Origin of the sequence: Burkholderia sp. BCC1996 (assembly GCF_905339955.1) — a bacterium.
Classification (GTDB): Bacteria; Pseudomonadota; Gammaproteobacteria; order Burkholderiales; family Burkholderiaceae; genus Burkholderia.
Genome location: NZ_CAJPHM010000003.1, coordinates 226,424 through 282,223 on the forward strand (window position 1 = coordinate 226,424; position 55,800 = coordinate 282,223).

The following is a 55,800-nucleotide window of genomic DNA, read 5'->3' on the forward strand; positions in this document are numbered from 1 at the left end:
GCCGACATCGGTGCGCGCGTGAACATCGGCGCCGGCACGATCACCTGCAACTACGACGGCGCGAACAAGTTCCGCACCGTGATCGAGGACGACGTGTTCGTCGGCTCGGACACGCAGCTCGTCGCGCCGGTGCGCGTCGGCCGCGGCGTGACGATCGCGGCCGGCACGACGATCTGGAAGGACGTCGCCGAGGGCGTCCTCGCATTGAACGAGAAGACGCAGACCGCGAAAAGCGGCTACGTCCGACCGGTCAAGAAGAAAAATTAACATCATGCGGGCGCCGCGCGGCGTCCGTATCCACATTGAGAGGGTAGATTTTCATGTGCGGCATAGTCGGCGCAGTTGCGCAGCGTAATATCGTTCCGGTGCTGATCGAAGGATTGCGGCGCCTCGAATACCGTGGCTACGACTCGTGCGGCGTCGCCGTGCTCGAGCCGGATGCGCCGAAGCGCGCGCGCAGCGTCGCACGCGTCGCCGATCTCGACGCGCAGGTGCAGGAATCGCACCTCGCCGGCACGACCGGCGTCGCGCACACGCGCTGGGCGACGCACGGCGCGCCCGTCACGCACAACGCACACCCGATCTTCTCGTCGAACGCGCTCGCGCTGGTGCACAACGGCATCATCGAGAACTTCGAGACGCTGCGCGACGCGCTGCGCGCGAAGGGCTACGAATTCGTGTCGCAGACCGACACCGAAGTGATCGCGCACCTCGTGCACAGCCTGTATCGCGGCAATCTGTTCGAGGCCGTGCGCGAAGCCGTGCAGCAGCTGCACGGCGCGTATGCGATCGCGGTGACCCACAAGGACCAGCCGCACATCGTCGTCGGCGCGCGCCAGGGTTCGCCGCTCGTCGTCGGCCACGGCGACGGCGAGAACTTCCTCGCCTCCGACGCACTGGCGCTGGCCGGCAGTACCGACCATTTCACGTTCCTCGAGGAAGGCGACGTGTGCGAGCTGTCGCTCGACGGCGTGAAGATCGTCGACCGCCACGGCGCGCTCGCGCAGCGCGAGATCCGCTTGGTCAGCGCGTACGGCGGCGCGGTCGAGCTGGGCCCGTATCGCCACTTCATGCAGAAGGAAATCTTCGAGCAGCCGCGCGCGATCAGCGACACGGTGCCGCAAACCGAAGCGTTCGACGCGACGCTGTTCGGCGACGCGGCGCCCGCCGCGTTCGCGGACATCGACAGCCTGCTGATCCTCGCGTGCGGCACGAGCTATTACTCGGGCCTCACCGCGAAGTACTGGCTCGAATCGATCGCGAAGATTCCGACCCAGGTCGAGATCGCGAGCGAATACCGCTACCGCGAGTCGGTGCCGAACCCGCGCCAGCTCGTGCTGGTGATCTCGCAGTCGGGCGAGACGGCCGACACGCTCGCCGCGCTCAAGCACGCGCAGTCGCTCGGCCACACGCACACGCTCGCGGTGTGCAACGTCGCGACGAGCGCGATGGTGCGCCTCACCGAGATGCAGTTCCTCACGCACGCGGGCACCGAGATCGGCGTCGCGTCGACCAAGGCGTTCACGACCCAGCTCGTCGCGCTGTTCGTGCTGGCCGCGACGCTCGGCAAGCTGCGCGGGCACGTCGACGCCGCGCAGGAAGCGCAATTCCTGAAGGAGCTGCGCCACCTGCCGGCCGCGCTGAACAGCGTGCTCGCGCTCGAGCCGCAGATCATCGCGTGGTCGGAGGAATTCGCGCGCAAGGAAAACGCGCTGTTCCTCGGCCGCGGGCTGCACTACCCGATCGCGCTCGAAGGCGCGCTGAAGCTGAAGGAAATCTCGTACATCCACGCGGAGGCCTATCCGGCCGGCGAACTGAAGCACGGCCCGCTCGCGCTCGTCACGGAAGCGATGCCGGTCGTCACGGTCGCGCCGAACGACACGCTGCTCGAGAAGCTGAAGTCGAACATGCAGGAAGTGCGCGCGCGCGGCGGCGAGCTGTACGTGTTCGCGGATGCCGACACGCAGATCGTCAACGACGACGGCCTGCACGTGATCCGGATGCCGGAACACTACGGCCAGCTGTCGCCGATCCTGCACGTCGTGCCGCTGCAGCTCCTCGCGTATCACACCGCGTGCGCGCGCGGCACCGACGTCGACAAGCCGCGCAACCTCGCGAAGTCGGTGACGGTGGAGTAACGCCGGCCCGTCCGGGCTGCGTAGCGGCGGGAAGCAGGCCATTCGGCCAGGTCGAAATATGTACCACGTAGTGGTATATAATCCTGTGCTAACTCGACTGGCTCGACATGTCTGCTTCCGTACGACGCGTATTCAAGACGAAGTGGTTTCACAAGGCAGCAGGAAAAGCGGGAATCGCCGATGGCGAACTGTGCCGCGCGGTGCGCGAGCTGGCGCGGGGCCAGGGCGTCGATCTCGGCGGCAACGTCTGGAAAAAGCGCCTGGACGGAAATCGGCAGCGCGGCATCGTGCTGGGCAAGCTCGGGCATACGTGGGTGTTCGTGTTCCTGTTCGCGAAGCGCGACCGTGACGACATCGATGCTCGCGAACTGCGCGCCTTCAAAAAGCTCGCTGCGGACGTCGGTCGGCGCACCGACGTCGACATCGCGACACTGGTCGCACTGAACGAGTGGGTGGAGATTTGCAATGGCTAAGAGCCGATTCAAGAGCGACGCGACGGAGGCGGTCCACAGCGCCGCGTCGGGCCTCTATCGCGCACGGCTGATCGACAAGAAGACGATGCGCGAATACGACGCACTATGCATCGAAGCGGCGCCGAAGTTCGATCCGGAAGAAATTGCCCGCATCCGCAAGTCGGTCAACGTCAGCCAGAGCGTGTTCGCGCTCTACCTGAACACGACGACGTCGACGATCCGCCAATGGGAACAGGGCGACAAGCGGCCGAGCGGCATCGCCGCGCGCATGCTGCAGATCGTCGAGAAGCACGGGCTCGAGGTATTTTCCTGAACCGCGTTCCCCGAACGCCGATGAGCGGCCGCCGCCGGCACCGCAACACGACGCAAGCCGCAAGCAAGATGACGGAGAGACCATGGTAAGACTGTTTGGATGCGGATTGCTGGCGCTGAGCTTCGCGTCGACGGGCTGGGCGACCGAGCATTACGTCGAAGTCTGGAACCCGCCCGAGGCGCGCGTGCCGGCGGCACGTACGCCGACCCCGCGCGCGGCCGCCGACGCGCATGCCGGCAACAAGACCGCGGAAAAGCACGCGAGCGTGCAGCCGAAGGTCGCCGTCAAGCCGCACAAGCGCCGCGTCGCACAAGCCATGAAAGCCGCGCCGCATCGACCGACCGCCGCGACGGTCGATGCGCCCGCCGCGCCGCGCCCGGTCGCGCAGCCCGCACCGGGCCGGCTCACCGTGATGCAGCCGACCGTGCCCGACACGCCGCACGCACTCGGCTACTCCGATATCCCGCGGCAATACACGCCGGACGGCAACGTGCTGCGCGTCGGCGCGAGCCGCCGTTCCGCGGAGGTGACGCGATAATGGAAGCGCAGACCTATCACGGCTACCAGATCTGGGGCCATTCGATCCTGCAGCAGGACGAAATCCTGCAGCCCGAGCGCTTCGCGGCGAGCGGCACGATCACACAGAACAACCGGCTCGTCGAAGCGTCGGGCGTGCTCGGCGTGTTCGATACCGAGGACGAAGCACGCGAAGCGGGGCTCGAATGGGCCCGCGCGTGGATCGACAGCCATCGCTGAACGGAGCGCGAACCGTCAACGCAAGTAACAAGGGGCGTCCACGACGCCCCTTTTTGCATTCGGCCCAGCCCGCTCAGGCGACGGGCCGCGGCGGCGGCACGACCGTCCGGGGCCGGCCGACGAGCCGCGCGAGCACGACGATCGCAACCAGCGTGACCACGTACGCGGCGATCTGGATCCCCGCCGGACGCGCGGTATAGCCGATCAACGTATGCAGCGCCTTGCCGACGATGCTCGTTTCCTTGAGCAGCCACGAGGTATCCCAGACCGCGTCGCCCCACGACGGCACGAGGCCCGCGGCAAGCAGGAAGCCGACGCACTGGCTCGCCATCCCTGCCGCGAGCAGCACGATCAGCGCATTGGTGACGGAAAACAGGCGCTTGAGCGGAATCTGCAGCAGGCCCGCATACATCGCATAACCGAGCCCGGCGCCGCCCAGCACGCCGAGCAGCCCGCCGACGATCATCTGCGGCGTCTGTCCCGGATCGCCCGCCGCGATGCCGTACAGGAACAGCACGGCCTCGGAGCCTTCGCGCAATACCGCGACGCCGACCACGATCCCGAGCCCCGTGAGCGGCCGGCTGCCGGCCGCGACGGCCCGCCCGACCTCGCCCATGTGCAGCGCCATCTCGCGGCCGTGGCGGCTCATCCAGATGCAATGCCACGCGAGCATCAGCGTCGCGACGAACATCACGCCCGCGTTGAAGACTTCCTGCCCCATGCCGGATGCCCACTGCGAGATCACGTCGGCGAACGCGGCGATCAGGCCGGCGCCGATCACGCCGCCGACGAGCCCGCCGCCGACCCACCAGCCGCGCCGCGGCACGCCATTCGTGGCGGCCATCACGATCGAGACCACCAGCGCGGCCTCGAGCACTTCACGAAAGACGATCAGGGCAGTAGACAGCATGGCGATATCCGCTTACTTGACGGTCAGGTGCGTCTTCGACTGCGCTTCGTGATACTCGTCGTGGAACTCGTAGGTGCCGGCCTTCAGCGGCCCGACGAGGATCTCGACCGACTTGCCGGCCGGCACGACCTTCTCTGCCTTGAAATCGTCGCTTTCGAATTCCGCGGGCGTCGCGTCGAGATTCTTCACGACGAACTTCACCTTCTTGCCGGCCGGAATCGTCACGCCGTCGGGCGAGAACTTGTGGTCCTTCAGGGCCAGGTTGACGACGTCGTCGGCAGCGAAGGCGGACGTTGCCGATGCGCCCAGCAGGGCCAGTGCGAAACCGAAAGCGAAGCGATTCATATGGGTAACGAAATGAAATATCGAGGGGGAACCGATAGTAAGATCGATTCGCATTTCCCTCTCGAAGTACCCTTACTGACGGCATGGGCATCGGGCGTCGTCGACGCGACACGCACCTTGTCGCGCAAGGCTCCGCCAGATTTCGCCGACAATGCGCGACCGTCAATCGGGAAAAATTCCGACTGACGTACATCGGCGCATTACGATTCGTCTGACTTCATATTTACAAACAGCTTCCACGATGCCGAACGCGACGAATCGCTTGACCTTCCCACCATGGCAAGCTTCATGCTGGCGACGTTTGTGAATCGCCACCCAACCCAGGAGAACACGATGGAATTCGAAGTCCAGGACATGACCTGCGGCGGCTGCGCCAACGCCATCACGCGTGCCGTGACGGCAGTCGACCCCGCTGCGAAGCTCGACATCGACGTGGCCGCGAAGACGGTCAAGGTCGAATCGGCGCAAGGCGCCGAACGCGTGCAGTCGATCATCGAAGCCGCGGGCTTTCACCCGGCGCTGCGCACGGCTTGACGCGCGCATGCGCAGCACGGGCGCGGCGCCCGTCGGCACCGCGCCCGCACACCGGCCGCGTCAGCGCAGCCGGATCAGCGTCGACTTCAGTTCGGTGTACTTCTCGAGCGCATGCAGCGACTTGTCGCGGCCGTTGCCCGACTGCTTGTAGCCGCCGAACGGGAAGTTCATGTCGCCGCCTTCGTCGTAGCAGTTCACCCACACCGTGCCCGCCCGCAGCCGGCGCGACACGTCGTGCGCGGTCGTCAGGTCCGACGTCCACACCGCCGCCGCCAGCCCGTACTCGGTATCGTTCGCGATCCGCACCGCCTCGTCGACATCGTCGAACACGATCACCGACAGCACGGGACCGAAGATCTCCTCGCGCGCGATCTTCGCATCGGGCTTCACCTCGAACACCGTCGGCTCGACGTAGAAGCCGCCCGTCTCCGCCTTCACGCGCGCACCGCCCGTGACGAGCGTGCCTTCCTTGCGCCCGGCGTCGATGTAGCCGAGCACGCGCTCGAGCTGGATGCCGTCGACGATCGCGCCCATCGATACCGACGGATCGAGCGGGTTGCCCGGCACGTACGCACGCGCGGCGGCGACCAGCTTCTCGATGAACGCGTCCTTGATGTCGCGATGCACGAGCAGGCGCGAGCCGGCCGTGCACATCTCGCCCATGTTGTAGAAGATCGCGCCGGCCGCGGCCTGCGCGGCGCGGTCGAGATCCGGGCAATCGGGCAGCACGATGTTCGGCGACTTGCCGCCGAGTTCGAGCCATGCGCGCTTCAGGTTCGACTGCGCGGCGTACTGCATGATCAGCTTGCCGACTGCCGTGGAGCCGGTGAACGCGATGCAGTCGACGTCGCGATGCAGCGCGAGCAGCTTGCCCGGTTCGCCCGCGCCCGGCACGACGTTGAACACGCCGGCCGGGATGCCGGCCTCGTACGCGAGCTGCGCGACGCGGATCGCGGTCAGCGGCGATTTCTCCGACGGTTTCAGCACGACGCTGTTGCCGGCCGCGAGCGCCGGGCCGAACTTCCATGCGGCCATCAGGATCGGGAAGTTCCACGGCACGACGGCCGCGACCACGCCGACCGGCTCGCGCGTGACGAGACCGACGAGATGATGGTCGGCCGGCGCGACTTCGCCGCCGACCTTGTCGATCGCCTCGGCGAACCACTCGACGCAATACGCGGCGCCCGGCACGTCGACCGTCGTCGTGTCGCCGATCGGCTTGCCGGCGTCGAGCGTCTCGAGCAGCGAAAGCTCGTCGAGATGCTCGCGCATCAGTGCGGCCCAGCGCAGCAGCACGGCCTTGCGCGCGCGCGGGTTCAGTCCGGCCCACACGCCGGCGTCGAACGCGCGGCGGGCGGCCGCGACGGCGGCGTTCACGTCGGCCTCGCCGCAATCGGCCACCTTCGCGAGCACGCGGCCGTCGATCGGGCTCACGCAGTCGAACGTCTTGCCGCCGTGCGCGTCGCGCGACGCGCCATCGATGAATGCGCGTCCCTCGATCTCGAGCGACGCCGCCTTGTCCTGCCAGTCAGCCAAAGTCAACTTGTTCATTCAGGATGCCTCAACGGTTGTGGCATTCGCGCTGCGGCACGCCGTGCAACGGCAACGCTGCCGGCGGTGGCGAATGCGGTGATGCGCGGTCAGAAGGTGGCCGGCGAATTGGCCGACACGACCTCGCAGAGTTGTTCCGCGCTGGGATTGCGAAAACGGTGCGGCAAACGGCTTTCGAAGTAGTAGCCGTCTCCGGGGTCGAGCAGCCAGGTCGCGCCGTCGACGGTGAGCTCGAGCCGGCCCGACACGACCACGCCACCCTCGTGCCCCGCGTGCACGAGCATCTCGGGCCCCGTATCGGCGAGCGGCTGGTAGACCTCGCGCATGATGCACATGTTGCGGTCCTTCACGCCCGCGCCGACGAGGTGAAACGCGAGCGCGTCGTTGCCGAGGTTCGGCATCTCGTCACGTCGCGACACGACCGAGCGCGATTCGACCAGCTCGAACGTGAAGAACTCCGCGAGACTCATCGGGATGCATTCGAGCAGTTTCTTCAGCGAGCCGACCGACGGGCTCACGCGCCCCTGTTCGATCAGCGAGATCGTGCCGTTGGTCACGCCGGCCCGCTTCGCGAGTTCGCGCTGCGACAGGCCATGCTTGTTGCGCACGAAACGCAGGCGCTCGGCGACTTCGGTGGACATCGATTCGGTTTCGGACACGATAGAAGTGCGGTGAAAAAGTGAAACGACGCGTTGGACAGCATTGAGCAGCCGTTGAATATTCTAATCACTTTATGCCGCACATCAGCGGGGAAAACCCTGAAAGGCGTTCGAAATAATGAACACCTCGCGCGTCATTCCATTTACGAATATTTTGTTCGCAGTGCCTCGGGAAAGCCCTGACACGAGACCGTCAAAAAACATTTGACGCCGTTTTTGGCTCGTATATGCTGGCTCTCAGGTCAGCGTCATTGGCCATTCATCGGCACCGAAAAACGTTATTGCAACGTAAAAATTGATGCCCATCAATGTAAATGACGCAGGCCGGGCACCTTGATTATTTTAAACGCCTCGCGCGCCGAAACGATCAGGTGTTCAATACTTTCAACAAACCAGTCGAGTGTAATCGTGAGAGTCCGTGGCCCTCTGGTGAGGTGGGATCGAGGCGATGTGCGAAGTTTGCGCAGCGCTGCTCCCGCTTCCGATGGCAGTTGCGGCTGGCATAGTCCTCGCCTGCTGCATCTGTCGATCTACACCATCCTGTCCCGTCGTTCCGTTCGCCGTCACAACGCCGTTTCCGCACGCGCGTTCGTGGCCGTCGATACCGACGAAGTCGCGTCGCTGCTGCCATAGCGCCTCTCCTCCTTTTCTCGTCGTTCGTTTCAACTGCCTGTTCGTCAGCCGCGTCGTCTGCGCGGTGACGGAACGCGTTCGCGCATCCATTGCCGCGTCGCACGGCACAACGAAACGAACGATGGCCTGACCGTCGCGCGCAGCGCGGATCGCCATGCGAACCCGTTGCGCCCATTCACCAGCGGCCTTGCGCGTTTCGCCAGGCTGCGGGGTCGTGTCGCGCCTGCATTTTGCGGTTTTCCCGCGTCGTGCACGCCTCGGCCCTACGGACAACTGATTGACGTCATGGAAAGGAAACCCCTCGTCGGCATCACCGCCGACTTCACGCAGATCGGCGCACATGCGTCGCACACGGTCGGCGACAAGTACGTCGCGGCGATCGTCGACGGCGCACACGCGCTCGCGATGGTGCTGCCCGCGCTCGGCGATCGCCAGTCGGTCGACGACGTGCTCTCGACGGTCGACGGCCTGTTGTTTACCGGCAGCTATTCGAACGTCGAGCCGCACCTGTATGGCGGCGAGCCGAGCGCGCCCGGCACGAAGCACGATCCCGCACGCGACGCGACGACGCTGCCGCTGCTGCGCGCGGCGATCGTCGCGGGCGTGCCCGTGCTGGCCGTGTGCCGCGGCTTCCAGGAGCTGAACGTCGTTTGCGGCGGCACGCTGCATCAGCGCGTGCACGACGTGCCGGGCCTCGCCGATCACCGCGAGGACGACGACGCGCCGATGGACACGCAATACGGCCCCGCGCACGCCGTGCGCCTGACGCCCGGCGGCGTGCTGCACACGCTCGCCGGCGGCCGCGACGACGTGCACGTGAACTCGCTGCACAAGCAGGGCATCGCGCAGCTCGGTTCCGGCCTCGCCGTCGAAGCCGTCGCGCCGGACGGCCTGATCGAGGCCGTCAGCGTCGTCGATGCCCCGGCCTTCGCCCTCGCCGTGCAGTGGCACCCGGAATGGCGGCATGCGCATGACCCGCTGTCGAGCGCGATCTTCCGCGCCTTCGGCGACGCATGCCGCGCGCGCCGCGACGCCCGCACACGTGCCACGGCCGCCGCCGCGCTCGCCTGAGCGCGCCGACCCACATAACGAGAACAGACATGCAAGACATCGAAGACTTTCTGAAGCAGCACCGGATCACCGAGATCGAAGCGATCATTCCCGACATGGCCGGCATCGCGCGCGGCAAGATCACGCCGCGCAACAAGTTCACGTCCGGCGAATCGATGCGGCTGCCGCAGGCCGTGATGGTGCAGACCGTCACCGGCGACTATCCGGAAGACGGCTCGCTGACCGGCGTGACCGATCCCGACATGGTGTGCGTGCCCGACACGTCGACCATTCGCCTGATCCCGTGGGCCGTCGATCCGACCGCGCAGGTGATCCACGACTGCGTGCATTTCGACGGCTCGCCGGTCGAGATCTCGCCGCGCTACGTGCTGCGCCGCGTGCTCGACCTCTACAAGGCGAAGGGCTGGAAGCCGGTCGTCGCGCCGGAGCTCGAGTTCTACCTGGTCGACATGAACAAGGACCCGGACCTGCCGCTGCGTCCGCCGGTCGGCCGCACGGGCCGCCCCGAGACGGGACGCCAGTCGTATTCGATCGAGGCGGTCAACGAGTTCGACCCGCTGTTCGAGGACATCTACGAGTACTGCGAAGCGCAGAACCTCGACATCGACACGCTGATCCACGAGGTCGGCGCCGCGCAGATGGAGATCAACTTCATGCACGGCGACGCGCTGTCGCTGGCCGACCAGGTGTTCCTGTTCAAGCGCACGGTGCGCGAGGCCGCGTTGCGCCACAACATGTACTCGACCTTCATGGCCAAGCCGATGGAAAACGAGCCGGGCTCGGCGATGCACGTGCACCAGAGCATCGTCGACGAGGAAACGGGCCGCAACCTGTTCACGTCGCCGGAAACGGGCGGCGCGACCTCGCTGTTCTACAACTACCTCGCGGGGCTGCAGAAGTACACGCCCGCCCTGATGCCGATCTTCGCGCCGTACATCAACTCGTATCGCCGGCTGTCGCGCTTCATGGCCGCGCCGATCAACGTGCAGTGGGGCTACGACAACCGCACGGTCGGCTTCCGCATCCCGCACTCGGGCCCGGCCGCGCGCCGCATCGAGAACCGGATTCCGGGCGTCGACTGCAACCCGTACCTCGCGCTCGCGGCGACGCTCGCGGCCGGCTATCTCGGCATGACGCAGCGTCTCGAGCCGACCGAACCGCTCGTCAGCGACGGCTACGAGCTGCCGTACCAGCTGCCGCGCAACCTCGAGGAAGGGCTCACGCTGATGGCCGCGTGCGAGCCGCTCGGCGAGATTCTCGGCCACAAGTTCCTGAAGGCGTATTTCGCGCTGAAGGAAACGGAATACGAAGCGTTCTTCCGCGTGATCAGTTCGTGGGAACGCCGCCATCTGCTGCTGCACGTGTGAGCGTGCGCACGACCGAATACGGAATCACGGAGGAAACATGACGTACCGCAACGAATCTGCCTGGATCCAGCCCGCCGCGCCGGCCACCGCACCGCGCACGACGCAGGCACGCTCGACCGCCGAATACCGCGCGCTCGACGCCGCGCACCACATCCATCCCTTCTCGGACATGGGTGCGCTCAATCGCGCGGGCAGCCGCGTGATCGTGAAGGCCGACGGCGTCTATCTGTGGGACTCGGACGGCAACAAGGTCATCGACGGGATGGCCGGCCTCTGGTGCGTGAACGTCGGCTACGGCCGCAAGGAACTCGCCGATGCCGCATATCGCCAGCTCCAGGAACTGCCGTTCTACAACACGTTCTTCAAGACCACGCACCCGCCGGTAATCGAACTGTCGGCGATGCTCGCCGAAGTGACGCCCGCGGGTTTCAACCACTTCTTCTATTGCAACAGCGGCTCGGAAGGCAACGATACCGTGCTGCGTCTCGTGCACCAGTACTGGCGCGTGCAGGGCAAGCCGCAGAAGAAATACGTGATCTCGCGCAAGAACGGCTATCACGGCTCGACGATCGCGGGCGGCACGCTCGGCGGGATGGGTTACATGCACGAGCAGATGCCGTCGAAGGTCGAGAACATCGTGCACATCGACCAGCCGTATTTCTTCGGCGAAGCCCAAGCCGGCGAGACGCCCGAAGCGTTCGGCCTCGCACGCGCGCAGCAGCTCGAGGCGAAGATCCTAGAGCTCGGCGCGGAGAACGTCGCGGCGTTCATCGGCGAGCCGTTCCAGGGCGCGGGCGGCGTGATCTTCCCGCCGTCGACGTACTGGCCGGAAATCCAGCGGATCTGCCGCAAGTACGACATCCTGCTCGTCGCCGACGAAGTGATCGGCGGCTTCGGCCGCACCGGCGAATGGTTCGCGCACCAGCACTTCGGCTTCGAGCCGGACCTGATCACGATGGCCAAGGGCCTCACCTCGGGTTACGTGCCGATGGGCGCGGTGGGCATCCACGAACGCGTCGCGCGCCCGATCATCGACAACGGCGAATTCAATCACGGCCTCACGTACTCGGGGCACCCGGTCGCGGCGGCGGTGGCGGTCGCGAACCTCAAGCTGCTGCGCGACGAAGGGATCGTCGAGCGCGTGAAGCACGACACGGGCCCGTACTTCCAGGCGCTGATGCGCGAAACCTTCGCGCGTCACCCGATCGTCGGCGAAGTGCACGGCCACGGGATGGTCGCGAGCCTGCAGCTCGCCGAGTCGCCGGCCGAACGCCGCCGCTTCGCGAACGGCGGCGAGGTCGGCACGATCTGCCGCGACTTCTGCTTCAACGGCAACCTGATCATGCGCGCGACCGGCGACCGGATGCTGCTGTCGCCGCCGCTCGTGATTTCGCGTCAGGAAATCGATGAACTCGTATCGAAGGCGAAGAAGGCCGTCGATGCGACCGCCCAGCAACTGGGCCTTTCGTAACGACTTTGCCTACAGGCGTGCGGCGGGTGCCGCGCGCCGCCATAACCCAGGGGAATTCCACCATGCGTGCCTGCTTTCTTCGCCAAGCCTGTTCCATCGCGGCCCTTGCCGCGGTGGCCGCGTTCACGTCGGTCGCCAGTCCGTCGGCGCATGCCGACGAGCTGAACGTCTACAACTGGTCCGACTACATCGCACCCGACACGATCCCGAACTTCCAGAAGCAGACGGGCATCCACGTCAAGTACGACAACTACGACAGCGACGACACGCTGCAGGCGAAGCTGCTGGCGGGCAGCTCGGGCTACGACATCGTCGTGCCGACCTCGAACTACATGGCCAAGCAGATCCAGGCCGGCGTGTACCAGAAGCTCGACAAGTCGAAGATCCCGAACCTCGCGAACCTCGACCCGCTGCTGATGAAGATGATCTCGGACGCCGATCCGGGCAACCAGTACGGCGTTCCCTGGGCCTACGGCACCGACGGCATCGGCTACAACGCGCAGGCGGTGAAGAAGGCGCTCGGCGACAAGGCGCCCGTCGACAGCTGGGCGCTGGTGTTCGACCCGGCCAACATGGAAAAGCTGAAGAGCTGCGGCGTGTCGTTCCTCGACCAGGCCGTCGACGTGTTCGCGGCCACGCTGCAGTACATGGGCAAGGATCCGAACAGCAAGAACCCCGGCGACTACCAGGCTGCGTTCGAAGTCCTGAAGAAAGTCCGCCCGTACATCACCCAGTTCAACTCGTCCGGCTACATCAACGACCTCGCGAACAACGACGTGTGCGTCGTGCTCGGCTGGTCGGGCGACGTCGGCATCGCGCACCGCCGCTCGTCGGAGGCGAAGCGCCCGTACGACATCAAGTTCTCGAACCCGAAGGAAGGCGGCCTGCTGTGGTTCGACGTGATGGTGATCCCGAAGGATGCACCGCACCCCGAGGCCGCGCTGAAGTGGATCAACTACGTGTCCGACCCGAAGGTCAACGCGGCGATCACCAACACGGTGTTCTACCCGACCGCGAACAAGGCCGCGCACCCGTTCGTCACGCCGGCCGTCGCGCAGGATCCGACCGTCTATCCGCCCGAGGACGTGCTGAAGAAGATGGTGCTGATGAAGCCGATGCCGGCCGACATCCTGCGCCTCGAGAACCGTCTGTGGGCGCAGCTGAAGACGGGCCACTGATCACGAACCATCACGGCGGCGCAGGCATCGGCTGAACGCCTGCCCGCCAGAGATCCGCGGACGCTTCGTCCGCCCGCGCGCACCGCGCGCTGTTCCATCCGGCACGAGCCGTTGTCCGCGAGTCGCGTTGTACGCCTCGCGCGGGGACGCTCACGCCTGCAATCCGTGAAGAACGAATGGTGACTCCCATGCAATCGATACCCTCTTCCGCTGCCGCACGCCACACCCAACCGGCCGCCGCGGCCCGCACGAAGAACGACGCGTTCGTGCGCATCGAAAACGTCGTGAAGAAGTTCGGCGACAGCACGGCCGTCGACAACGTGAACCTGACGATCGCGAAGAACGAGCTGTTCGCGCTGCTCGGCAGCTCCGGCTGCGGCAAGTCGACGCTGTTGCGCATGCTCGCCGGGCTCGAGACGGCGACCTCCGGCAAGATCTTCGTCGACGGCGAGGACCTCGCGTCGCTGCCGCCGTACCGCCGCCCGGTCAACATGATGTTCCAGTCGTATGCGCTGTTCCCGCACATGTCGGTCGAATCGAACGTCGCGTTCGGGCTGAAGCAGGAAGGCACGCCGAAAAACGAGATCAAGGAACGCGTGGCCGACGCGCTCGCGCTGGTGCAGATGAGCAAGTACGCGAAGCGCAAGCCGCACCAGCTGTCCGGCGGCCAGCAGCAGCGCGTCGCGCTCGCGCGCTCGCTGGTGAAGCGCCCGAAGCTGCTGCTGCTCGACGAGCCGATGTCCGCGCTCGACAAGAAGATCCGCCAGAAGACCCAGCTCGAACTGGTGAACATCATCGAGAAGGTCGACGTGACCTGCGTGATGGTCACGCACGACCAGGAAGAGGCGATGACGATGGCGAGCCGCCTCGCGGTGATGAGCGAAGGCAAGATCGTGCAGATCGGCACGCCGGGCGAAGTGTACGAATACCCGAACAGCCGTTTCTCGGCCGAGTTCATCGGCTCGACGAACCTGTTCGAAGGCCGCGTGGTCGAGGACGAACCCGATCACATCTTCGTCGAAAGCGACGACCTCGAGGCACGCATGTACGTGAGCCACGGCGTGACCGGCCCGCTCGGGATGCCGGTCGGCATCTCGGTGCGGCCGGAGCGCGTGCACGTATCGCGCGAGAAGCCGGGCTCGCATCACAACTGGGCGCGCGGCGTGGTGACCGACATCGCTTACATGGGCGCCTACTCGCTGTATCACGTGCGTTTGCCGAGCGGCAAGACGGTCGTGTCGAACCTGTCGAGTTCGCACCTGATGCACGACAGCGCGCCGGCGTGGAACGACGACGTGTTCGTGTCGTGGTCGCCGGCCAGCGGCGTCGTGCTGACGCAGTGAGGACGACATGATGAGAACTTCCGCCTCCACTCCGTCCGCGCCGGTTTCGACCGGTGCCACCGCAACGACACAGGCTTCGAAGCGCCGCAGCCGCTTCGCCGCGCTGTCGCGCTTCCTGCCGTCGGGCCGCGGCGTCGCGATCGGCGTGCCGTTCCTGTGGCTCGTGATCTTCTTCGCGCTGCCGTTCGTGCTGGTGTTCAAGATCAGCTTCGCCGACCAGGTGATGGGGATCCCGCCGTACACGTCGCTCGTCGAGATCAAGGACGGCGTCGTGCACTTCGCGCTGCAGCTGTCGCACTACGCGTTCCTGCTGCAGGACGACCTGTACATCGCGACCTATCTCAGCTCGCTGAAGATGGCCGCCGTGTCGACGCTGCTGTGCCTGCTGATCGGATTCCCGATGGCGTACTACATCGCACGCTCGGAGCCGGGCCGGCGCAACGTGCTGATGATGGCCGTGATGCTGCCGTTCTGGACCTCGTTCCTGATCCGCGTGTACGCATGGATCGGAATCCTGAAGGATGACGGCCTCCTGAACCACACGCTGATCGCGCTCGGCATCATCCACACGCCGCTGCGCCTCTATCACAGCGACGCGGGCGTCTACATCGGGATGGTCTATTCGTACCTGCCGTTCATGGTGATGCCGCTCTACGCGCACCTCGTGAAGATGGACCTCACGCTGCTCGAGGCCGCCTACGACCTCGGCGCGAAGCCGTGGGTCGCGTTCACGCGCATCACGCTGCCGCTGTCGAAGAACGGGATCATCGCCGGCAGCCTGCTGGTGTTCATCCCGGCAGTCGGCGAGTACGTGATTCCGGAACTGCTCGGCGGCGCCGACACGCTGATGATCGGCCGCGTGATGTGGGATGAATTCTTCAACAACATGGACTGGCCGATGGCGTCCGCGGTGACGGTCGCGATGGTGCTGCTGTTGCTGGTGCCGATGGCGCTGTTCCAGTACTACCAGGTCAAGGAACTGGAGGAAGCGAAATGATCAAGCCGAGCAAACCGCTGTCGACGGGCGTCCTCGCCTTCGGCTTCCTGTTCCTGTACATCCCGATCATCAGCCTGGTCGTGTACTCGTTCAACGAGTCGAAGCTGGTGACGGTGTGGTCGGGCTTCTCGCTGAAGTGGTACGCGGCGCTGTGGCAGGACGACGAGCTGCTCACCGCCGCGTGGCTGTCGCTGAAGATCGGCCTGCTGACGGCCACCGCGTCGGTCGTGATCGGCACGTGGGCGGGTTTCGTGCTCGCGCGCTTCGGCCGCTTCAAGGGCTTCACGCTGTACACGGGGATGATCAACGCGCCGCTGGTGATTCCGGAGGTGATCCAGGGGATCTCGCTGCTGCTGCTGTTCGTGGCGCTGGAGCAGATGTTCGGCTGGCCGAAGGGCCGCGGGATGGTGACGATCTGGATCGGCCACGTGATGCTGTGCGTGTCGTACGTGGCGATCATCGTGCAGTCGCGCGTGAAGGAGATGAACAAGTCGCTGGAGGAAGCCGCGCTCGACCTGGGTGCGACGCCGCTGAAGGTGTTCTTCGTGGTGACGCTGCCGCTGATCTCGCAGGCGCTGCTGTCGGGCTGGCTGCTGTCGTTCACGCTGTCGATCGACGACCTGGTGCTGTCGGCGTTCCTGTCGGGGCCGGGCTCGACCACGCTGCCGCTGGTGGTGTTCTCGCGCGTGCGGCTCGGGCTGAACCCGGAAATGAACGCACTGGCGACGCTGTTCATCACCGCGGTGACCATCGGCGTGATCGTCGTGAACCAGATGATGATCGCGCGCGAACGGCGCCGGGTGGCCGACATGAAGGCGGCGTTCGCCGCGGCCTGACGCCCGCTTCCCTTTTCATCGATAACAAGACCCGCGCGCCGCGAAATGCGGCGCGCGGGCCGATCACAGATTGACCAAGCGCACGACAAGGAGAATCCGCAATGAAGAAGAAACTGATCTGCCTGCTGGTGGCCGGCGCGTTGCCCGGCATCGCGCTGGCCGACTCGACCTCCGCCGAAATCAAGGCACTGCAGGCGCAGGTCGCCGCGCTGCAGAAGCAGATGAAGGCCATGCAGGCGCAGCTCGCCGCGAAGCCGGGCGGCACCCCGGTCGCGCAGGCCGGCGCGACGACCGCGGCTAAGCCGGTGATCGTGGCCGCCGACCCATCGTCGCCGGACTACGGCAAGGCTCAAGCCACGCTGACCAACGACGAAGTCAGTGAAATGAAGCAGCAGATCGCGAACCAGCAGCTGAAGGTCGACTCGCTGACGGACGCGGCCAACACCGGGCCGCTCGCGGGCCTGTCGGTCACCGGCTACATCGACCCGACCTACATCTACAACCGCGCGGCCGGCACGTCGTCGTTCCTGTTCGCGAACCACGAGAACGCGTACAACTACTTCAACAGCACGTTCGGCGATCTCTACCTCGACATCAAGAAGACCTTCGGCGTCGGCCCGATGGCGCCGTCGGCGGAGATCACGCTGATGCCGAACCGCGGCAACGGCATCACGCTGCTGCAGAACTCGCGCGGCTCGATCACCGACAACCTGCTGAACACCGCGGTCGTCAACGTACCGATCACCGCCGAGACGACACTCGTCGCCGGCCTGATCCCGAGCTTCGGCGGCTACGAGGTGCAGCAGTCGAACCAGATGCTCACGCTCACGCACAACCTGCTGTACGATTTCTCGGATCCGGGCAGCTACGTCGGTGTCGGCGCGAACTACACGAAGGGCGCCTGGGCGTGGAAGTTCTTCCTCGGCAACGAGCAGTACCGCACGTACGGTTCGGTCACGCAGACGGGCACCAACGCACTCGGCGATCCGATCTCCACCAGCAACAAGGTGCCGACCTTCACCGCGCGCGCGGACTACACGTGGTCGAGCGCGCTCGACATCGGCGGTTCGTTCAACATCGGGCGGCAGACGCTGGCGAGCGCGATCGACGACCAGGGCAACGTCCACTACGGCCCGGGCGGCGCGGCACCGAGCGCGTACGGTTCGTTCTTCTTCGGCGAACTCGACGCGACCTACACGCTCGCCGACATTCAGTACAACGCCGAAGTCGACTACGGCCGGCAGCAGCATGCGGCGTTCAACGGCGGGCTCGCGCAGTGGTACGGCCTGTCGCTGCTCGCGCACCGCAAGTTCAACGCGCCGGTGGTCGGCCGCATGGGCGTGACGCTGCGCTACGACCTGCTCGCCAACTCGAAGAACGGCGGCGGCGGCGGCGGCATCGCGCTGAACGGCAACGGGATGGATCCGAGCAACGGCTTCGGCGTCGACGCGGACTGCCTCGCGCAGTCGAAGGCCGGCGGCGGCCTGGGCTTCGAGTGCAAGGGCGCGGTGCGCCAGGACGTCGCGCTCGACCTGCTGTTCTATCCGACCCAGCAGATCACCGTGAAGGTCGAATACCGGCACGACTGGGCGAACAACAAGGTGTTCCTGCGCAACGACGGTTCGTACGGCAAGTCCAACGACCTGCTCGCGACGCAGTTCATCTATTCGTTCTGATGCGGGCCGCGCGGGACGCCGTGCCGCGCGCATGGCGTCCCGCATCGTTTCACCCGGCCGGATCGCGGTGCGTCGCGCACCGCCGCCGGCCGTCTTCGACGGAGTCGGTTTGATGACGCAGTCTTTCACCCGCCGCGCCGACGCGCTCGCGCGCGACTCGTACTACGAAGCAACCGCCACGCGCCCCGTGGCCGACGACCCCGTGCTCGAGGATGCGATCGACGTCGACGTGTGCGTGATCGGCGCGGGCTTCGCGGGCCTGTCGACGGCGCTCGATTGCCGTGCGCGCGGGCTGTCGGTCGCCGTGATCGATGCGCATCGGCCCGGCTGGGGCGCATCGGGCCGCAACGGCGGACAGGCGATCACGGGTTTCGCGAAAGACGAGGTGATCGAGCAGCAGCTCGGCGCCGCCGGCGCACGCGCCGCGTGGTCGCTGTCGCTCGACGGCGTCGCGCTGATCGCCGAGCGCATCGCGCGCCACGGCATCGACTGCGACTTCACGCGCGGCTACCTGACGGTCGCGACCAAGCCGCGCCGCATCGACGACCTGCGCGCCTGGATGGATGCCGCGCGCTCGCGCTGGGGCCATCCGTCGCTGTCGTGGCTCGACACCGGCGAAATCCGCGCGCGCATCGCGTCGCCGCGCTATCTGGCGGGCGTCTACGATCCGCTGTCGGGCCACCTGCATCCGCTCAAGTATTGCCTCGGCCTCGCCGAGGCCGCGCGCCGCGAAGGCGTCGCGCTCCATGCGCACACGCCCGCGCTCGACGTCGTGCGCGGCGCCCGGCCGGTCGTGCGCACGCCGTCGGGCGAAGTGCGCTGCCGCTTCGTCGTGTCGTGCTGCAACGCGGGCCCCGGCGGCATCCTGCCGGCCGCGACCGCCGCGCGCATCGCGCCGATCGCGTCGTACATCATCGCGACCGAACCGCTCGGCCGCGCGCGCGCCGACGCGCTGATCGCGCAGCGCGAAGCCGTGTGCGACAACAACTTCTTCCTCGACTACTTCCGTCTGTCGGCCGACCACCGGATGCTGTTCGGCGGCCGCGCGAACTCCGCGGGCGCGTCGCCCGACACGCTCGCCGACACGATCCGGCAGCGCATGGTCGGCGTGTTCCCGCAGCTCGCCGACGTGCGCGTCGACCACGCGTGGGGCGGCTTCGTCGACGTCACGCGCAACCGCGCGCCGGATTTCGGCGCGCTCGATCCGAACTTCTTCTACGTCCAGGGCTTCAGCGGGCACGGCGTCGCGCTGACCGGCATCGCCGGACGCGCGATCGCCGGCGCGATCGCGGGCGACACGCGCGCGTTCGACCTGTTCGCGCAGCTGCGCCACCGGCGCTTTCCCGGCGGCGACGCATGGCGGCAGCCCGCGCTCGAACTCGGGATGCTGTACCACCGCGTGCGCGAGCTGTTCTGAGCCCCCTTCATTCGTTTTCCTGAACATGCAGACATTCGCCAACCAGCCGCACGTCGCGTCGTACTACGCGGCGACCGCCAACGATACGACCCGCCATGCGCCGCTCGCCGGCGCGACCGACGCCGACGTGTGCGTGATCGGCGCGGGCCTCACCGGCTTGTCCGCCGCGCTCAACCTCGCCGAGCGCGGCCATTCGGTGACCGTGCTCGAGGCGTCGCGGGTCGGATGGGCGGCGAGCGGGCGCAACGGCGGCCAGCTGATCGGCGGCTTTGCATGCGACATCGACACGTTCGGCAACTTCATGCCGGAAGGCGACGTGAAGCGGATCTGGGACATGGGGCTCGAAACGCTGTCGCTCGTGAAGTCGCGCATCGCGAAGCACGACATCGACTGCGCGCTCGTGCCCGGCTACCTGACCGCCGCGAACACCGAGCGCGACGCGGATGCGCTGAAACGCTGGCGCGACGAGGCCGCGAAGCGCTTCGGTTACGACCGCTTGCATTTCGTCGAAGCGGACGAACTCGGCGACTACGTGCAATCGGCGCGCTATCGCGGCGGCCTGTACGACCCGGACAGCGGCCACCTGCATCCGCTGAACTACACGCTCGGGCTCGCGCGCGCGGCCGCCGACGCGGGCGTGCGGATCCACGAGGACAGCTGCGTGACGCGCGTGCGCGACGTGTCGGGCGGCCACGTCGTCGAGACCGGCCAGGGAGAGGTGCGCGCGCGCTTCGTGGTGCTCGCGTGCAACACGTACGTCGGCACGCTCGCGCCCGCGCTGTCGAAGAAGATCATGCCGGTCGGCACCTACGTGATCGCGACCGAGCCGCTCGGCGCGGCGCGCGCCGCCGCGCTGATGCCCGCGCGCGCGGCGATCTGCGACAGCCGCTTCGTGCTCGACTATTTCCGGCCGGCGCCCGACACGCGGCTCGTGTGGGGCGGCAAGGTCAGCTATTCGACGCGGGAGCCGCGCAATCTCGCCGACGCGATGCGCGCGGACATGCTGAAGACGTTCCCGCAACTCGCGGACGTGAAGGTCGACTACGCATGGGGCGGCTTCGTCGACATCACGATGAACCGCGCGCCGCACTTCGGGCGCGTCGCGCCGACGCTGTATTTCGCGCAGGGTTTCTCGGGGCACGGCGTGAACACGACCGCGCTCGCGGGCAAGCTGATCGCCGAGGCGATCGACGGCCAGGCGAGCCGCTTCGACCTGTTCGGCAAGATCCGGCATCGCGACTTCCCCGGCGGCGCGACGCTGCGCACGCCGGCGCTGGTGCTCGCGATGAGCTGGTACCGGCTGCTCGACGCGTTCGGCATGCATTAAGCGCGGCCGTTTCATCGAATCTCGCGGCTTCGGCACGGCTTGCAGGCGACCTTGCCTGCCCGACGCGCCGAAGCCGTGGTCCGCGCGCCGGTCAGTCGGTCCCGTACTTCGGCGAACGCGGCCCGTACAGCAGCCCGTTCGGCGGCCCCGCGGACAGCAGCCTGCTGCTCGTCAAACCGGCCACATCGTGCGCTTCGTCGGTCAGCGAATGCGCGACCTGCTTGACGGCCGCCTGCACCAGCACCCCGACGACCCCGAACGCGTTGACGCTCATGTTGTTGCCGACTTCCTTGCCGGTCGCACGGCCCTCGCCCTGCCACAGCACGTCGCCGGTCTTCAGGTCGACGAGCTTCGCCGACGCCGCGACCACCGTCGTGCTGTCCACCACCTGGTAGACGGAGCCGTATTGCGTGATCTTCGCGTACAGCGCGGCGTCCGCGCCGAAGATTTCGCGCAGCTTCGCCGGCGACGTGCCCTGGATTTCCGCGGCGTTCGTGAGGCCGTTCTGCTTGAACGTCTCGTCCATCACCGCGACCGGCACCACGTAGTAGCCCGACTCGGCCAGCGGCTGCGTCATCTGCGACAGCACACCGTAGGTCGCGCCGACATCGGTCGTCTCGTTGAGCGGCGGCAGCACGAGGATCGAGCGCGGCTGGCTCTTCTTGAAGGCCGTGTAGTCGGGGCGTTTGACGGGCTGCGCGCACGCGCTCAACAGCGCGACGATCGACAGCACGGACAGCAGCTTGAATGAAAGTGTCTTGATCATGGCAGGCACGTCACTGTTTGGCGGGAGTCGGATCGGCATTCTTCTGGCCGGCGATCGTCTGGCCGGCGGCCGACGGATTCGCGGCCTTCGCATCGCCGGCTTTCTTCTTCATCAGGAAATCCATGAACGACGCGGATTCCGGAAAGAGCGCCTTCTCGGCCTGGAATTCTTGCCCGGCCTGCTGTTCGCTGCCGACGCTCGCGTAGAGCATCCCGAGATGCGCATGGAAGCCCGGCGGCGGCGTCTTGCCCTTCGCGCGGATCTCCTGCAGCGCCTTTTCGAGCGCGTCGATCTGCTCCTGCGGGGACTTCTGCCCCTTGAAGTATTCGTACACCTGCGGCTGATAGCCGTTCCATTGATAGAGCGGCGGCGTGGTCGGCGCCGCGCAGCCCGCGAGCAGCATGACGGCCGCCGTCGCCGGCAGCCAGATTCCCCGTTTCATGGTCTTGTCTCTTCTGGTTGATGAATGATTCGTCGCGCCGTACTGCGCACGGCGCCTATTGCGGCACCTTCAGCGTGCCGGCGTCGACCTGGTCGACGAGGTGGTTCACGGCCTCCTGGATCGCGAGGTCCAGCACCTTGCCGTTGAGCGTCGAGTCGTAACCGGCCGTGCCGCCGAAGCCGATCACTTCGCGGTTCGACAGGCTGAACTCGCCCGCGCCCTGGCTCGACGCGACGACTTCCGACGTCGTCGTGTCGACGATGTTCAGGTTGACCTTCGCGTACGCGACTTGCGTCTTGCCGCGGCCGAGAATGCCGAACAGCTGGTGATCGCCGACGTCCTTGCGGCCGAACTCGGTCACGTCGCCGGTCACGACGTAGTTCGCGCCCTTCACCGCCTGCGCCTTCTTCATGAAGCCCGCTTCCTGCTTGATCTCGTCGAGGTTCTCGCGATCGAGCACGTTGAAGCGGCGGCTCTGCTGCAGGCGCGTGACGAGGATCGTCTTCGCCTGTCCGCCGAGGCGGTCGATGCCGTCCGAGAAGATGCCGCGCATGTAGCTCGAGCGATTGTCGAACTTGCCGACCGCGATCGCGACGGGCTTGCCCGCGTACGGCTTCTGCGCGCTGCTCACGGCCGGCACGTCGAGCGTGCGCGACGATTCGGTCGCGCAGCCGGACAGCGCCGCGACGAGCGCCGCCGCCACGAGAACGGTGCGTCGTGTCTGATTGTTCACTGCGGGTCTCCTTACGTGAAAAGATTGCCCGGAACGGGCTCGCCGGCTTGCCGACAAACCGGCGGTCGATGCGATGATCGAAGCGGCCGGGGCGCGCATCGGCGCGCGCGCGACTTCATCGCCCGGACGGCGATGGAGATGGCGGCATGCGAAGGGAAAGTGCGCGCAACGGACGTGTTGCGGCGAGACGCGAACGCGCGGCGCATGGATCGACGACCCCGCTTGCGCCGGCTACCGCGTGATTCTGGTTACTGCGCTGTTGATCGCGCATGATCGGCCCCGTATATGATTTTGGCCGATCATACCAAGTCTGATTATCGAGACGGGATTTCTTTAGAAGAATTGACGATCTTTACAAATCGCCGCGGATCCGTGGTGCGTCACACGCCAGCGGCGCGTGCGCGGGACGCCCGCGCCGGCCCGCGAGCCGGCGCGCCGCTGGCGGTCAGTCGGCCACCTTCTGCCGCATCGTCACGAACTCCTCGGCCGCGGTCGGGTGAATGCCGATCGTGTCGTCGAATTGCGCCTTCGTCGCGCCCGCGCGAATCGCGATCGCGATGCCCTGGATGATCTCGCCCGCGTCGCGGCCGACCATGTGCGCGCCGATCACGCGCTGGCTGTCGCGCGCGACCACCAGCTTCATCAGCGTGCGCTCGTTGCGGCCCGACAGCGTGTGGCGCAGCGCCTTGAAGGACGTGCGGTAGATGTCGACTTCACCGTGCACGCGACGCGCATCGGCCTCGGTCAGGCCGACCGTCGCGACCTCCGGCTGGCTGAACACGGCCGACGGGACGTAATCGTGATCGGCCGCGACGCGCGCGCCGCCGAACAGCGTGCGCGCGAGCAGCGCGCCGTCGCGCGTCGCCACCGGCGTGAGCTGCGGCCGCGACGTGACGTCGCCGAGCGCATGGATCGAAGGCACCGACGTCGCCGAGTACGAATCGACCGCGATCGCGCCGCGCGCGTCGAGCATCACACCGGCGCGCTCGAGGCCGAGCCCTTCGACGTTCGGCACGCGGCCGGTCGCATAGAGCACCGCGTCGTACGGCCCGTGCTGCGCGTCGCCGACGTGCACGGAGAGCGTGCCGTCGTCCGCGCGCGCGATCGATTCGACCACCGCGCGCGCGTGGATCGCGACGCCCTGCTTCGTCATTTCGTCGGTGAGGAACTGTCGCACGTCGTCGTCGAAGCCGCGCAGGATCTTCTCGCCGCGATAGAACAGGTCGACCTGGCTGCCGAAGCCGTTGAAGATGCCGGCGAACTCGACCGCGATATAGCCGCCGCCGACCACCGCGATGCGCTTGGGGCACGCCGGGAGCGACAGGGCCTCGCGCGACGTGATCGCATGCTCGATGCCGGGACGGTGCGGCAGCGCCGGCCGCGAGCCGGTCGCGATCGCGATGTGGCGCGCGCGGATCGTGCGCTCGCCGATCGCGACCGTATGCGCGTCGACGAGGGTCGCGCGTCCTGCGTGCATCGCGACGCCGGATTGCCGCAGCAGGTCGATGTAGATGTCGCTGAGCCGGTTGATCTCGCGATCCTTCGCGGCGATCAGCGCGGACCAGTCGAGCGTGCCGGCACCGAAGGTCCAGCCGAAGCCCTTCGCATCCTCGAGTTCGTGCGGATAGTGCGATGCGTAGACGAGCAGCTTCTTCGGGATGCAGCCGCGCAGCACGCAGGTGCCGCCGATCTGCTCCTGTTCCGCTATGCCGACGCGCGCGCCGTATGACGCCGCCATCCGGGCGAGCCTCACGCCGCCGGAGCCGGCCCCGATGACGAACAGGTCGTAGTCGAAATCCATCGCAAGCCCTCATCGCAGTTCGGATGACGGCACGATAGCAAGATTCGGGAATTCGTGCGGAACGTGGCGGCGCAGGACGCGCGCGCCATAAAAAACGGCGAGAGACGTCGCCTCTCGCCGGTCAAACCGGCTGCCGGGTGTGCCATGCGTCACCGATCGACCACATGCCCGGCCTGCCGGCCGCGCGGCACCGGTCCGCCCGGATGCGCGAACGGCGCACCCGCGGCGGGACCAGCCGCCTTGCTCAGGCCTGCGACGTGTCGCTGCCGTCCGTCGCCTGCGTGTCGTCTGCCTGCTGCGGCTGCTCTTCCTTCTTCTCGAGCATGCCTTCGATCGCCTCGGCGCCCTTGAAGCCGGCGACGGCCGCCGCCGCCTTGGTCAGCAGGCCCGCATCCGGATCGACCTTCTCGGCTGCCTCGACGGCTGCCACTGCGCCAGCGATTTCACCCACGGTGTTCAGGATACCCATCGTCATCCCCTTTCAAGAAAATCGTGAGCGCATCGTCCCACGAAAAAAAACCGGCGGACCGTGTTTGTCATCACCGGATACACAAGTTACGCACCAGGCCGGCCGCACGCGAAACGCGCGCCGGAACGACGCCCGCGCGTGCGTTTCGGCACGCGGCGGACCCTGCACGCAGCGTAGCGGAATCGCTTCGCGCGCACTGTCAAAGTATGTTCTGGAATGCCGACGGAACCCTTACGGGCGGCGTGTTGCCGATGGAGCAATCGCTGAATGGTCGTCCGCGCGCAGGAAGGCGCGTGGCGAAAAAAAAGAGGCTCCTTCCTGGAGCCTCTTCGATGCGCGCCGAACCGGGGCCGGCGCACGCGTTGACGATTTTCGTCAGAAGATATTGCGCAGGCCGATCGCGATGCCGGTCTGGTTGCTGCGACCCGGCAGCTCGACGTTCGCCGCGCCGTTCGTCTTGTTGAAGTCGACCGTGCCGTAGACTTCCGTGCGCTTGCTGAGCGCGTATTCGGCGATGCCGACGATCGCGTAGCGGTTGCCGCTCGCGAGCGTGCCGTTCGCGGTCATCGCGTTGCGCATGTGGTCGTAGTAGAACGCGCCCGTCAGCGTCAGCGGCGTGCTGACCTGCCAGCTCACGCCCGCGAACGGACCGTCGTCGATCCGGCCCGTGCCCTTCGCGACCGGGATCGACTGCTGCGCGAGCAGGCTGTCGACGAAACCGGTGTCGTCCTTCGAGCGCAGGTAGCCCGCATAGATCTTCGCCTTGCTGAACGCATACACGACGTTCGCGTGGTAGATCGTCTGCTTGCGTGCGGAGTTGTCGCTGTTCTGCTGCGCGCCGGCCGCGATGCTGAGCGGACCCGTCACGTACGACAGCGACACGCCCCATGCGTTGCCCTTGCCGAGCGAGCCCGGGATCTGGCCCGAGAAGCCGCCGGCGCCGGTCGATTCGTAGTTGGTGCCCGTCGAGTACATCGCCTTCGCGGTCAGGCCCGCGAACGTGCCCGTGTACTTGATCTGGTTGTCCGCATACAGGCCGCCGCCGAGTGCGACCGGCAGCCATGCATTTTCGAGGTAGTTGCCGACCGTCAGCGGATCGTAGGTGTCCGACAGCAGGTCGAACAGCGGCGTCTTCTGGCGGCCGAGGGTCACCGTGCCGTACGGGCTGTCCAGGCCGACGTATGCCGCACGGTTGAACAGGCGGCCGCTGTCGGCGAATGCGCCGTTCTGCAGGTTCACGCCGCTTTCGAGCTTGAACACGGCCTTCAGGCCGCTGCCGAGGTCTTCCGTGCCGTAGATGCCGAAGCGGCTGTTGGTGATCGCGCCGTTGGACATCGACAGCAGGCCGTCGTTCTTGGCGTTCGCGTTGGTCAGGTAGCGAACGCTGACGTCGGCGACGCCCCACAGCGTGACCGAGCTTTGTGCTGCTGCGTACTGGCTGGCGAAGGCCAGCACTGCGCCCCCTGCGATGGCTGCGAGCCGGGTGGTCTGCTTCATGAGCTTTCCTTTTTGTAGGTGTCTCCATTCATGGCCGGCCGCGTGCGCAGCCGGGTGGCGATCGCGGACGCTCATGGCGCGCGCGATGTGGGCTGAATCATAAGACCAGTGCGCAGGCTGAAAGAAATTGAAACGCGCGGTCGCGCGCGATTGTCGCCCTGGAACAACGTTTCCCGCGCCGGGGTTGCTGCCGTTGCTGCCGCTGCTGCCGTGAGCGTCGGCGCCCCCGTTGCCGGCCGCCCCATCGCCACTGTCGCGCCCACCGCCCGCGCGCCGCCGCGCCCGCCGCACGATCTCCGCGAACGCACCGGCGAGCAACAACACGGCGCCCCACAGCGCGACGTCCGGCATGAGCCGCGTCACGAGGCCGCAGACCACCGCGCCGGCCAGGAAGCAGAAGCTGATCGTCGCGAGCAGCGCCGAATCGTGCAGCGCGCCCGCGTCGTAGCGGGGAATCAGCCCGACGAACAGCTTCTGCGCGGCGCGCCGCAGGTTGCCGGTCGTCATCACAGACGTGTACGACAGTTCCTCGAGATGAGTAAACGACAGCGTCTGCAGCGTCGCGACGAACGAGATCCCGGGAATCAGCCACGCGCTCGACGCGCCGACGAGCCCGCTCGCGGCGACGCCGAGAAACGCGATCTCGACGATCAGGCTCGCGAACGCGGTGTGCCGCATCCAGCCGCGCTGCGCGGCGAGACCGAGCAGGTGCGCGACGAACACCGCGACCACGAAACCGCCGAGCGGCGGCACGTGATGCAGCGCGGCCGCCCATTCGCCGGCCGACACGTTGATGCCGAGCAGCGCGACGTTGCCGGTCATCGTGTTCGCGAACACGTGGCCGTGACCGACGTACGTGTACGCGTCGAGATAGCCGCCGGACAGCGTGAGCAGCGCGGCGACGGTGAGATTGCGGCTGGCGCCGTCGAGATCCATCAAGCCTCCCGTGAAGAGTCGCGCCAGTATCGCGCACGGGACGCCGGTTGTGCGCCGCTCACTGGCCGATGCCGGTGAGCCCGATCAGCGCGCCGGCCGCGAGCAGCCACAGCGGATGGATACGCGTGCGCCACGCGAGCACCGCGCATGCGGCGGTGATGCCCCACTGGATCGCGGTGCGGTTCGACGCTTCCGAGATCAGCACCGCGCTGGCCGCGACGAGTCCGGCCGTGACCGGCATCAGCCCCTGTTGCACGTAGCGGCGCCACGGCCGGTCGCGAAAGCGTTCCCACGCGTGCAGCGCGAGCACCGTGACGATCGACGACGGCCCGAACTTCGCGATCGATGCGACCAGCAGCCCGGCCCAGCCGGCCACATGCCAGCCGACCAGCGGCACGATCATCATGTTCGGCCCCGGCGCGGCCTGCGCGAGCGCGAACAGCGCGGTGAACGCGTGCGCGCTCATCCAGTGGTGCACGTCGACGACCTGCCGCTGCATCTCCGGCAGGATCGTGTTGCCGCCGCCGAATGCGAGCAGCGACAGCTGGCTGAAGATCGTCGCGATCGCGATCAGCGTGTCGTTCATGACCGGCCTCCATCGCGCACGGCGGCGCGCTGCGGTGCCGGCGTCTCGCGGCGCCGCGACGCGAGCCAGATGCTCACGGGCGTCAGCACCAGCATCGCGCTCAGGAGCGGGATGCGCAGCACCGCGATCGCGGCGAATGCGAGGGCCGCGATGCCGACCGCGGTGCGCGGCGCGTGCAGCAGCGGCTTCGCGACCTTCACGGCCATCGCGACGAGCAGGCCCGCTGCCGCGGCGGCGAGCCCGCCGAACAGGTGCTGCACGCGCGGATCGCCCTGCGTCTTCGCATACAGCACACCGAGCCCGACGACCACGAGCGTCGGGCCCGCGATCAGCCCGAGAATGCCGGCGAACGCGCCCGCGACGCCGCGAAAGCGCATGCCGACGGCGACCGACAGGTTGATCACGTTGCCGCCCGGCAGGAACTGGCACAGCCCGAGCAGATCGGTGAATTCGTCGGCGGTGAGCCATTTGCGGTCGTCGACGATCGTGCGCCGCGCGAACGGCAGCGCGCCGCCGAACGACATCAGGCCGAGCGACAGGAAGCCGGTGAACAGCTCGGCGAGGCCGACACGACGTGGGGACGCGGCAGGCGGCGGAGAAACGGATTGCATGGGGCTCCTCATCAAACGATGCCCCGAGGTTACCGCCGTGCGGCACGCCGGCAAAACGATTTTATCGGCGCGCCCTTGTGATCTAGAATCACAAGCATGGCACGCGATCTCCCGCCCTTTTCCGCGCTTCGGGCCTTTGAAGCAGCGGCACGACATGAAAGCTTCAGCGCCGCCGGCGACGAGCTGCATGTGACTCATGGTGCCATCAGCCGGCAGATCGCCGGGTTCGAGGCGTGGCTCGGCAAGCCGGTGTTCCACCGCTACGGCAAGCGCGTGAAGCTCACCGACGAAGGCCGCCGCTATCTGGATACCGTCCGCGCCGCGTTCGACAGCATCGCGCTCGCCACCGAGCAGTTGCGCAACACCGGGGCCGCGCGCGTGCTGCGCATCAATGCGCTGCCGACCTTCGCGATGAAATGGCTGCTGCCGCGCCTGTCGCGGTTCCAGCGCGACGTGCCCAACGTCGAGCTGAAGCTGTCCACGTCGAACGCGCCGCTCGATGCGCTCGACGGTTTCGACGTCGCGATCCGCCGCGGCCCCGGCCACTGGCCGAACTGCACGAGCGGCCACTTCCTCGACGAAAGCGTGATTCCGGTCTGCAGCCCCGCGCTGCTCAAGCGCGCGCCGATCACCCGCGCGGACGATCTCGCGCGGCACGTGCTGCTGCATTCGGACACGCGGCCGGAAGGCTGGCGCGACTGGTTCGCGGCGGCCGGCGTGACGATGAAGGGGCGCAAGCGGCAGTCGTTCGACCACTTCTACCTGGCGCTGCAGGCGGCCGTCGACGGGCTGGGCGTCGCGCTCGGCCCGCTGCCGCTGATCGACGACGAGCTCGCGAGCGGGCGTCTCGTGATGCCGCTCGACGGGCCGCGCATCGCGACACGCAGCTACTGGTGGATCGCGCCGGGCACGCCGGCCGACGATCCGCTGGTCGCGCAGTTCTGCGCGTGGCTGGAAGCGCTGGGGAATGCGAACGGATGACGCGCGCCGCGTCGCCGCTACCCGATCGAAACGACGCGGCGTGCCACCTCACGTCCCCGTCCGCGTTGCAGGAATGAAACCGATCCGCGCGCAACGCCCGCGATTCCCCTGCGGAATCGATGTCGCGCGCCCCTGCGTTTCCCCGTCGTTCCCGCCACCGCACGTGAGGCCTGGCATGCGGCCGACCGGCCCACCGCCGCGCGTTTCAGCGCTGAAACATTTTCGCGTGCGCCACCTTGCACCGGCGTCACGCGGCCCCCGCCGAGCCCCTGTTTGCGCGAAAGTCCGCGTGCTGGCCCGTTGCTTGCTGATGCAGCCGTGCAGACGACGAACCCTGCACGGGCGAACGACCCGATGCAGGTGACAAACATTCATCCAGCGGGTCGGGGGAAATCATGTCGAAACTCATATCGGCCGTCACACGGCTGCTGTCCTGCATCACTGCCGCTGTTGCGCACCCGCTGATGCCGACGGCGCGACTTCGCACCGTCGAGATCCGCTGCGCCGACACGGTTCGCAACAGCACACGACGTCACGACACCGCGATCCGGTAAGCGAAATCCGCAGCCCCGGCGCGCGCACGCGCGCTACGACGATCATCCGCGCCGTTCGCGCGGGCATTGCCGCCGGCGCCGCGGCTCACACCACCGGCCCCGGCTCCTTTTCCTTGCGCAGGATCGCGTACAGGATGATCGCGCCGAACGTCGCGGTGCCGATCCCGCCGAGCCCGAAGCCGCCGATCTTCAGCGAGAAGTCGCCGGCGCCGAGCACCAGCGTGACGGCCGCGACGATCAGGTTGCGGTTGTCGGAGAAGTCGACCTTGTTGACGACCCAGATCCGCGCGCCCGTCACCGCGATCAGCCCGAACACGACGATCGACACGCCGCCGAGCACCGGGCCCGGAATCGTCTGGATCACCGCGCCGAACTTCGGCGAGAAGCCCAGCCCGATCGCGATCAGCGCGGCGACCGCGAACACGAGCGTCGAATAGATCCGCGTGACGGCCATCACGCCGATGTTCTCCGCATAGGTGGTCACGCCGGTGCCGCCGACACTGCCCGACACGATCGTCGCCAGCCCGTCGCCGATGAACGCACGACCGACGTAGCGATCGAGGTTGGTGCCCGTCATCGCGCTGACGGCCTTGATGTGGCCGAGGTTCTCCGCGACCAGGATCACCGCGACCGGCGCGAGCATCAGCATCGCGTGCGGATCGAACACCGGCGCGCGGAAGCTCGGCACGCCGAACCACGCGGCATGCGCGACGATCGCGAAATCGACCGGCTTGCCGAGGCCCATCCCGTTGGTCGCGATCGCATAGATCACGTAGGCGATCACCAGCCCGACGAGGATCAGCAGGCGCTGCATCATCCCGCGCGCGAACACCGCGACGCCGCCGACGCACAGCACCGTGACGAGCGCCATCACCGAGTCGAAGGTCGATGCCGACACGCCCTTGACCGCGATCGGCGCGAGGTTCAGCCCGATCACCGCGACCACCGCGCCGGTGACGACGGGCGGCATCAGCGTCTCGATCCAGCGCGTGCCGATGGCCTGCACCAGCGCGCCGAGCGCGACGTACACGACGCCGCACGCGACGATCCCGCCGAGCGCGACCGGGATGTTCGGGTTCGGGCCGCTGCCGCCGTAGCCCGTCACCGCGATCACGAGGCCGATGAACGCGAAGCTCGAGCCGAGGTAGCTCGGCACGCGGCCGCCGACCAGCACGAAGAACAGCAGCGTGCCGATACCCGACATGAAGATGCACAGGTTCGGGTCGAAGCCCATCAGCAGCGGTGCGAGCACGGTCGAGCCGAACATCGCGACGACGTGCTGCACGCCCATCGCGACCATCTGCGGCCACGCGAGGCGTTCGTCGGGGCCGACCACGCGCGAGACCGCGCCGGTCGGTTGCACCCGCCAGCGCGGGAAGTAGGAATCGGACATGGGGAAAAGGGCTCCTGTCGTACGCCGGCTGCGGGACGGTGCGCCGGTCTGGAATCTGGCGCGAGTTTACGGAGCGGAAATGGGGCTGGCAAGCGCGAACCGCCGGGGCGGCGGGCGTGCCTGCCGGGGGGCATCGGAGCGGCGCGACCGCGTCGGCGGCGGCCGGCCGGCGCACCGCGCGATGTGAGCGGGCGCTCACATCGCGGCGGACGCCACGCGGATCATGGATTGATGTACTGGAACAGCGACATGTTCTGCAGCTGCGCGTAGGCCTTCTGCGCGCCGCTCAGCGCGTTCTGCACCTGCAGGTACTGGCTGATGGTCGTGACCATGTTGGCGCTCGTCAGGTCCGACAGGTTGCTGGTCGTCTGCAGCGCCGCGGTCTGGTTGACGGTCTGCATCGCCTTGACCTCCTGCTCGCGGCCGCCGACCGACGCCAGCACGGTCGTGACGTTGCGCATCGAGTTGCCGATCTTCGTCGCGGCCGTGCTCAGCGTGTTCGACAGCGCGGCGGTCGCCGTCGGATTGCCGGCGACGGGCGTCTTCAACGCCGTGATCATCGAATCGAGCGTCGAGAACACGTCGACCCCGCTCGCCTGCGGCGCGGGCGTGACCGAAAAGGTGTCGGTGGGCGACGGCGTGCCCGACACGGCGACCTTCATCCCGTTGCCGAGCGCGATCGCGGTGCCCGACGTATAGGCCTGCGCGGGGCCGGGAGTCGGGGGTGAAATCGAGTTGTCGGTCACCGTGTAGGTCGGCGCGGCCGCGGTGCCGCCGAAGGTGATCGTGAACTGATGGCCGTTGGTCGCAGCCGACGGATCCGTCACCGTGACGTTGCCGATGGTGGCCGTGCCGGTGTTGGCCGCGCCGGCCGCCTGGACGGGCGAGTTGCCCAGCGCCTGCACCGACATGAACACCGAGAGGCCCGAGTCGCCCTGCGGCACGCTGCGCGAATCGTCGATCTGCACGGTGCGCGTGCCCGTATCGCCGACATAGCTGATGCTGCCGGCGGCGTCCTTCGTGAACGGCGCCGTCGAATTCTGGTAGCCGGCGAACAGGTAGTTGCCCGCGCCGTCGGTCGAGTTCGCGAGCGACACCAGTTGGTCGCGGTAGCCCTCGAGCTGCGCCGCGAGCGCTGCGCGGTTATTGTCGGCGAGCGAACCGTCGCCGGCGCGCACGATCGTCGACTGGACGCTGCCGAGTACGTTGCCGACGCTCTGCAGCGCCTGGTCCTCGGCCTGCAGCGACGCGAGCGCCGTGCTCTGGTTCGCCGCGTACTGCGACAGCGTGGCCGACGTCATCGACAGCTGCACGGCCTGCGCCGCGCCCAACGGGTTGTCGGCCGGCGTCGACAGGCTCACGCCGCTCGAGATCTGCTGGTAGAGCTGCGCGAGCTGGGCCTGCTGATCGTTCATCTGGCCGACGTTCAGCTGGTAGAACTGGGTCGTGGAAATCCGCATCGTTTCTATCCTCTCGAATCCGCTCAGCTGAACAGGCCCAGCACGGTCTGGAACAGCGAAGCCGCCGTCTGGATCACCTTCGCGTTCGCCTGGTAGAGCTGCTGGTACTGCATCAGGTTCGCGGCTTCCTCGTTCTGGTTCACGCCCGACACCGACTGCTGCGCGGACGTGATCTGGCCGACCAGCGCCGTCTGGGCGGTACTCGACGACTTGAGCTGGCTCGCCGCGTTGCCGATGTTGTTCACGTAGTTCGCGTAGGCGCCCGTGAGCGTCGTCGTGCCGCCGCCGAGGGTCTTCGCGTTGACGAGCCGCGACAGCGCGAGCGCGTTGCTGCCGTCGCTCGTGCCGCCCGCGTACGGCCCGATCGTGAACGAATCGCCGTCCGACGGCGTGCCCGACAGCGTGACGGTCACGCCGTTCAGCGCACCGGCGGCCGTGCCCGACATCGTCATCGCCGCGCCGGTCGACGGGTCGTACGGCACGGGGTCGGTCGGATTGCTGATCGTCACCGACGTCGGCGGCGTGCCCGGGATCGTCACCGTGGTACCGGCCGGGAAGCCCGACAGCGACTGCGTCGCCGCGTCGTAGGTCAGCTTGGTCGACGGCATCTGATAGCCGGAGGTCACCCCGCTCAGCGCGATCTTGGCGGTGCCGATGTTGGTGCTCGACGCCGACGTGACGACCGGCGACGCGGCCGCGATCGCCGAGCCGCTCGTCGTCGCGAGGCCGAAGCCCGTCAGCGCGCCGCGCGTCGGCAGCACGGTGAACTGGTCGCCGGCATTCATCGCGCCGGACGAGAACGAGAAGTTCAGCCCGCCTAGCGAGACCGGCATCGGCCCCGCCTTCTGGTCGACCACCGACCCGCTCGCGCGGTCGGTCAGCGTGTAGTTCGTGCCGTCATACGACAGCGTGTAGTCGCTCGTCGTCGGCTGCGACGCGTTGGCGAACGAGACGGACAGCGCCGCGTTGCCGGTATTGCCCTGGTTCGAATAGACGGTCGGGTTCGCCACCGTGAACAGGTTGCCGCCCGGATTGCCCGCCAGGTCGACGCCGAGCGCGTTCTGCCCGTTGACCTGCGCGGCGAAGCTGGTCGCGAGCGCGCCGAGCTGCGCCTGCGCGGGGTCGAGCGTCTGGCTGCGGAACGCGAGCAGGCCGCCAAGCGTGCCGCCCGACAGCGACGCATCGGGCAGCGCCTGGTTCGGCCCCGGCGGGTTCGCGCCGGCGATGCCCTGCGACACGACGGTCAGCTCGCTCGGATCGGACGACGACGTGACGGTCGCGAGCTGGTAGCTCTTGTCGGCAAGAACGAGCGGCTGGCCGCCCGCGAGGAACACGCTGTAGCCGCTGTCGTTGCGCACCACCTGCACGCCGGCGAGGCTCGACAGGTTCGACACCGCGAGGTCGCGCTGGTCCATCAGCTGGTTCGGCGGCTGCCCCTGGCTGCTCGCTGCCGAGATCTGCTGGTTCAGCTGCGCGATCTGCTTGGTGTACGTGTTGATCTGCGACACGGTGTCGGTGAGCTGCGTATTCACGCTCTGGCGCAGCGCGTCGTACTGCTGGCCGGCCGCGTTGAGCTGGTTCGCGAGGATTTGCGCGTTGCTGACCGCGGTCTGCCGTACCGACGGATCGGACGCGTTGTTCGCGACGTTCTGCAGCCCGGTGAAATAGCCCGTGATCCCGGTCGAGATGCCGGCCGTCGGGCTGCCGACGTAATTGTTCAGCTGCGCGACGAGCGAATACCAGGTCGACAGCGAGCCGCCCTGCGACTGCGCGCTGTTCAGCTGGTCGCTCAGGTACTGGCTGTACTGCCGCTGCACGGTGACGGTATTCACGCCCTGCGGCATGTAGCCGCTCGCCGTGTACTGACCGCTCGCCTCGGCATAGACCGGGCGCTCGACCGAATAGCCGGGCGTCGCGGCGTTGCTGATGTTCTGGCCGGTCGTCGTGAGGCCCCAGAGCGCGGCATTGAGGCCGCTGACACCGAGGTTCATGAGTGAGTTGGACATGCGCGATCCTGATGAGCCGGCCGCGCTGCGGCCGCCGGGTTGCGTGACTCCCGGTATAACGGCCGCGGATCGGAAAAATTGAGGGAAAAATGCGTGCGCGACGCGCGCATGCGCGTCGTCCGGCGAGCGGCCCGGCGCACGCTGCCGGCGCCGGTGCGAAAGCGGCCCAGAACCGGGCCGCGAGCGGATGCGTCAGGCCCGCGCGAGCGAGCGGCGCTTCATCTCGAGCTGCGTGATCAGGCGCTGCAGCGTGTTCTCCGCGCTGCCCGGCAGCGACATGAAGCGAAAGCCGAGCTGGTAGCGGCGCGAGCCGTTCGGCATCTGGGTCGAACGCTGCGACACGAGCTGCAGGTCGAGCGACAGCTTGCCGTGGCCGTTCAACTCGAGCTCGACGCCCGGCAGCAGCGTGCCGACATCGAGCGCCTCGACGCGCTCGTCGGCGGTCCGCAGGCCGACGCCGCCGAGCGACAGATTATGCACCTCGAACATGAAGCCCTCGCCGTCCGGCAACCGGCCGCGGCACAGGAACGGATCGACGATCGGTGCATCGACGCGGAAATACTCGCGGCGCTGGATGCACATCAGCACGTCGGGGAAATCGGCGACGAACGCGGGCAGCCCCTCGTAGCGCGTCTCGCGCGGCGTGTTCGTGGTGAATTCGACGCGCACGCCTTCCGGCGCGGCCGCGAAGGTGCAATGCGACGCGCCGAGGATGCCGGCGTTCTGCTCGGACAGCGCGCCCCAGTCGAACGTGAACGTGCGCGCGCCGACGTCGACCTCGAGCAGGCGCGTGACGAGCTGGCCGCCCGGGTACTGGACGGTCAGGAAGTCGCCCCGGTTCACGAGGTTGCGCAGTTGCACGCCGATCTCCAGCGGATTGCGGCGGGCGTAGTCGGGCCCGGAATGGCCCGCATCCAGGCTCGGATCGGTCGACGTTTCGATATTCATGGCTAGCCGGTTTTCTTTTCAGGGCGCCCGGGCGACCGGTGCGCAGTAAAACCGGGCCAGAACATGGCCCGGTTACAGGTCTCTCACACTTAGCGGCAGTGCTCACCGAAAGTTTAGATCGAAACGCCGGTATTTTTCGCGCAAACGTTGAAAACCGCGCGCGGCGGGATGCCGGGCACGGTTCGTAAGATTGTAAAAACGGCGGCAGGCGGGGCCGTTGCGGCCCTGCCCCGTCAGCCGATCTGCTGCATGATCGAGATCAGCTTCTTCGCGTAATTCGGGTCGGTCGCGTAACCGGCCTTCTGCATTCCGTGCGCGAAACCCTCGACGCTGCGGCTCGCGCTGAGCACGCCCGCATAGCGCGGGTTGTTCTTCAGCAGGTTCGCATAGTCGGTCATCGCGTGCTCGTACGAGTCGTACGCGCGGAATTTCGCGACCACACGGCGCGGCGTGCCGTTCACGTATTCGGTCGTCAGCGCCGACACCGTGCGGCCCGTCCAGCCCTTGTTCGCCTTGATGCCGAACACGTTGTAGCTCGTCGAGCCGTCGCTCGCGCGGATCTCGCGCTTGCCCCAGCCCGATTCGAGCGCGGCCTGGCCGACGATGAAGCGCGCCGGGATGCCGGTGGTCGCGCTCGCCGCCTGCGCCGGGCCGGCGAGCCGGTCGACGAACGCGTCGGCGTCCTGCACGCCGCTCGCGCCCTTCAGCGGCGGCGTCAGCGCGCTGCCGGCCGTATAGCCGCGCGAGCCGGCGAGCCCGCCGTTGTTCGCCGCGTTCGCGTAGGCCCGCGCCATCGCGTTCATCGCGGCGAGGCTGCCTTCGTTGCCCGACGTGCCCGAGCCGGCCGCACCCAGGCCCGCCGCAGCGAGCCCGGCCGCGCCCGCGTCGGCCGCCGTGTCGCTGCCCGTGCCCTGCCCCGCGTTGCGCAGCAGCTGCTTCATCAGCGCGTCGGCCACGCCGATCCCGCGCTTCGACATCTGCTGCGCGAGCTGCTGGTCGAGCATCGACGTGTACATCTTCGACGTGTGCGAATCGAGCAGCCCGCCGTCGGGCGACGCGTCGCGCATGCTCTTGAGCATCATCTGCGTGAACATCGCGTCGAACTGGCCCGCGACCGCCTTCGCACCGGCCTGCGGCGACTGCTTCGCCTGCGCGCGCAGCGCGTCGAAGCCCTGCACGTCGAGGGCGAAGCGCTGCGTCAGGTCGTTCGCGTTCGGAAGATTCGCCGCCATTCAGATCACCTCCAGGTCTGCGCGCAGCGCGCCGGCCGCCTTCATCGCCTGCAGGATCGACATCAGGTCCGCCGGCGTCGCGCCGAGCGTGTTCAGCGCCTTCACGACGTCGGCCAGGTTCGCGCCGGCCGTCACCATCTTGAGCGCGCCGTTGTCCTGCTTCAGCTGGATCTGCGACTGCTGCGCGACCACCGTCTGCCCGTTCGAGAACGGCCCCGGCTGCGACACCACCGGCTGCGTGTTGACGACCACCGACAGGTTGCCGTGCGCGACCGCGCAGCTTTGCAGCGTGACCATCTGGTTCATCACGATCGAGCCGGTGCGCGCGTTCAGGATCACCTTCGCGGCGGCCTTGTCCGGGCTCACGTCGAGGTTCTGCAGGCGCGCCATGAACGCGACCTGCTGCGCGGAATCCGCCGGCGCGGCGAGCTGGATCGTGCGGCCGTCGAGCGCCGTCGCGGTGCCCGGACCGAAGCTCGAATTGACCGCGGACACGATCCGCTGCGCGGTGCCGTAGTCCATGTCGTTCAGCTGCAGCTGCAGCACGCCGTTCATCTGCGCGATCGCGTTCGGCACCGCCCGCTCGACGATCGCGCCGCCGACGATCCGGCCGGCCGCGAGCTGGTTCACCTGCACGCGGCTGCCGTTCGCGCTCGCGCCCGCGCCGCCGACCGCCATGTTGCCCTGCGCGAGCGCGTACACCTGCCCGTCCGCGCCCTTCAGCGGCGTGAGCAGCAGCGTGCCGCCGCGCAGGCTCTTCGCGTTGCCGAGCGACGACACGGTCACGTCGAGCGCCTCGCCCGGCCGCGCGAACGGCGGCAGCGTCGCGGTCACCATCACGGCCGCGACGTTCTTCAGCTGCATGTTGTTCAGCGACGACGGCCCGCCGTTGGCCGAGCCGTTGTTGATCGAGATGCCGAGGTTCGCGAGCATGTTCGCGAGCGTCTGCGTCGTGAACGGCGTCTGCATCGTCTGGTCGCCCGTGCCGTCGAGGCCGACGACGAGGCCATAGCCGATCAGCGGGTTGTCGCGCACGCCCTGGATCTGCGCGAGGTCCTTCAGGCGCTCCGCGTGCGCGGGTGCCGCGCCGAGCGCGCACGCCGCCAGCACGAACGCGGCGGCGATCCGCGCGACGGCACGCGCACGGGACGACAGGCGGTGGAGAAGAGGCTGCTGCATCGTCATCACCACGGTGCGATGTTGAGGAAGAAGCGCTGCAGCCAGCCCATCGTCTCGGCTTCGTTGATGTAGCCCTTCGACGAGTATTCGATCTTCGCGTCGGCGACCTGCGTCGAATAGACGGAGTTCGCGCCCGAGATCGTGTTCGGGTTGACGACCCCCGAGAAGCGCACGAATTCGTTGCCCTGGTTGATCAGCATCTGCTTCTCGCCGCTGACCACGAGGTTGCCGTTCGGCAGCACGCCGGTGACGGTCACCGTGATCGTGCCGTTGAACGTGTTCGCGGCGCTCGCGCCGCCGGTGGCCGCGAACTTGTTGGTGCCGGCCGCCGACAGGTTCGCCTTCGCGAACAGCCCGCCGAGGAAGCCGGCCGTCGGCACGTTGAAGTCGGTGTTGCCCTGGCGGTTGGTGTTCGCGCCCGACGACTTGGTCGCGTTGATGTTCTCCGCGATCATGATCGTCAGGATGTCGCCGACGTTGCGCGGCCGCTGATCCTCGAACAGCGGCCGCCCCGCATAGCCGGGGTTGTAGATCGAGCCGGGCGCCTGCATCGACATCGGCATCGGCGGCTGCGCCGTCATCGGCTGCTGGATGATCGGGTCGCGCGGAATCTGCGCGCAACCGGCGAGCGCGGCCACCGCGACCGCGCACGCGGCGCGGACGGGGGCTGACGGGAGGAGGCGAACCTGCTTCATGGCGACGACGGGACGTTCCGGTTAGCTCTTCATCTGCGTGACGGTCTGCAGCATCTGGTCGGACGTCGTCACGGCCTTGCTGTTGATCTCGTAGGCACGCTGCGTCTGGATCATGTTGACGAGCTCCTGCACGACGTTCACGTTCGACGCCTCGACATAGCCCTGGTTGAGCACGCCCGCGCCGTTCAGGCCCGGCTGCGACACGTTCGGCGCGCCCGAGGACGTGGTCTCGGCGAACAGGTTCTCGCCCTTCGCCTCGAGGCCGGCCGGGTTGATGAAGGTCGCGATCTGCAGCGAGCCGATCTGCACCGCGTTGCTCGAGCCCGGCTGCGTGACCGACACGACGCCGTCCTTGCCGATCGTCAGCGACTGCGCGTTCTGCGGCACCGTGATCGCCGGCAGGATCTGGTAGCCGCTCGACGTGACGAGCTGGCCCTGCGCGTTGGTCTGGAACGAGCCGTCGCGCGTGTACGCGTTCGTGCCGTCCGGCATCAGCACCTGGAAGAAGCCCGCGCCATTGATCGCGACGTCCTTCGAGTTGCCGGTCTGCGTGAGGCCGCCCTGCGTATACAGGCGCTCGGTCGCGACCTGCTGCACGCCGGTGCCGAGCTGCAGGCCCGACGGCAGCTCGGTCTGCTGCGTCGAGTTCGCGCCCGGCTGGCGGATGGTCTGGTACAGCAGATCCTCGAACACCGCGCGCGACGCCTTGAAGCCGTTCGTGCTGGTGTTCGCGAGGTTGTTCGAGATCACGTCCATCTGCGCCTGCTGCGCATTCATGCCGGTGGCGGCAATGTAGAGCGAACGGTTCATGTTGAATCTTCTCCTGGGTGCGAGGGCCGGGCCGCTCAGCTGAAGTTGAGCAGCTGGTTCGCCGACTGCTCGTTCTGGTCGGCCGTCTGGATCAGCTTCGACTGCAGCTGGAACGCCCGTGCGTTGTCGATCATCGCGACCATCGCGGTCACCGGATTCACGTTGCTGCCTTCGAGCGAATTCGGCGTGACGACCACGGTCGGGTCGGCGTCGGCCGGATTGCCGTCGGCGGTGCGGAACAGCCCGTCGTTGCCGCGCGCGAGCGTGGCCGGGTCGGGGTTCACGAGCTTCATCTGGTCGACGATCGCGACCGCCGTCGGCGGGTCGCCCGGCATCAGCGCGGACACCGTGCCGTCCTTGCCGATCGTCACTTCCGCGTTCGGCGGCACCGAGATCGGGCCGCCGTTGCCGAGCACCGGCAGGTTGCTCGCGTTGACGAGCTGGCCGTTTTCATCGACGTGCAGGTTGCCGGCGCGCGTGTAGGCCTCGCTGCCGTCGGCGGTCTGCACCGACAGCCAGCCGGCGCCCTGCACGGCGACGTCGAGCGGGTTGCCGGTGCGCGTGATCGGACCCGGCGCGTAATCCGCGCCGGGCGTCGACGCGAGCACATAGGTGCGCGTCGTCGTCGGGTCGATGTTGCTGCCGTCGCCGAAATTCATCGGCACCGCGCGGTAGGTCGCGAGCTGCGCGCGAAAACCCGTCGTCGACGCGTTCGCGAGGTTGTTCGCGACGATCGCCTGCTGGTCGAGCGACTGCGACGCGCCCGTCATCGCCGTGTAGATCAGTCGGTCCATGGCTGCCGGTTATCCGCGCGTTACAGGTTGATGAGCGTCTGGTCGACGGTCTGCTGCGTCTTGATCGTCTGCGCGTTCGCCTGGTAGTTGCGCTGCGCGGTGATCAGGTTGACGAGCTGCGACGTCAGGTCGACGTTCGAGTTCTCCAGCGCGCTGCCCTGCAGCGTGCCGTGGTTCGTGCTGCCCGGCGCGGAGATCTGCGGCACGCCCGACGCGGCCGTCTCGGCGTACTGGTTGCCGCCGAGGCTGGTCAGCCCGTTCGGGTTGTTGAAGTTCGCGATCGCGATCTGGCCGAGCACCGCCGTCTGGCCGTTCGAATAGTTGCCGGTCAGCTTGCCGTCCGAGCCGATCGAGAAGGTCGTCAGCGTGCCGCTCGCGTAGCCGTCCTGCGCGAGGTTGTTCACGCCGTCCTTGCCGCCGTACTGCGTGGTGCCGGTCAGGTCGAGCGTGAGGTTCTGCGGCGTCGCCGAGCCGTCGGTGGTCGGCACGGTGAACTGGAACTGGCCGAGCGATGCGGTCGGCGCGGCCGGCGTGCCCGTCGTCGTGCTCTGGATCGCGCCCGACGTGTCGAACGTGACCGTGCCGAGGTCGGTCGCGGTGCCGCCCTGCACGCCCGCGTAGGCTTCCCACGAGCCGGCCGCCGACTTCACGAAATACATGTTGACCGCCTGCGAGCCGCCGAGCGAGTCGTACACCTGGATCGACGTCGAATAGTTGTACGTCGTGGTGTCGGTCGGGTCGAACGGCGTCTTGGCCGGCACCGTGTCCTGCGAGTTCAGGTTGAACTGGCCGGTGATCTTGGTCGTCGGGGTCGGCGCGATGTTGGTCGTCGGCGCCTGCAGCGCCACGGTCTGCGCGGTGTTCAGCACGCCGTTCTTGCCGGCCGCGTAGCCCATCAGGTTCGCGCCCGCCGAGTTGACGATGAAGCCGTTCTTGTCGCGCTGGAACGTGCCGTCGCGCGAGTACGTCGTCACGCCGTTGTTCGACATCTGGAAGAAGCCGTTGCCGTTGATCGCGACGTCGAGCGACGAGTTCGTCGTGTTGATCGTGCCCTGGCCGAACTGCTGCTGCACCGACGCGAGCGTCGTGCCGATCCCGATCTGCGTGTTGACCGACGTCGCGAGCGAGTTCGCGTACATGTCGGAGAACTGCGCGGTGCTCGACTTGAAGCCGACCGTGTTCGCGTTCGCGATGTTGTTGCCGATCACGTCGAGCGCGTTCGATGCGCCGGCGAGGCCGCTCAGACCCTGTTGATAACCCATTTCGGTCTCCGTTTTCGAGAAAGCTGGATCAGTTGCTGGTGGTCGTGCCGCCGGACGACGACGACGCGGTGTTCGGGAAAATCGACGCGACCTGGGTCAAGCCCACCGTCGTGCCGTTCGACAGCACGAGCCCCGCCGTGCCGTCGGCCTGCTTGATCACGCTCTGTACCTGCGCGGCCGCGAGCACGGTCGGCGCGTACGTCTTGCCGTCGCTGCCCGTGTACTGCGCGCTCACGGTGTACTTGCCGTCCGGCAGCGCGTTGCCGGCCGTATCCGTCGGCGTCCAGTTGAACGGCACCGTGCCGGCCGACTGCTGGCCCGCGTTGATCGTGTTCACGACGACGCCCGCGCTGTTCTTCACGGTGATCGTCAGGTTCGACACGTCGCTCGTGAGCGACACGCCGAACGGCGATGCCGCGCCGCTCTTCACCGCGACGCTGTTGCCCGGCGCGAGCACGTTCGTGCCGATCAGCAGCGCGGCCTGCGTCTGCTGGCCGGCCGCGAGTTGCGTCGACAGCGACGTGAGCGACGTATTCAGCTGCGCGATGCCGCTCACCGTGTTGATCTGCGCGAGCTGCGACGTCATCTGCGAACTGTCGACCGGGCTCGTCGGATCCTGGTTCTGCAGCTGCGTGACGAGCAGCTTCAGGAACGTCGCCTGCAGGTCGCTCGCCGAGGTGCCGGTCGTCGACACGTTGTTGGTGTTCATCGTGTCGGTCGGCAGGGTCGACACGTTGGTGCCGCTGCTGCCGATCGTCGTGCTGGAGGAAGTCATCCTGGGTAGCCTTGTGTCGAAACGGTCGGGTCTGGGCCCGGGTGTGGAAGGTCGCTCGGCGCGCGGCTTACGTGCCGATCGTCAGCGTCTTGAGCATTAGCGTCTTCGCGGTGTTCAGCGTCTCGACGTTGGCCTGGTACGAGCGCGACGCCGAGATCATGTTCACCATCTCCTGCACCGGATCGACGTTCGGCATCTGCACGTAGCCGTTCGCGTCGGCGGCCGGGTTCGCCGGGTCGTAGGTCGACTTCATCGGCGACGGATCGTCGACGACCTTCGTCACGCGCACGCCGCCCACGCCCTGGCCGGACGCGGTGCGCGCGCCGCCCATCGGGTCGGTCGCGAACACGACCTGCTTGGCCTTGTACGGCTTGCCGTCGGGGCCGGTCGCGCTGTCGGCGTTCGCGAGGTTCGACGCGGTGACGTTCAGGCGCTGCGATTGCGCGGACAGCGCCGAACCGGCGACGCCGAAGATGTTCATCAACGAGGGCATGGAGGCTCCTGGTGCTTGTGCTCGGGTTCGGTTGCGCTTACGAGTTCGTCGAGATCGCGGCGATCATCGCCTTGATCTGCTGGGTCATCACGGTCATCCCGGTTTCGTAGTGCAGCGCGTTGTTTGCGAACTGCACGCGCTCGACGTCGAGATCGACCGTGTTGCCGTCGAGCGACGGCTGCAGCGGCATCCGGTACTGCGCGCGGCCGTAGTCGTCGGCCGGGCCGCCGGTCGGCATCAGCTTCGCGGTGCCGGCCATGTGGCCGGGTGCCGTCGACACCATCGTCATCCCGCTCGCCACGCCGGCCGGCTGCGCCATCGGCAGCTGCGCGGCGTTGCTCGGCGCGAGGCCGCCGCCGGCCTGCTTCAGCGAGCGCGCGAGGGTCGACGCGAAATCGGCGTCGCGGGCCTGGTAGCCGGGCGTGTCGGCGTTCGCGATGTTCGACGACAGCAGCTCCTGCCGATAGGCGCGCACGTCGAGCGCCTGTCGGCCGAACGCGAATTCGGCATCGAGTTTGTCCAGCATGTGTGCGTCTCTCCGTATGAAGCGCTGCACGCCCGTTGCGCCGGATGGCGACCCAAGGGGCTTTTTTCCATGACAGCGATGGTAGGCGGCGGGCGCAACCGGCAATCGGACGAATAACGCGGCAAAGGCCCCCTCTATTCATCGTTTGCGCGACGGCCCGGCTCCCTAGAATGCGAATCGGATCAACGGCTTCGAGGACACGGCGATGACAGGCAGCGCACTTCGCGGCAACCACGGACGCGGCACGCGCAGGTCGCGTGCGTTCGCGCTCGCCGCGGCGCTGTGGCTCGCGGTGCCGGCCGCGCACGCGGACGACGGGATGATCGTGATTCCCGGCCGCGGCGAAACGGCCGAGACCGCGCTCGCGCAGGCGAACGCGGCCAGTGGCGGTCAGTTCGGAGGGAATTCGGGGACGGCTTCGGGTACGGGTACAGGTGTGGCCACGACGGTCGGTGCAGTCGGTGCAGTCGGTGCGGGTGGCGCAGGTGGCGCGGGTGGCGCAGGTGGCGCAGGTGGCGCAGGTGGCGCAGGTGGCGCAGGTGGCGCGGGTGGTGCTGCCGGCGTGACCGGCGCGGCCGCGGCCGGCTACGCGGCGCAGCCGGCTGGCTCGATGGTCGTGATGAACGTCCCGCCGCCGGCTGCCGTGCCGGCGCCGACGCCGCGCCCCGCCTACGCCGCCGCGCGCACGAACGCCACGACCGCCTCGAACGCCGCGAACGCCTCGAACGCAGCGAACGCAGCGAACGCAGCGAACGCAGCGAACGCAGCGAACGCAGGTTATGGTCCCCTGCGCGCCGCCGATCCGGGCGCCGTCGCGACCGTCGTCGCCGGCGCGGCCGACCCCGCATCGAATTCCGCGCGACCGGCCATCGCCGCGCGCCTCGCCGCGGCCCGCGCCGCTTCAGCCGCGCCGGCCCCGCGCGCACCGGCGGCTGCCGCCAACCCGCCCCAGGTAGCCGCCGCGCCCCAGCCGGCGACACCGCCCGGCCAGCAGGACCCCGACACGATCCGGCGCACGGCGCTCGCATTCCTGCGGCAGCAGGTCGCGGGCCTGCCGGGCAAGACGACCGCGACCGTCGCGGCCGCGTTTCCGCGCGGGCTCGCCGCGTGCACGACGCTCGAGCCGTTCCTGCCGACCGGCGCGCGCCTGTGGGGCCGCACGACGGTAGGCGTGCGCTGCGCGGGCGAGCGGCCGTGGACCGTCTACCTGCAGGCGAAGGTCGCCGTGCAGGCCACCTATTACGTCGCCGCGCGCCAGATCGCGCCCGGCGAGCCGCTCACCGCGGCCGACCTCGTCGCGCGCGAAGGCGACCTGACGGTGCTGCCGCTCGCGGTGATCACCGATCCCGCGCAGGCGGTCGGCGCGACCGCGCTGGCGCGGATCTCGGCCGGGCTGCCGCTGCGCCAGGACATGCTGAAGAGCGCCGCGTCGGTGTCGGCCGGCCAGACGGTACGGGTCGTCGCGGCCGGGCCCGGCTTCACGATCTCGGCCGAGGGCAGCGCGCTCGCGAATGCGGCGCCGGGACAGTCGGTGCGGGTCCGGATGGCCGCAGGGCAAATCGTCACGGCGATCGTCAAGGATGCCGGGACCGTCGAAATTCCGCTGTAGGGCCGGATCACACCGCAAGATTGTAAAGAATTGTTTATTCGGAGAATTTCGGGCTCACGATGCTAAAGTTCGGGCCGACCCGGCCGTTATCTGGGTCATACCGTCCAGGAAACCCACCGTGAAGATCGATTCCACTCCGAACCCGAGCCCACTCGCGTCGACCGGCAACGGCGCGGCCCGCGCGCAATCCGGCGCGGCTTCGTCGTCGTCCGCGCAGGCGGCCGACGCAGGATCGACCGGCGGCGACACGAGCGTGAACCTGTCGGGTCTGTCCGGCCAGCTGCGTTCGCTGTCGGCCTCCGGCAGCGCCGACATCGACACGGCCCTCGTCCAGTCGATCAAGGACGCGCTGAACAACGGCACGTTGACGATCGACGTGAACAAGATCGCCGACGGCGTATTGAATACCGCCCGCGACCTGCTGCAACAGCAGCGCTCGCAGGGCAACTGAGCCGGCCCGGGGCCCGTCACGCCCTGACCGGTCCCCTGGTTTGCCGGCATGCGGCCCCGCGTGCCGGCGCGACGAGCATGACGCGATGAGAGAAGAGCTGCTGGCCACGGTCAACGACGAACACGCGACGGTCGAAGCGTTCGCGTCCCTGCTCGCCTACGAGGAAAAGGCGCTGACGACGCCGGAGCCGCTTGAAATGCTGCCCGGCATCGTCGAGAAGAAGAGCGCGCTGATCGACCGGCTCGCGCAGCTCGAACGCACGCGCGACACGCAGCTGTCCGCGCTCGGCTTTCCGGCCGGCAAGAAAGGGATGGACCAGGCCGCCGAGCGCGACGCACGCCTCGCCGGCCGCTGGCAGTTGCTGCTGCAGGCCGCCGAACGCGCGCGCCAGGCCAATGCGACCAACGGGATGCTGATCCGGATCCGGATGGACTACAACGAGCGCGCGCTCGCGGTGCTGCGCTCGGCGCCCGCGCCGGCCGGCGTCTACGGGCCCGACGGGCGGGTATCGGCGCTGATGCGCTGATTCTCCGACGTACTGAATCTCCGACGTACTGATTCTCCGACGTACTGATTCTCCGACGTACTGATTCTCCGACGTACTGATTCTCCGACGTACTGATTCCCTGACGTACTGATTCCCTGACGTACGGATTCCCTGACGTACTGATTCCCTGACGTACGGATTCCCTGACGCACCGATTCTCTGACGTACCGATTCTCTGACGTACGGATTCCCGACGGACCGATCACGCCGGCGCAGCGACGCGCCGCGCGTGCATCGCGCGGCCCGCCTGCGGCCGCGCGCCCCTTCCCCGCCTTACAGCAGCGGACACGCAGTGACCTGCGTGCCGCGTTCCACGCAAAGCCGTTCGTAGTCGCGCAGGTACGCGCGCTCGTCGTCGTTCAGCAGTTCGACGTCGATCAGGTCCCAGTCGTAGCCGACCGTGACGATGTTCTCGAACGCGACGGTGTCCGATGCGTCGTCGTCCGCGCGCACGATCACGATGTTCTCGATCCGCACGCCGCCCTTGCCCGCCACGTAAATGCCCGGCTCGACCGAAATCACCGCGTTCGGCACCAGCCCGTACTGCGCGCCCGGCGCGAACCGCACGCCGCCCTCGTGCACGTGGATCCCGACGCCGTGCCCGGTGCCGTGACCGAAATCGTAGCCGTGGTCGCGGCACACCTGGCGCACCGCCGCATCGACGTCGCCGCCCGTCGCCGTCTTCGGGAAGCGCGTGACGAGCCCCTTGATGCAGGCCTTCAGCGCGACCGTGTAGATCTCGCGCTGCCACGGCTGCGCGACCGTCTCCGGCCGCGTGCGGCGCAGCACGACGCGCGTGCAGTCCGTCGCGAAACCGGCGTCGTAATACGCGCCGCTGTCGAGCAGCACGAGTTCGCCTTCGGTCAGCTCGACGTCGGCGCTCGCCGCCGTGTAGTGCGCGAACGCGCTGTTCGCGCCGTTCGCCGCGATGGACGGGAACGTCAGCGCGACCGCCGAGCGGGCGCCGTACGCGTCGTTGATCGTGCGGGCCAGGTCGTACTCGGTATGGCGCTGCCCCGGCTCGCCGGCCTTCGCCCAGCGCATCGTTTCAGCGATCGCCGCCGAACTGCGCGCGAACGCGTCGCGGAACCGGTCGAGCACCGCCGGCGTCTTGCCGGCGCGCAGCGCCTCGACCGGGTTGAAGTCGGCATGCCGCGCGTGCGGCCACACGCGGCGCACCGACTCGACGAGCGCGCAGTTGACCGACTCGAAGCCATAACACACATGCTCGACCGCGAACCGCGCGAGGAAGCGCTCGAGTTCGGCGAAGTCGCGCCGGATCACGTGCAGCGCCGGATACGACGCCAGTTCGACCGGGCAGCGGTCGCAGCCCTCCGGCAGGAACAGCGCGACCTGCTCGCCGATAGCGAACAGGAAGCCCAGGTGCGACGACGCATTCGGGATGTGATAGCCGCGGCTGTTCAGCAGGTACGCGAGGTCGTCCGACGCGCACGTGAAGAACGCGGTCGTGCCGGGCGCAGCGCCGGTGTGCGCGGCGAGCCGCCGGTTCAGCGCGTCGAGGTTCTGCGCGACGCTCGCGCCGGTCATCGCGTCCGGCAGCTCGAAGATCGGCCGCTCGACCACCCAGCCCGGCAGCGCGATCGCGCGGTCGATCTCGCGCTCGACGAGGCCCGTCCAGTCGAGCGATGCCGCCTGCGTCTGCTCGACCAGCCGGTCGCGCTGCGCGACGCTGATCCGCAGCGCGTCGTAGCCGACCCGCGCGAGCCGGCTCGCGTGCGCGAGCAGCCAGTCGGCCAGCGCCTGCCAGATCGTCACGCTCATCCCGAGCTTCTCGATGCGCACGCGCGCCGGGTCGCACTGCTGTTCGGCCTGCAGGTGATAGCGGCCGTCGACGAACAGCACGAACGGCGGCACGCCGAGCGCCTCGGCGGTCGCCGCGCTCAGGAAGATCCCGCAGCCGGCCGAGCCGTCGAAGCCCGACAGCGCGTAGCGCGGGTTGTTGCGGCGCGGCAGGTATTCGGTGATGTACTCGTCCTGCGACGTGACCACGACCGCGTCGAGCCGGGCGGCGTCGAGCAGGCGCGACAGGCCGGCCTGCGTGTCGGCGACGGACGCGTCGTACGGGGGAAGGCCGGAGAAGCTGTATTTCAGTCGATCGATCATCGGATACCCGTTATGGATTGTTGTCGGCGGCCGGCGGCGTCACGCGGCATGGCGCACGCCTCGCGCGGCACGCTGCCAGCGCGGACGACGCGCGACCCGGCGGGCAGCCGGGCCGTGGTGCCGTTCCCGCAGCAGGCTCTCGGGAAAATTTTTGTCTCACTTAACTTTGTTTGATGCGTGCGACAGAATCTAGAGCACGGTGAAATTGAGGTCAAGCTAAAATTTTCGTAGGGCTAAAATTGCCGATGCGTGCGGTGCGCGACGGCGGCACCGCCGTGCGCGGCGTGGCGGCGGACCGGCGCGACTGCGCGGTACAATGCGCCCGCATCGTCGTCCCGACGGCCGTGCTTCGTGCGATTCGCGGAACGGCAACGTCCGGCGACTGCACCGCCCCCCTCGCTCGCCTCCCGACTCGTTGCCACGAAAGAGATCCATGGATTCAGACATCATGCGTATCGGCCAGCGCATTCGCCGCCTGCGCCGGGAAGCGAAGAAAACGCTGCTGGAAGTCGCGACCGAAGCGAACCTGTCGGTCGGGTTCCTGTCGCAGGTCGAGCGCCATCTGACCGGTATCTCGCTGTCATCGCTCGTCAACGTCGCGAAAGCGCTCGACGTACCGCTCGGCACGCTGATCGACCAGCCGCGCCAGGCGCAGCCCGACTCGCACGCGGGCCGCCGCGAACCGTATGCGGTCGACGCCGCGTCGCAGTGGTACGAGCGCCTGTCCACCACCTTCGACGGCAGCCAGATCAACGCGCTCAAGGTCCGGATGATGGAGGGCTACCGGTCGGAATGGGTCGCGCACGGCGGCGACGAGTTCGTGTACGTGCTGACCGGCCGGCTCTGCTACACGATCGGCAAGAAGGATTACCCGCTGTCGCCCGGTGATTCGCTGCACTTCGACGCGAGGAAGCGCCATCGCGTCGCGAACGTCGGCGACGGGCCCGCGGAGCTGATCGCGGTCGGCACGCTGCCCCTCTTCGACGACAACTGCGCCGAGTTGGGATCCGCGGCGATGAAAATCAGGCTGCTCGCACGCGATGCCGGCGCGACGCCGGGCGAGCCGCGCGTGAGCCGCCGCGAACCGGCACCGAAGCGGGAGCGCGACGCGGATGCCGCGCAGCCCGCCGACAAGCCGGCCCGCGCCGCGGCCAAGACGGCTGCCGGGAAGTCCCGCTCGGCCACCGGCAAACGTCCGGCTGCCGCCACGCCGGCGCGCCGCACCGCCGAGCGCATGAAGAAATGACGGCTGGCGGCCGGGCGGCGCACCGCTCGGCGCGGTCCGCACGATTTGCGGAATCGATTCACGGCCTGATTCACGGCCCGATTCGTAGCCCCGATTCGTAGCCCCGATTCGTAGCCCGATTCGTAGCCCGATTCGCAGCCCCGATTCGCAGCCCGGTTTGCAACCCGATTCCCGGGCCCGGTTTGCAACCCAGTTCCCAAGCCTGTTCGCAACCCGGTTCCCAGCCCAGTCCGCGCCCCGATTCCCCCGCCTATTCCGCGATCGCCAGCGCCTGTTTGACGGCCTCGACCCGCGCGCGATGCACGGCGTCCTTGATCTGCATCGCATCGTTGCCGACACCACGCGCGATCGCGCCCGCGTCGACGCTGCGCGCCGCCACCAGCGCCACGCGCAGCCGCTCGGCCTGCGGATACGGCTGCGTGTCGAGCCCGAGCCGGCCGCGCGCATCCGCTTCGCATGCCTGCAGCATCTCGGCGAAGCGCGCCGGCTTGCGCAGCGCGTCGCTGCGCTCGAAGAAGCGCACCAGCGCGGCCGCGCCCATTTCCATCACGCGATGCAGGTTGCCGTGCTCGCGCGCGACCACCAGCGCGAGATCGCGGCAATCGTTCGGCACGCGCAGCCGCTCGCACAGCGGCTTGATGAGGTCGACGCTGCGGCCTTCGTGGCCGACATGGCGCGGCAGCACGTCGGCGGGCGTCGTCGCCTTGCCGAGATCGTGCGTGAGCGCCGCGAAGCGCACCGGCAGCGAATAGCCCTGCTTCGCCGCATAGTCGACGACCATCATCACGTGCACGCCGGTATCGACTTCCGGGTGGTAGTCGGCGCGCTGCGGCACGCCCCACAGCGCGTCGACCTCGGGCAGGATGCGCGCAAGCGCGCCGCACTCGCGCAGCACCGCGAACATCCGCGACGGTTTCGCCTCCATCAGCCCGCGCGCGATCTCCTGCCACACGCGCTCGGGCACCAGCGCATCCGCTTCACCTGCGTCGACCATCCGCCGCATCAGCGCGAGCGTGTCGTCCGCGACCGTGAAATCGGCGAAGCGCGCGGCAAAGCGCGCGATCCGCAGGATCCGCACCGGATCCTCGACGAACGCGTCGCCGACATGTCGGAACACGCGTGCGCGCAGGTCGGCCTGCCCGTCGAACGGATCGATCACCGGGCCGACCAGTGCGCCCTCCGGGCTCACTTCGCGCGCCATCGCGTTGATCGTCAGGTCACGCCGCGCGAGGTCCTCTTCGAGCGTCACGTCCGGCGCATAGTAGAACTGGAAGCCGTGATAGCCGGCCGCCGTCTTGCGCTCGGTGCGCGCGAGCGCGTATTCCTCCTGCGTGTCCGGATGCAGGAACACGGGGAAATCCTTGCCGACCGGCCGGAAGCCCTGCGCGGCCATCTGCTCGGGCGTCGCGCCCACCACCACGTAGTCGCGGTCCTGCACCGGCACGCCGAGCAATTCGTCGCGGATCGCTCCGCCTACTGCGTAGATGTTCATGGCGTCGGTTCGTATTCGGCGATCACGTTGGTTTCGCGGCGCGCGCCATCGATCCAGCGCTGCACCGCCGGCAGTGCCGTCACGCGCGCCGCATACCCGGCCGCTTCCGGCGACAGCGCCGGCGCATACGTGTTGAAGCGCATCACGACGGGCGCATACATCGCATCGGCGATGCCGAATTCGCCGAACAGGAACGGGCCGCCCGAGGCCTCGATGCACGCGCTCCACAGCGCGTCGATGCGCGCGACGTCGGCAAGCGCCTCGGGCGTCGCGCCGCGCCCCGGCATCGACGCGCGCACGCTCATTCCCATCTGCGTGCGCAGCGCGGCGAAGCCCGAATGCATCTCGGCCGAGATGCAGCGCGCATGCGCGCGATCGAGCGGATCGGCCGGCCACATCGGGAACTGCGGATAGCGCTCGGCGAGCGTCTCGGCGATCGCGAGCGAATCCCAGATCGCGACGCCGTGGTCGTCGATCAGGCACGGCACCTTGCCGGTCGGCGAATACTCGCGGATGCGCGCGGCCGTGTCGTCGCGGCGCAGCTCGATCACGATCTCGTCGAACGGGATGCCGAAATGCGCGAGCAGCAGCCACGGCCGCATCGACCACGACGAGTAGTTCTTGTCTCCAATGACGAGTTTCATGGCGGTGTTCCGGAAAGCGCGAAAGTGAATGACGGAAGCGACGGTCCGCGGCGCCTAGCGGCGGCGCGAGCGGAACCAGTCGAAGCGGGAGCGCCGCGCGGCATGGCCGAGATACGCGGGCGCGATACTCTCGAGACTCGCGGGCGAGATCCCGAGTTCCGGTGCGAGCGGCCCGGACAGCACGTTCGGCACCGACATCGACGCGAGATTGTCGCGCGTGATCACCGGCTCGCCGGGCAGGCATTCGAACACGCTCGCCTGCAGCCGCGCGAGCGCGTCGGGCAGCCGCACGATGCGTGCCTGCCTGCCGACCAGCGTGCCGCAATAGCGCACCAGCTGCTCGAGCGTGTAGACGGTCGGCCCGCCGAGTTCGTAGGTCTTGCCGTGCGCGGCCGCGAGATCCAGCGTGTTGACGAACGCGCGTACGACATCGCCGACGAACACCGGCTGGAAGCGCGCGTCGGGCATCGCGAGCGGCAGCACCGGCAGCGTGCGCTGCAGGTTCGCGAACGTGTTCAGGAACGCGTCGCCGGGGCCGAACACGACCGACGGGCGGAAGATCGTCAGCGCGAGCGAATCGGTCGCCGCGACCGCATGCAGCGCGGCCTCGCCGTCGCCCTTCGAGCGCTGGTACATGCTCGGGCCGTGCGAATCGGCGCCGAGCGCGCTCATGTGCAGCACGCGCCGCACGCCGACTTCGACGCACGCGGCGGCCAGCGCGGCCGGCAGCGCGACGTGCGCGCGCTCGAACCCGGGCCCGTACGGCGTGCCGCGGCCGCCGTGCAGCACGCCGACGAGATTGACGGCCGCATGCGCGCCGGCGACGAACCGGGCGAGCGTGCGCGTATCGAGCGCGTCGAGCTCGACGATCTCGACCGGCAGCATCTGCAGGTGGCGTGCGTGCTCGCGCCGCCGCGTGCCGATCCGCACCTGCTTGCCGGCGTCGATCAGCGCGTTGACGAGCCGGCTGCCGATGAAGCCGGTGCCGCCCAGCAGCGCGACGGTCTGGCGATCCATGTTCGGGTCCTCAAAAGAACACTGCCGCGTCTCGCGCGGCAGTGTGAAGATTGCGGATCAGGGCGAGATCATGCCTAGGCGTTTCTTCAACGACTGCGGTTTGCCCTCGAAGAGCGCCGCGTAGTAGACGGTGTTCGACAGCACGTTCTTCACGTAGTCGCGCGTCTCGTTGAACGGAATCGTCTCCGCGAAGATCGCGCCTTCGACCGGCTGCGTCAACACCTGGCGCCACTGGCGCGGCCGGCCCGGGCCCGCGTTGTAGCCGGCGGTTGCCAGCACCGGCGAGCTGTCGAAGGTGTTGTAGATGTCCGCCAGATACCAGGTGCCGAGCTGGATGTTGGTATTGATGTCGTGCATCTGCGCACGCGTGATCGTGCCCATCCCGAGCTTCTTCGCGACGAGCTGCGCGGTAGCCGGCATCAGCTGCATCAGGCCGCCCGCGCCGACCGACGAACGCGCGTTCGTGATGAAGCGCGACTCTTGGCGGATCAGCCCGTATGCCCATTCGATGTCGAGGCCCGACGACTGCGCGTAGCGCTCGACGATGTCACGGTACGGCGACGGGTAGCGCAGCGTGAAGTCGTGCTCGGCTTTCGTGCGGTCGGCCGTGTTGACGGTGCGGTCGAGCAGGTCGATGCGCTTGCCGTATTCGGCGGCCGCGAGCAGCTGGCGATCGGTCATCCCGCGCAGCGGCCAGTTCCATTCGCGGTTGCCTTCGAGACGCAGGTTCAGCCCGTAGAAGCGTTGCGCGAGCGCGAAGCCCGGGATCTTGCTCATCGCGTCGATGTCGCCATCGCTCACCTTCGTGCGCGGCGGGATCGACGTGCGCTGGCCAAGCTCTTCGCCGGCGAGCTGCCCGTAGAAGTTGTACTGGCCCGCGACCTGCTCGAATTCCTGGTTCGCCTGCAGCGTGTCGCCGCTCTGCTTGAGCGCGCGCGCATGCCAGTAGATCCATGCCGGATCGTCGCGCAGCGACGGCGGCATCTGTTCGATCGACCAGCGCACCATCGGCCAATTGCCGGCGAGCAGCGCGGCGCGCGTGCGCCATTCGTAGCCCGGGTTCGACAGCGGCGCGTTCGCGGATTTCGCATACCAGACCGACGCGAGCGCCGAGCGCTTGATCGCGCCCTGGTAGCCGATCGCGCCCCACGCGATCGCCTGCTCCTGCTTCGTCAGCGAGCCGGCGATCGACGTCAGCATCCCGGCCGCCGCGTCCGGATCGTTGCGCGCCATGCGGCCGAGCGCGATCAGCGCGAGCTGGTGCGATGCCGCGTCGGGGCCGACGCCGCGCGCGAGGTACAGCGGCGGCGCGCTGGTCGCCTGGTCGAAACCGACCGGGCGCGCGCCGAGCGCGTCGACGATCTTGCCGCCGAGCGTCGTGTAGTTCTGCTCGTACGCGAGGCGCGCCTGCTGCCACACGTCGTCGCTCGTGAACTGCTGGTTGACGGTGAGCGCCGTAATCAGGTCGACACAGGCGTCGCCGTAGTATTTCGGCTCGACGAGCAGCGCACGCGCCGCCTCGGCGACGTTCTCGCCGCGCGCCGCGCGCGATTCGAGCGCGTAGCACTTGACCTGCGTGTCGTCGTCGAGCACGAAGCGCTTGTACTGGTCGTCGAAGTTGCGCCAGTCGTGACGCGCGCCGAGCACGAGCAGGTAGTCGTTGCGCAGGCGGTCGGCGATCGCCTGGCCGTCGTAGCGCTGCAGGAACGACTGCACCGGTGCGTCCGGTGCGTCGACGCGTGCGCGGCCGGTCGAATCGAACAGCTGCGGCTTGATCTGGAAATACTCGACGTAGGACGGGACCGGATAGTTCGGGATCATCGACGCGAGCTGCGCGGCCTTCGCGGCGTCGTTGCGGCGCGCGGCCTCGCGCAGCTGCACGAAGATCTGGTCGTCCCCGGCGAGCGTGTCGTCGCCCGGTGCGGCGCACGCGGCCGTGCCCGCGACGAGCGCGGCGGCCGAAAGCGTGAGCGCGACCGCGCGATATACTCGGAAAAGGCTGTTCGACATCGTTATGAATGGAGCACGAAGTGAGCGAAAGCATAGCATGCAACCCTGTGCCGAACCCGAAGGTTGCACTGCGCAAAACGCTGTCCGGCGCGCGTCGCGACGCCGCGTCGCAGCCCGCCGCGAACGCCGCGCTCGACGCGCGGCTGCGCCTGTTGCTCGAGCGCCTCGCGCCCGCGACGGTCGGCTTCTACTGGCCGCTGCCGGGCGAATTCGACGCGCGCGACGCGGTGCTCGCGTGGGCCGCGGCCGGCACGGGCCGCCGCGCCGCGCTGCCGGTGATCGGCGAGCGTCACACGCCGCTCGCGTTCCATGCGTGGGATGCGGATACGCCGATGCGCGAAGGCCATCACCGGATTCCGGAACCGGCGTCGGGCGTCGTCGTCGTGCCCGACCTGCTGCTGATTCCGTGCGTGGGATTCGATCTGCAGCGCTACCGGCTCGGCTATGGCGGCGGCTACTACGACCGCACGCTCGCGGTGTGGCCCGGCGACACGCTGCCGGTGACGGTCGGCATCGCGTATGAAGCGTGCCGCGTCGATGCGCTGCCGGCCGAGGCGCACGATCTCGCGATGCGCTGGATCGTGACCGACGGCGCGCTTTACCCGGCCGCCTGATGACGCGGCGCGCGCTGCTGCGTGAGCGGCATGCCGCGCGTCACCGCGCTCACCGCGTTCACCCTCCCGTCCGCAATCGTTTACAGCGACGCCGCCGCGCGC

At 68.0% G+C, this 55,800-nt stretch carries 55 protein-coding genes and 1 pseudogene (2 of these 56 only partly in view); 24 read left to right on the forward strand and 32 right to left on the reverse strand.

Translation table 11 applies throughout. The features are described from left to right. The 6 genes from glmU to U4Z64_RS05265 all read left to right on the forward strand — a co-directional run. A protein-coding gene (gene glmU / locus U4Z64_RS05240; protein ID WP_321819410.1) for a bifunctional UDP-N-acetylglucosamine diphosphorylase/glucosamine-1-phosphate N-acetyltransferase GlmU crosses the window boundary here: on the forward strand, positions 1–267 show its end. It extends 1,095 nt beyond the left edge of the window; 267 of the gene's 1,362 nt are visible here — the last part of the coding sequence; the start codon falls outside the window, past its left edge; its stop codon occupies positions 265–267. 53 nt (positions 268–320) lie between these two features. Next, complete coding sequence (glmS, locus tag U4Z64_RS05245) at positions 321–2,138, forward strand: glutamine--fructose-6-phosphate transaminase (isomerizing) (RefSeq protein WP_321819411.1); 1,818 nt, start codon at positions 321–323, stop codon at positions 2,136–2,138. Positions 2,139–2,245: 107 nt separating this feature from the next. Then, positions 2,246–2,611, forward strand: a complete 366-nt coding sequence (locus U4Z64_RS05250; protein WP_257773477.1) for a type II toxin-antitoxin system RelE/ParE family toxin — start codon at positions 2,246–2,248, stop codon at positions 2,609–2,611. Beyond that, the gene (locus U4Z64_RS05255; RefSeq protein ID WP_321800544.1) at positions 2,604–2,924 is read left to right on the forward strand and encodes a DNA-binding transcriptional regulator; all 321 of its coding nucleotides are present in this window, start codon (positions 2,604–2,606) and stop codon (positions 2,922–2,924) included. Before U4Z64_RS05250 ends, U4Z64_RS05255 begins: the two co-directional genes overlap by 8 nt. 82 nt (positions 2,925–3,006) lie before the next feature. Continuing rightward, complete coding sequence (locus U4Z64_RS05260) at positions 3,007–3,462, forward strand: hypothetical protein (protein WP_321819412.1); 456 nt, start codon at positions 3,007–3,009, stop codon at positions 3,460–3,462. Continuing rightward, positions 3,462–3,680, forward strand: coding sequence for a hypothetical protein (locus tag U4Z64_RS05265; protein WP_040142345.1), 219 nt, complete (start codon positions 3,462–3,464; stop codon positions 3,678–3,680). Before U4Z64_RS05260 ends, U4Z64_RS05265 begins: the two co-directional genes overlap by 1 nt. A gap of 73 nt (positions 3,681–3,753) precedes the next feature. On the opposite strand, the gene U4Z64_RS05270 is transcribed toward U4Z64_RS05265, so the two are convergent. After that, the gene (locus tag U4Z64_RS05270) at positions 3,754–4,590 is read right to left on the reverse strand and encodes an FTR1 family iron permease (protein ID WP_321812802.1); all 837 of its coding nucleotides are present in this window, start codon (positions 4,588–4,590) and stop codon (positions 3,754–3,756) included. Positions 4,591–4,602: 12 nt separating this feature from the next. Next, a complete protein-coding gene (locus tag U4Z64_RS05275) occupies positions 4,603–4,935 on the reverse strand; it encodes a cupredoxin domain-containing protein (protein WP_321819413.1) in 333 nt (110 codons plus the stop codon). A 333-nt stretch (positions 4,936–5,268) separates the two neighbouring features. Between U4Z64_RS05275 and U4Z64_RS05280 the strand changes: the two genes are divergently transcribed. Continuing rightward, positions 5,269–5,469 carry a heavy-metal-associated domain-containing protein gene (locus U4Z64_RS05280; RefSeq protein ID WP_321800770.1) on the forward strand — a complete coding sequence of 67 codons (201 nt, stop codon included), beginning with the start codon at positions 5,269–5,271 and terminating at the stop codon, positions 5,467–5,469. Positions 5,470–5,529: 60 nt separating this feature from the next. On the opposite strand, the gene U4Z64_RS05285 is transcribed toward U4Z64_RS05280, so the two are convergent. Continuing rightward, on the reverse strand, positions 5,530–7,020 hold the full coding sequence (locus U4Z64_RS05285) for an aldehyde dehydrogenase (RefSeq protein ID WP_044849095.1): 1,491 nt from the start codon (positions 7,018–7,020) through the stop codon (positions 5,530–5,532). Positions 7,021–7,109: 89 nt separating this feature from the next. Beyond that, complete coding sequence (locus tag U4Z64_RS05290) at positions 7,110–7,661, reverse strand: cupin domain-containing protein (protein ID WP_044849101.1); 552 nt, start codon at positions 7,659–7,661, stop codon at positions 7,110–7,112. A gap of 468 nt (positions 7,662–8,129) precedes the next feature. Between U4Z64_RS05290 and U4Z64_RS05295 the strand changes: the two genes are divergently transcribed. From U4Z64_RS05295 to U4Z64_RS05345, 11 genes are all read left to right on the forward strand, one after another. Beyond that, entirely contained in the window at positions 8,130–8,312 is a 183-nt protein-coding gene (locus U4Z64_RS05295; protein WP_006402789.1) for a hypothetical protein, read from the forward strand. A 285-nt stretch (positions 8,313–8,597) separates the two neighbouring features. Beyond that, positions 8,598–9,383 (forward strand): gamma-glutamyl-gamma-aminobutyrate hydrolase family protein, encoded by a 786-nt coding sequence (locus tag U4Z64_RS05300; protein ID WP_321819414.1) that lies wholly within the window; start codon positions 8,598–8,600, stop codon positions 9,381–9,383. Between the two features lie 29 nt (positions 9,384–9,412). Continuing rightward, a complete protein-coding gene (locus tag U4Z64_RS05305; RefSeq protein WP_044849097.1) occupies positions 9,413–10,750 on the forward strand; it encodes a glutamine synthetase family protein in 1,338 nt (445 codons plus the stop codon). A 37-nt stretch (positions 10,751–10,787) separates the two neighbouring features. Beyond that, positions 10,788–12,221, forward strand: coding sequence for an aspartate aminotransferase family protein (locus U4Z64_RS05310; protein WP_044849098.1), 1,434 nt, complete (start codon positions 10,788–10,790; stop codon positions 12,219–12,221). A 62-nt stretch (positions 12,222–12,283) separates the two neighbouring features. Next, complete coding sequence (locus U4Z64_RS05315; RefSeq protein WP_124486634.1) at positions 12,284–13,399, forward strand: polyamine ABC transporter substrate-binding protein; 1,116 nt, start codon at positions 12,284–12,286, stop codon at positions 13,397–13,399. Between the two features lie 188 nt (positions 13,400–13,587). Next, positions 13,588–14,742, forward strand: coding sequence for an ABC transporter ATP-binding protein (locus U4Z64_RS05320; RefSeq protein ID WP_124486635.1), 1,155 nt, complete (start codon positions 13,588–13,590; stop codon positions 14,740–14,742). A 10-nt stretch (positions 14,743–14,752) separates the two neighbouring features. Continuing rightward, the gene (locus U4Z64_RS05325; RefSeq protein WP_321819472.1) at positions 14,753–15,739 is read left to right on the forward strand and encodes an ABC transporter permease subunit; all 987 of its coding nucleotides are present in this window, start codon (positions 14,753–14,755) and stop codon (positions 15,737–15,739) included. Then, positions 15,736–16,575 (forward strand): ABC transporter permease subunit, encoded by an 840-nt coding sequence (locus U4Z64_RS05330; protein ID WP_044847895.1) that lies wholly within the window; start codon positions 15,736–15,738, stop codon positions 16,573–16,575. Before U4Z64_RS05325 ends, U4Z64_RS05330 begins: the two co-directional genes overlap by 4 nt. Before the next feature lie 101 nt (positions 16,576–16,676). Continuing rightward, positions 16,677–18,251, forward strand: coding sequence for a DUF3138 family protein (locus U4Z64_RS05335; protein ID WP_321819415.1), 1,575 nt, complete (start codon positions 16,677–16,679; stop codon positions 18,249–18,251). Positions 18,252–18,363: 112 nt separating this feature from the next. Continuing rightward, the gene (locus tag U4Z64_RS05340) at positions 18,364–19,668 is read left to right on the forward strand and encodes an FAD-dependent oxidoreductase (protein WP_321819416.1); all 1,305 of its coding nucleotides are present in this window, start codon (positions 18,364–18,366) and stop codon (positions 19,666–19,668) included. Between the two features lie 25 nt (positions 19,669–19,693). After that, positions 19,694–20,995, forward strand: coding sequence for an FAD-binding oxidoreductase (locus U4Z64_RS05345; RefSeq protein ID WP_321819417.1), 1,302 nt, complete (start codon positions 19,694–19,696; stop codon positions 20,993–20,995). A gap of 91 nt (positions 20,996–21,086) precedes the next feature. Here the strand turns inward: U4Z64_RS05345 and U4Z64_RS05350 are convergent, their stop codons facing one another. The 9 genes and pseudogenes from U4Z64_RS05350 to U4Z64_RS05390 form a co-directional block, all read right to left on the reverse strand. Then, the gene (locus U4Z64_RS05350; protein WP_321819418.1) at positions 21,087–21,761 is read right to left on the reverse strand and encodes a DUF799 domain-containing protein; all 675 of its coding nucleotides are present in this window, start codon (positions 21,759–21,761) and stop codon (positions 21,087–21,089) included. 10 nt (positions 21,762–21,771) lie between these two features. Further along, positions 21,772–22,203 (reverse strand): DUF4810 domain-containing protein, encoded by a 432-nt coding sequence (locus U4Z64_RS05355; RefSeq protein ID WP_321819419.1) that lies wholly within the window; start codon positions 22,201–22,203, stop codon positions 21,772–21,774. Positions 22,204–22,258: 55 nt separating this feature from the next. Further along, positions 22,259–22,936: a CsgG/HfaB family protein gene (locus U4Z64_RS05360; protein ID WP_321819420.1), complete on the reverse strand. Its 678-nt coding sequence runs from the start codon at positions 22,934–22,936 to the stop codon at positions 22,259–22,261. A gap of 445 nt (positions 22,937–23,381) precedes the next feature. After that, the gene (gene gor / locus U4Z64_RS05365) at positions 23,382–24,737 is read right to left on the reverse strand and encodes a glutathione-disulfide reductase (protein WP_321819421.1); all 1,356 of its coding nucleotides are present in this window, start codon (positions 24,735–24,737) and stop codon (positions 23,382–23,384) included. Positions 24,738–24,981: 244 nt separating this feature from the next. After that, entirely contained in the window at positions 24,982–25,206 is a 225-nt protein-coding gene (locus U4Z64_RS05370) for a hypothetical protein (RefSeq protein WP_014895816.1), read from the reverse strand. A gap of 375 nt (positions 25,207–25,581) precedes the next feature. Beyond that, positions 25,582–26,703: a porin gene (locus U4Z64_RS05375; RefSeq protein WP_044847888.1), complete on the reverse strand. Its 1,122-nt coding sequence runs from the start codon at positions 26,701–26,703 to the stop codon at positions 25,582–25,584. A 201-nt stretch (positions 26,704–26,904) separates the two neighbouring features. Next, positions 26,905–27,639 (reverse strand): annotated as a pseudogene (locus tag U4Z64_RS05380) (YoaK family protein); the annotation flags it as partial. A gap of 58 nt (positions 27,640–27,697) precedes the next feature. Next, positions 27,698–28,225, reverse strand: coding sequence for a chromate transporter (locus U4Z64_RS05385; RefSeq protein ID WP_044847886.1), 528 nt, complete (start codon positions 28,223–28,225; stop codon positions 27,698–27,700). After that, complete coding sequence (locus U4Z64_RS05390; protein WP_321819422.1) at positions 28,222–28,836, reverse strand: chromate transporter; 615 nt, start codon at positions 28,834–28,836, stop codon at positions 28,222–28,224. Before U4Z64_RS05390 ends, U4Z64_RS05385 begins: the two co-directional genes overlap by 4 nt. Positions 28,837–28,932: 96 nt before the next feature. Here U4Z64_RS05390 and U4Z64_RS05395 point away from each other — a divergent pair, with 96 nt between their 5' ends. Then, the gene (locus tag U4Z64_RS05395) at positions 28,933–29,817 is read left to right on the forward strand and encodes a transcriptional regulator GcvA (RefSeq protein WP_124486642.1); all 885 of its coding nucleotides are present in this window, start codon (positions 28,933–28,935) and stop codon (positions 29,815–29,817) included. 639 nt (positions 29,818–30,456) lie between these two features. On the opposite strand, the gene U4Z64_RS05400 is transcribed toward U4Z64_RS05395, so the two are convergent. From U4Z64_RS05400 to U4Z64_RS05460, 13 genes are all read right to left on the reverse strand, one after another. Continuing rightward, positions 30,457–31,764 carry a solute carrier family 23 protein gene (locus U4Z64_RS05400; RefSeq protein WP_044847883.1) on the reverse strand — a complete coding sequence of 436 codons (1,308 nt, stop codon included), beginning with the start codon at positions 31,762–31,764 and terminating at the stop codon, positions 30,457–30,459. A 221-nt stretch (positions 31,765–31,985) separates the two neighbouring features. Further along, positions 31,986–33,224: a flagellar hook-associated protein FlgL gene (gene flgL, locus U4Z64_RS05405; RefSeq protein WP_321803261.1), complete on the reverse strand. Its 1,239-nt coding sequence runs from the start codon at positions 33,222–33,224 to the stop codon at positions 31,986–31,988. A 23-nt stretch (positions 33,225–33,247) separates the two neighbouring features. Further along, the gene (gene flgK / locus U4Z64_RS05410) at positions 33,248–35,230 is read right to left on the reverse strand and encodes a flagellar hook-associated protein FlgK (protein WP_321819423.1); all 1,983 of its coding nucleotides are present in this window, start codon (positions 35,228–35,230) and stop codon (positions 33,248–33,250) included. 192 nt (positions 35,231–35,422) lie between these two features. After that, positions 35,423–36,178: a flagellar brake protein gene (locus U4Z64_RS05415; protein ID WP_044847880.1), complete on the reverse strand. Its 756-nt coding sequence runs from the start codon at positions 36,176–36,178 to the stop codon at positions 35,423–35,425. Between the two features lie 233 nt (positions 36,179–36,411). Then, the gene (flgJ, locus tag U4Z64_RS05420; protein WP_044847879.1) at positions 36,412–37,410 is read right to left on the reverse strand and encodes a flagellar assembly peptidoglycan hydrolase FlgJ; all 999 of its coding nucleotides are present in this window, start codon (positions 37,408–37,410) and stop codon (positions 36,412–36,414) included. Continuing rightward, positions 37,411–38,589: a flagellar basal body P-ring protein FlgI gene (locus tag U4Z64_RS05425; RefSeq protein ID WP_044847897.1), complete on the reverse strand. Its 1,179-nt coding sequence runs from the start codon at positions 38,587–38,589 to the stop codon at positions 37,411–37,413. Between the two features lie 5 nt (positions 38,590–38,594). Next, entirely contained in the window at positions 38,595–39,284 is a 690-nt protein-coding gene (gene flgH, locus U4Z64_RS05430; protein ID WP_321806700.1) for a flagellar basal body L-ring protein FlgH, read from the reverse strand. A 21-nt stretch (positions 39,285–39,305) separates the two neighbouring features. Beyond that, a complete protein-coding gene (flgG, locus tag U4Z64_RS05435) occupies positions 39,306–40,094 on the reverse strand; it encodes a flagellar basal-body rod protein FlgG (protein WP_014895799.1) in 789 nt (262 codons plus the stop codon). A 35-nt stretch (positions 40,095–40,129) separates the two neighbouring features. Further along, positions 40,130–40,888 carry a flagellar basal-body rod protein FlgF gene (flgF, locus tag U4Z64_RS05440; protein ID WP_044847877.1) on the reverse strand — a complete coding sequence of 253 codons (759 nt, stop codon included), beginning with the start codon at positions 40,886–40,888 and terminating at the stop codon, positions 40,130–40,132. A 20-nt stretch (positions 40,889–40,908) separates the two neighbouring features. Further along, complete coding sequence (gene flgE / locus U4Z64_RS05445; RefSeq protein ID WP_124570732.1) at positions 40,909–42,150, reverse strand: flagellar hook protein FlgE; 1,242 nt, start codon at positions 42,148–42,150, stop codon at positions 40,909–40,911. Positions 42,151–42,178: 28 nt separating this feature from the next. Further along, positions 42,179–42,925 (reverse strand): flagellar hook assembly protein FlgD, encoded by a 747-nt coding sequence (locus U4Z64_RS05450; protein ID WP_044847875.1) that lies wholly within the window; start codon positions 42,923–42,925, stop codon positions 42,179–42,181. A 67-nt stretch (positions 42,926–42,992) separates the two neighbouring features. Further along, the gene (gene flgC, locus U4Z64_RS05455; RefSeq protein WP_044847874.1) at positions 42,993–43,418 is read right to left on the reverse strand and encodes a flagellar basal body rod protein FlgC; all 426 of its coding nucleotides are present in this window, start codon (positions 43,416–43,418) and stop codon (positions 42,993–42,995) included. A gap of 37 nt (positions 43,419–43,455) precedes the next feature. Continuing rightward, positions 43,456–43,944, reverse strand: coding sequence for a flagellar basal body rod protein FlgB (locus U4Z64_RS05460; protein WP_321810919.1), 489 nt, complete (start codon positions 43,942–43,944; stop codon positions 43,456–43,458). 205 nt (positions 43,945–44,149) lie between these two features. Between U4Z64_RS05460 and flgA the strand changes: the two genes are divergently transcribed. The 3 genes from flgA to U4Z64_RS05475 all read left to right on the forward strand — a co-directional run bounded on the left by flgA (position 44,150) and on the right by U4Z64_RS05475 (position 46,530). Next, positions 44,150–45,553 (forward strand): flagellar basal body P-ring formation chaperone FlgA, encoded by a 1,404-nt coding sequence (flgA, locus tag U4Z64_RS05465; RefSeq protein ID WP_321819424.1) that lies wholly within the window; start codon positions 44,150–44,152, stop codon positions 45,551–45,553. A 118-nt stretch (positions 45,554–45,671) separates the two neighbouring features. After that, positions 45,672–46,004 (forward strand): flagellar biosynthesis anti-sigma factor FlgM, encoded by a 333-nt coding sequence (flgM, locus tag U4Z64_RS05470; protein WP_044847871.1) that lies wholly within the window; start codon positions 45,672–45,674, stop codon positions 46,002–46,004. A gap of 85 nt (positions 46,005–46,089) precedes the next feature. Then, positions 46,090–46,530: a flagella synthesis protein FlgN gene (locus U4Z64_RS05475; RefSeq protein WP_039317824.1), complete on the forward strand. Its 441-nt coding sequence runs from the start codon at positions 46,090–46,092 to the stop codon at positions 46,528–46,530. 294 nt (positions 46,531–46,824) lie between these two features. Here U4Z64_RS05475 and U4Z64_RS05480 read toward each other — a convergent pair whose 3' ends face one another. Continuing rightward, positions 46,825–48,675 (reverse strand): M24 family metallopeptidase, encoded by a 1,851-nt coding sequence (locus U4Z64_RS05480; protein ID WP_321819425.1) that lies wholly within the window; start codon positions 48,673–48,675, stop codon positions 46,825–46,827. A 433-nt stretch (positions 48,676–49,108) separates the two neighbouring features. Between U4Z64_RS05480 and U4Z64_RS05485 the strand changes: the two genes are divergently transcribed. Next, positions 49,109–49,921, forward strand: a complete 813-nt coding sequence (locus U4Z64_RS05485) for an XRE family transcriptional regulator (protein WP_321819426.1) — start codon at positions 49,109–49,111, stop codon at positions 49,919–49,921. A 250-nt stretch (positions 49,922–50,171) separates the two neighbouring features. On the opposite strand, the gene U4Z64_RS05490 is transcribed toward U4Z64_RS05485, so the two are convergent. From U4Z64_RS05490 to U4Z64_RS05505, 4 genes are read right to left on the reverse strand one after another with little or no spacing between them, the layout of a single operon-like run. Next, positions 50,172–51,413 carry a multifunctional CCA addition/repair protein gene (locus tag U4Z64_RS05490; RefSeq protein ID WP_124666549.1) on the reverse strand — a complete coding sequence of 414 codons (1,242 nt, stop codon included), beginning with the start codon at positions 51,411–51,413 and terminating at the stop codon, positions 50,172–50,174. Beyond that, entirely contained in the window at positions 51,410–52,057 is a 648-nt protein-coding gene (locus tag U4Z64_RS05495) for a glutathione S-transferase family protein (RefSeq protein ID WP_124486655.1), read from the reverse strand. Before U4Z64_RS05495 ends, U4Z64_RS05490 begins: the two co-directional genes overlap by 4 nt. Before the next feature lie 54 nt (positions 52,058–52,111). Next, positions 52,112–53,074, reverse strand: coding sequence for a complex I NDUFA9 subunit family protein (locus tag U4Z64_RS05500; RefSeq protein ID WP_044847866.1), 963 nt, complete (start codon positions 53,072–53,074; stop codon positions 52,112–52,114). Between the two features lie 57 nt (positions 53,075–53,131). After that, positions 53,132–55,084 carry a lytic transglycosylase domain-containing protein gene (locus U4Z64_RS05505; RefSeq protein WP_321819427.1) on the reverse strand — a complete coding sequence of 651 codons (1,953 nt, stop codon included), beginning with the start codon at positions 55,082–55,084 and terminating at the stop codon, positions 53,132–53,134. Positions 55,085–55,092: 8 nt separating this feature from the next. Between U4Z64_RS05505 and U4Z64_RS05510 the strand changes: the two genes are divergently transcribed. Further along, positions 55,093–55,698 (forward strand): 5-formyltetrahydrofolate cyclo-ligase, encoded by a 606-nt coding sequence (locus tag U4Z64_RS05510; RefSeq protein WP_044847864.1) that lies wholly within the window; start codon positions 55,093–55,095, stop codon positions 55,696–55,698. Between the two features lie 80 nt (positions 55,699–55,778). On the opposite strand, the gene U4Z64_RS05515 is transcribed toward U4Z64_RS05510, so the two are convergent. After that, a protein-coding gene (locus tag U4Z64_RS05515; protein ID WP_059448486.1) for a winged helix DNA-binding protein crosses the window boundary here: on the reverse strand, positions 55,779–55,800 show its 3' portion. It continues 491 nt past the right edge of the window; the window shows 22 of its 513 coding nt (coding positions 492–513); its start codon lies beyond the right edge, outside the window; its stop codon occupies positions 55,779–55,781.

Coding starts and splice junctions, on each gene's coding strand:
- U4Z64_RS05370 (WP_014895816.1), bottom strand. CDS start 25,206: ATGGGTATCCTGAACACCGTGGGTGAAATCGCTGGCGCAGTGGCAGCC.
- U4Z64_RS05340 (WP_321819416.1), top strand. CDS start 18,364: ATGACGCAGTCTTTCACCCGCCGCGCCGACGCGCTCGCGCGCGACTCG.
- flgG (WP_014895799.1), bottom strand. CDS start 40,094: ATGAACCGTTCGCTCTACATTGCCGCCACCGGCATGAATGCGCAGCAG.
- U4Z64_RS05305 (WP_044849097.1), top strand. CDS start 9,413: ATGCAAGACATCGAAGACTTTCTGAAGCAGCACCGGATCACCGAGATC.
- glmS (WP_321819411.1), top strand. CDS start 321: ATGTGCGGCATAGTCGGCGCAGTTGCGCAGCGTAATATCGTTCCGGTG.
- U4Z64_RS05415 (WP_044847880.1), bottom strand. CDS start 36,178: ATGAATATCGAAACGTCGACCGATCCGAGCCTGGATGCGGGCCATTCC.
- U4Z64_RS05250 (WP_257773477.1), top strand. CDS start 2,246: ATGTCTGCTTCCGTACGACGCGTATTCAAGACGAAGTGGTTTCACAAG.
- U4Z64_RS05510 (WP_044847864.1), top strand. CDS start 55,093: ATGGAGCACGAAGTGAGCGAAAGCATAGCATGCAACCCTGTGCCGAAC.
- U4Z64_RS05310 (WP_044849098.1), top strand. CDS start 10,788: ATGACGTACCGCAACGAATCTGCCTGGATCCAGCCCGCCGCGCCGGCC.
- U4Z64_RS05495 (WP_124486655.1), bottom strand. CDS start 52,057: ATGAAACTCGTCATTGGAGACAAGAACTACTCGTCGTGGTCGATGCGG.
- U4Z64_RS05390 (WP_321819422.1), bottom strand. CDS start 28,836: ATGCAATCCGTTTCTCCGCCGCCTGCCGCGTCCCCACGTCGTGTCGGC.
- flgE (WP_124570732.1), bottom strand. CDS start 42,150: ATGGGTTATCAACAGGGTCTGAGCGGCCTCGCCGGCGCATCGAACGCG.
- U4Z64_RS05345 (WP_321819417.1), top strand. CDS start 19,694: ATGCAGACATTCGCCAACCAGCCGCACGTCGCGTCGTACTACGCGGCG.
- flgH (WP_321806700.1), bottom strand. CDS start 39,284: ATGAAGCAGGTTCGCCTCCTCCCGTCAGCCCCCGTCCGCGCCGCGTGC.
- U4Z64_RS05325 (WP_321819472.1), top strand. CDS start 14,753: ATGAGAACTTCCGCCTCCACTCCGTCCGCGCCGGTTTCGACCGGTGCC.
- gor (WP_321819421.1), bottom strand. CDS start 24,737: ATGGATTTCGACTACGACCTGTTCGTCATCGGGGCCGGCTCCGGCGGC.
- U4Z64_RS05355 (WP_321819419.1), bottom strand. CDS start 22,203: ATGAAACGGGGAATCTGGCTGCCGGCGACGGCGGCCGTCATGCTGCTC.
- U4Z64_RS05480 (WP_321819425.1), bottom strand. CDS start 48,675: ATGATCGATCGACTGAAATACAGCTTCTCCGGCCTTCCCCCGTACGAC.
- flgL (WP_321803261.1), bottom strand. CDS start 33,224: ATGCGGATTTCCACGACCCAGTTCTACCAGCTGAACGTCGGCCAGATG.
- U4Z64_RS05320 (WP_124486635.1), top strand. CDS start 13,588: ATGCAATCGATACCCTCTTCCGCTGCCGCACGCCACACCCAACCGGCC.
- U4Z64_RS05300 (WP_321819414.1), top strand. CDS start 8,598: ATGGAAAGGAAACCCCTCGTCGGCATCACCGCCGACTTCACGCAGATC.
- U4Z64_RS05330 (WP_044847895.1), top strand. CDS start 15,736: ATGATCAAGCCGAGCAAACCGCTGTCGACGGGCGTCCTCGCCTTCGGC.
- flgF (WP_044847877.1), bottom strand. CDS start 40,888: ATGGACCGACTGATCTACACGGCGATGACGGGCGCGTCGCAGTCGCTC.
- U4Z64_RS05385 (WP_044847886.1), bottom strand. CDS start 28,225: ATGAACGACACGCTGATCGCGATCGCGACGATCTTCAGCCAGCTGTCG.
- U4Z64_RS05260 (WP_321819412.1), top strand. CDS start 3,007: ATGGTAAGACTGTTTGGATGCGGATTGCTGGCGCTGAGCTTCGCGTCG.
- U4Z64_RS05265 (WP_040142345.1), top strand. CDS start 3,462: ATGGAAGCGCAGACCTATCACGGCTACCAGATCTGGGGCCATTCGATC.
- flgJ (WP_044847879.1), bottom strand. CDS start 37,410: ATGGCGGCGAATCTTCCGAACGCGAACGACCTGACGCAGCGCTTCGCC.
- U4Z64_RS05255 (WP_321800544.1), top strand. CDS start 2,604: ATGGCTAAGAGCCGATTCAAGAGCGACGCGACGGAGGCGGTCCACAGC.
- U4Z64_RS05290 (WP_044849101.1), bottom strand. CDS start 7,661: ATGTCCACCGAAGTCGCCGAGCGCCTGCGTTTCGTGCGCAACAAGCAT.
- flgC (WP_044847874.1), bottom strand. CDS start 43,418: ATGCCCTCGTTGATGAACATCTTCGGCGTCGCCGGTTCGGCGCTGTCC.
- U4Z64_RS05280 (WP_321800770.1), top strand. CDS start 5,269: ATGGAATTCGAAGTCCAGGACATGACCTGCGGCGGCTGCGCCAACGCC.
- U4Z64_RS05505 (WP_321819427.1), bottom strand. CDS start 55,084: ATGTCGAACAGCCTTTTCCGAGTATATCGCGCGGTCGCGCTCACGCTT.
- U4Z64_RS05400 (WP_044847883.1), bottom strand. CDS start 31,764: ATGTCCGATTCCTACTTCCCGCGCTGGCGGGTGCAACCGACCGGCGCG.
- U4Z64_RS05460 (WP_321810919.1), bottom strand. CDS start 43,944: ATGCTGGACAAACTCGATGCCGAATTCGCGTTCGGCCGACAGGCGCTC.
- flgA (WP_321819424.1), top strand. CDS start 44,150: ATGACAGGCAGCGCACTTCGCGGCAACCACGGACGCGGCACGCGCAGG.
- U4Z64_RS05315 (WP_124486634.1), top strand. CDS start 12,284: ATGCGTGCCTGCTTTCTTCGCCAAGCCTGTTCCATCGCGGCCCTTGCC.
- flgK (WP_321819423.1), bottom strand. CDS start 35,230: ATGTCCAACTCACTCATGAACCTCGGTGTCAGCGGCCTCAATGCCGCG.
- U4Z64_RS05375 (WP_044847888.1), bottom strand. CDS start 26,703: ATGAAGCAGACCACCCGGCTCGCAGCCATCGCAGGGGGCGCAGTGCTG.
- U4Z64_RS05425 (WP_044847897.1), bottom strand. CDS start 38,589: ATGCAGCAGCCTCTTCTCCACCGCCTGTCGTCCCGTGCGCGTGCCGTC.
- U4Z64_RS05350 (WP_321819418.1), bottom strand. CDS start 21,761: ATGATCAAGACACTTTCATTCAAGCTGCTGTCCGTGCTGTCGATCGTC.
- U4Z64_RS05285 (WP_044849095.1), bottom strand. CDS start 7,020: ATGAACAAGTTGACTTTGGCTGACTGGCAGGACAAGGCGGCGTCGCTC.
- U4Z64_RS05475 (WP_039317824.1), top strand. CDS start 46,090: ATGAGAGAAGAGCTGCTGGCCACGGTCAACGACGAACACGCGACGGTC.
- U4Z64_RS05395 (WP_124486642.1), top strand. CDS start 28,933: ATGGCACGCGATCTCCCGCCCTTTTCCGCGCTTCGGGCCTTTGAAGCA.
- U4Z64_RS05485 (WP_321819426.1), top strand. CDS start 49,109: ATGGATTCAGACATCATGCGTATCGGCCAGCGCATTCGCCGCCTGCGC.
- U4Z64_RS05450 (WP_044847875.1), bottom strand. CDS start 42,925: ATGACTTCCTCCAGCACGACGATCGGCAGCAGCGGCACCAACGTGTCG.
- U4Z64_RS05270 (WP_321812802.1), bottom strand. CDS start 4,590: ATGCTGTCTACTGCCCTGATCGTCTTTCGTGAAGTGCTCGAGGCCGCG.
- U4Z64_RS05490 (WP_124666549.1), bottom strand. CDS start 51,413: ATGAACATCTACGCAGTAGGCGGAGCGATCCGCGACGAATTGCTCGGC.
- U4Z64_RS05500 (WP_044847866.1), bottom strand. CDS start 53,074: ATGGATCGCCAGACCGTCGCGCTGCTGGGCGGCACCGGCTTCATCGGC.
- U4Z64_RS05275 (WP_321819413.1), bottom strand. CDS start 4,935: ATGAATCGCTTCGCTTTCGGTTTCGCACTGGCCCTGCTGGGCGCATCG.
- U4Z64_RS05335 (WP_321819415.1), top strand. CDS start 16,677: ATGAAGAAGAAACTGATCTGCCTGCTGGTGGCCGGCGCGTTGCCCGGC.